41 protein-coding genes, 1 tRNA gene and 1 pseudogene (2 of these 43 running past the window's edge) are annotated in these 57,671 nt (G+C 49.1%); 2 read left to right on the top strand and 41 right to left on the bottom strand.

Annotated features, from left to right (window positions below; translation table 11 throughout):
- The 6 genes from ACQ9LF_RS05715 to ACQ9LF_RS05690 form a co-directional block, all read right to left on the bottom strand.
- Window positions 1-892 carry the 5' portion of a glycoside hydrolase family 43 protein gene (locus ACQ9LF_RS05715; RefSeq protein WP_462488415.1) on the bottom strand. The gene continues 464 nt to the left of window position 1, outside the view, so 892 of the gene's 1,356 nt are visible here — the first part of the coding sequence; it begins with the start codon at window positions 890-892; the stop codon falls past the left edge of the window.
- A 130-nt stretch (window positions 893-1,022) separates the two neighbouring features.
- Window positions 1,023-3,065: an NPCBM/NEW2 domain-containing protein gene (locus ACQ9LF_RS05710; protein ID WP_462488414.1), complete on the bottom strand. Its 2,043-nt coding sequence runs from the start codon at window positions 3,063-3,065 to the stop codon at window positions 1,023-1,025.
- 59 nt (window positions 3,066-3,124) lie between these two features.
- Window positions 3,125-5,158 (bottom strand): glycoside hydrolase family 97 protein, encoded by a 2,034-nt coding sequence (locus tag ACQ9LF_RS05705; protein WP_462488413.1) that lies wholly within the window; start codon window positions 5,156-5,158, stop codon window positions 3,125-3,127.
- Between the two features lie 74 nt (window positions 5,159-5,232).
- Entirely contained in the window at window positions 5,233-7,968 is a 2,736-nt protein-coding gene (locus ACQ9LF_RS05700; RefSeq protein ID WP_462488412.1) for a glycoside hydrolase family 3 C-terminal domain-containing protein, read from the bottom strand.
- A gap of 178 nt (window positions 7,969-8,146) precedes the next feature.
- Window positions 8,147-9,970: an NPCBM/NEW2 domain-containing protein gene (locus tag ACQ9LF_RS05695; protein WP_462488411.1), complete on the bottom strand. Its 1,824-nt coding sequence runs from the start codon at window positions 9,968-9,970 to the stop codon at window positions 8,147-8,149.
- Between the two features lie 443 nt (window positions 9,971-10,413).
- Window positions 10,414-13,371 carry a glycoside hydrolase family 31 protein gene (locus tag ACQ9LF_RS05690; protein ID WP_462488410.1) on the bottom strand — a complete coding sequence of 986 codons (2,958 nt, stop codon included), beginning with the start codon at window positions 13,369-13,371 and terminating at the stop codon, window positions 10,414-10,416.
- Between the two features lie 582 nt (window positions 13,372-13,953).
- Here ACQ9LF_RS05690 and ACQ9LF_RS05685 point away from each other — a divergent pair.
- Window positions 13,954-14,038 (top strand) — tRNA-Ser (locus tag ACQ9LF_RS05685).
- Window positions 14,039-14,320: 282 nt separating this feature from the next.
- Here the strand turns inward: ACQ9LF_RS05685 and ACQ9LF_RS05680 are convergent.
- From ACQ9LF_RS05680 to ACQ9LF_RS05600, 17 genes and pseudogenes are all read right to left on the bottom strand, one after another.
- Window positions 14,321-15,463: pseudogene (locus ACQ9LF_RS05680) on the bottom strand (tyrosine-type recombinase/integrase); the annotation flags it as partial.
- Between the two features lie 59 nt (window positions 15,464-15,522).
- Window positions 15,523-15,690 carry a hypothetical protein gene (locus ACQ9LF_RS05675; RefSeq protein ID WP_462488409.1) on the bottom strand — a complete coding sequence of 56 codons (168 nt, stop codon included), beginning with the start codon at window positions 15,688-15,690 and terminating at the stop codon, window positions 15,523-15,525.
- A gap of 5 nt (window positions 15,691-15,695) precedes the next feature.
- On the bottom strand, window positions 15,696-15,911 hold the full coding sequence (locus tag ACQ9LF_RS05670; protein WP_462488408.1) for a hypothetical protein: 216 nt from the start codon (window positions 15,909-15,911) through the stop codon (window positions 15,696-15,698).
- Window positions 15,912-16,335: 424 nt separating this feature from the next.
- A complete protein-coding gene (locus ACQ9LF_RS05665; RefSeq protein ID WP_462488407.1) occupies window positions 16,336-17,934 on the bottom strand; it encodes a hypothetical protein in 1,599 nt (532 codons plus the stop codon).
- Window positions 17,931-18,776 (bottom strand): hypothetical protein, encoded by an 846-nt coding sequence (locus ACQ9LF_RS05660; RefSeq protein ID WP_462488406.1) that lies wholly within the window; start codon window positions 18,774-18,776, stop codon window positions 17,931-17,933. Before ACQ9LF_RS05660 ends, ACQ9LF_RS05665 begins: the two co-directional genes overlap by 4 nt.
- Before the next feature lies 1 nt (window position 18,777).
- The gene (locus ACQ9LF_RS05655; RefSeq protein WP_462488405.1) at window positions 18,778-19,053 is read right to left on the bottom strand and encodes a hypothetical protein; all 276 of its coding nucleotides are present in this window, start codon (window positions 19,051-19,053) and stop codon (window positions 18,778-18,780) included.
- Complete coding sequence (locus tag ACQ9LF_RS05650) at window positions 19,053-19,271, bottom strand: helix-turn-helix transcriptional regulator (protein ID WP_462488404.1); 219 nt, start codon at window positions 19,269-19,271, stop codon at window positions 19,053-19,055. Before ACQ9LF_RS05650 ends, ACQ9LF_RS05655 begins: the two co-directional genes overlap by 1 nt.
- A gap of 144 nt (window positions 19,272-19,415) precedes the next feature.
- Window positions 19,416-19,655, bottom strand: coding sequence for a helix-turn-helix transcriptional regulator (locus tag ACQ9LF_RS05645; protein ID WP_462488403.1), 240 nt, complete (start codon window positions 19,653-19,655; stop codon window positions 19,416-19,418).
- A gap of 840 nt (window positions 19,656-20,495) precedes the next feature.
- Window positions 20,496-21,107, bottom strand: coding sequence for a PEP-CTERM sorting domain-containing protein (locus ACQ9LF_RS05640; RefSeq protein WP_462488402.1), 612 nt, complete (start codon window positions 21,105-21,107; stop codon window positions 20,496-20,498).
- Window positions 21,108-21,171: 64 nt separating this feature from the next.
- Window positions 21,172-24,114 carry a right-handed parallel beta-helix repeat-containing protein gene (locus ACQ9LF_RS05635; RefSeq protein ID WP_462488401.1) on the bottom strand — a complete coding sequence of 981 codons (2,943 nt, stop codon included), beginning with the start codon at window positions 24,112-24,114 and terminating at the stop codon, window positions 21,172-21,174.
- 488 nt (window positions 24,115-24,602) lie between these two features.
- A complete protein-coding gene (locus ACQ9LF_RS05630) occupies window positions 24,603-24,785 on the bottom strand; it encodes a hypothetical protein (RefSeq protein WP_462488400.1) in 183 nt (60 codons plus the stop codon).
- A gap of 3 nt (window positions 24,786-24,788) precedes the next feature.
- A complete protein-coding gene (locus tag ACQ9LF_RS05625) occupies window positions 24,789-25,202 on the bottom strand; it encodes an SMI1/KNR4 family protein (RefSeq protein WP_462488399.1) in 414 nt (137 codons plus the stop codon).
- Window positions 25,195-25,452 (bottom strand): DUF7660 family protein, encoded by a 258-nt coding sequence (locus ACQ9LF_RS05620; RefSeq protein ID WP_462488398.1) that lies wholly within the window; start codon window positions 25,450-25,452, stop codon window positions 25,195-25,197. The genes ACQ9LF_RS05625 and ACQ9LF_RS05620 overlap by 8 nt, the downstream gene beginning before the upstream one ends.
- Window positions 25,449-33,143 (bottom strand): RHS repeat-associated core domain-containing protein, encoded by a 7,695-nt coding sequence (locus ACQ9LF_RS05615; protein ID WP_462488397.1) that lies wholly within the window; start codon window positions 33,141-33,143, stop codon window positions 25,449-25,451. Before ACQ9LF_RS05615 ends, ACQ9LF_RS05620 begins: the two co-directional genes overlap by 4 nt.
- Window positions 33,144-34,137: 994 nt before the next feature.
- Entirely contained in the window at window positions 34,138-34,542 is a 405-nt protein-coding gene (locus ACQ9LF_RS05610; RefSeq protein ID WP_462488396.1) for a hypothetical protein, read from the bottom strand.
- Between the two features lie 638 nt (window positions 34,543-35,180).
- Window positions 35,181-35,306: a hypothetical protein gene (locus ACQ9LF_RS05605; RefSeq protein ID WP_462488395.1), complete on the bottom strand. Its 126-nt coding sequence runs from the start codon at window positions 35,304-35,306 to the stop codon at window positions 35,181-35,183.
- A 206-nt stretch (window positions 35,307-35,512) separates the two neighbouring features.
- Window positions 35,513-36,970, bottom strand: coding sequence for a choice-of-anchor D domain-containing protein (locus ACQ9LF_RS05600; protein ID WP_462488394.1), 1,458 nt, complete (start codon window positions 36,968-36,970; stop codon window positions 35,513-35,515).
- 288 nt (window positions 36,971-37,258) lie between these two features.
- Here ACQ9LF_RS05600 and ACQ9LF_RS05595 point away from each other — a divergent pair, with 288 nt between their 5' ends.
- Window positions 37,259-37,765, top strand: coding sequence for a type IV pilin protein (locus ACQ9LF_RS05595; protein ID WP_462488393.1), 507 nt, complete (start codon window positions 37,259-37,261; stop codon window positions 37,763-37,765).
- 179 nt (window positions 37,766-37,944) lie between these two features.
- On the opposite strand, the gene ACQ9LF_RS05590 is transcribed toward ACQ9LF_RS05595, so the two are convergent.
- The 18 genes from ACQ9LF_RS05590 to ACQ9LF_RS05505 all read right to left on the bottom strand — a co-directional run.
- Window positions 37,945-38,547, bottom strand: a complete 603-nt coding sequence (locus tag ACQ9LF_RS05590) for an N-acetyltransferase family protein (protein WP_462488392.1) — start codon at window positions 38,545-38,547, stop codon at window positions 37,945-37,947.
- Window positions 38,548-38,629: 82 nt separating this feature from the next.
- Window positions 38,630-39,865 carry an acetyl-CoA acetyltransferase gene (locus tag ACQ9LF_RS05585; RefSeq protein WP_462488391.1) on the bottom strand — a complete coding sequence of 412 codons (1,236 nt, stop codon included), beginning with the start codon at window positions 39,863-39,865 and terminating at the stop codon, window positions 38,630-38,632.
- A 14-nt stretch (window positions 39,866-39,879) separates the two neighbouring features.
- Window positions 39,880-41,169 carry a 3-hydroxyacyl-CoA dehydrogenase family protein gene (locus tag ACQ9LF_RS05580; RefSeq protein WP_462488390.1) on the bottom strand — a complete coding sequence of 430 codons (1,290 nt, stop codon included), beginning with the start codon at window positions 41,167-41,169 and terminating at the stop codon, window positions 39,880-39,882.
- A 177-nt stretch (window positions 41,170-41,346) separates the two neighbouring features.
- Window positions 41,347-41,898, bottom strand: coding sequence for a GNAT family N-acetyltransferase (locus ACQ9LF_RS05575; protein WP_462488389.1), 552 nt, complete (start codon window positions 41,896-41,898; stop codon window positions 41,347-41,349).
- Window positions 41,899-41,931: 33 nt separating this feature from the next.
- On the bottom strand, window positions 41,932-43,188 hold the full coding sequence (locus tag ACQ9LF_RS05570) for a type III PLP-dependent enzyme domain-containing protein (RefSeq protein ID WP_462488388.1): 1,257 nt from the start codon (window positions 43,186-43,188) through the stop codon (window positions 41,932-41,934).
- A gap of 94 nt (window positions 43,189-43,282) precedes the next feature.
- On the bottom strand, window positions 43,283-43,645 hold the full coding sequence (locus ACQ9LF_RS05565) for a four helix bundle protein (RefSeq protein ID WP_462488387.1): 363 nt from the start codon (window positions 43,643-43,645) through the stop codon (window positions 43,283-43,285).
- 23 nt (window positions 43,646-43,668) lie between these two features.
- Complete coding sequence (locus ACQ9LF_RS05560) at window positions 43,669-44,310, bottom strand: sugar transferase (protein WP_462488386.1); 642 nt, start codon at window positions 44,308-44,310, stop codon at window positions 43,669-43,671.
- A gap of 299 nt (window positions 44,311-44,609) precedes the next feature.
- Window positions 44,610-45,659 (bottom strand): WD40 repeat domain-containing protein, encoded by a 1,050-nt coding sequence (locus ACQ9LF_RS05555; RefSeq protein WP_462488385.1) that lies wholly within the window; start codon window positions 45,657-45,659, stop codon window positions 44,610-44,612.
- A 24-nt stretch (window positions 45,660-45,683) separates the two neighbouring features.
- The gene (locus tag ACQ9LF_RS05550; RefSeq protein WP_462488384.1) at window positions 45,684-46,862 is read right to left on the bottom strand and encodes a glycosyltransferase family 4 protein; all 1,179 of its coding nucleotides are present in this window, start codon (window positions 46,860-46,862) and stop codon (window positions 45,684-45,686) included.
- Between the two features lie 177 nt (window positions 46,863-47,039).
- Entirely contained in the window at window positions 47,040-47,954 is a 915-nt protein-coding gene (locus ACQ9LF_RS05545) for a glycosyltransferase family 2 protein (protein ID WP_462488383.1), read from the bottom strand.
- 93 nt (window positions 47,955-48,047) lie between these two features.
- On the bottom strand, window positions 48,048-49,217 hold the full coding sequence (locus ACQ9LF_RS05540) for a glycosyltransferase family 4 protein (RefSeq protein WP_462488382.1): 1,170 nt from the start codon (window positions 49,215-49,217) through the stop codon (window positions 48,048-48,050).
- A 16-nt stretch (window positions 49,218-49,233) separates the two neighbouring features.
- Entirely contained in the window at window positions 49,234-49,959 is a 726-nt protein-coding gene (locus ACQ9LF_RS05535) for an acyltransferase (protein WP_462488381.1), read from the bottom strand.
- A gap of 52 nt (window positions 49,960-50,011) precedes the next feature.
- Complete coding sequence (locus ACQ9LF_RS05530) at window positions 50,012-51,370, bottom strand: O-antigen ligase family protein (protein WP_462488380.1); 1,359 nt, start codon at window positions 51,368-51,370, stop codon at window positions 50,012-50,014.
- Between the two features lie 151 nt (window positions 51,371-51,521).
- On the bottom strand, window positions 51,522-52,190 hold the full coding sequence (locus tag ACQ9LF_RS05525) for a serine O-acetyltransferase (RefSeq protein WP_462488379.1): 669 nt from the start codon (window positions 52,188-52,190) through the stop codon (window positions 51,522-51,524).
- Window positions 52,180-53,436: a lipopolysaccharide biosynthesis protein gene (locus ACQ9LF_RS05520; protein WP_462488378.1), complete on the bottom strand. Its 1,257-nt coding sequence runs from the start codon at window positions 53,434-53,436 to the stop codon at window positions 52,180-52,182. Before ACQ9LF_RS05520 ends, ACQ9LF_RS05525 begins: the two co-directional genes overlap by 11 nt.
- A gap of 22 nt (window positions 53,437-53,458) precedes the next feature.
- The gene (locus ACQ9LF_RS05515) at window positions 53,459-55,150 is read right to left on the bottom strand and encodes a hypothetical protein (RefSeq protein WP_462488377.1); all 1,692 of its coding nucleotides are present in this window, start codon (window positions 55,148-55,150) and stop codon (window positions 53,459-53,461) included.
- 118 nt (window positions 55,151-55,268) lie between these two features.
- The gene (locus ACQ9LF_RS05510; RefSeq protein WP_462488376.1) at window positions 55,269-56,198 is read right to left on the bottom strand and encodes an NAD-dependent epimerase/dehydratase family protein; all 930 of its coding nucleotides are present in this window, start codon (window positions 56,196-56,198) and stop codon (window positions 55,269-55,271) included.
- Between the two features lie 139 nt (window positions 56,199-56,337).
- On the bottom strand, window positions 56,338-57,671 hold the 3' portion of the coding sequence (locus ACQ9LF_RS05505) for a hypothetical protein (RefSeq protein ID WP_462488375.1). Its footprint extends 37 nt past the window's final position; 1,334 of the gene's 1,371 nt are visible here — the last part of the coding sequence; the start codon falls outside the window, past its right edge — the gene reads right to left on this strand; it ends in the stop codon at window positions 56,338-56,340.

Raw genomic sequence — 57,671 nt, 5'->3', positions numbered from 1 at the left:
GTGCAATATTGCGGCGAAAACCGGTTGGGATGCCGGCCTCATTGGCAACAATCCGGTTATGATACACTTCATACCATTTGCCCTTGAATTCAAAATGGGCGGCGTGATGATTATTATCGTTGAGCGGCGGCTGGTCAGACGTTTTGCCGGCATATGTAAAACCGCTGACGGGGCTTTCGGTACTCATCATATAATCAAAGCTCATTCCGGCCCTTGGATTAGCGGAGTACGTGAAATAATAGATGCCATTGCGTTTGAATACCCATGCCGCTTCAAAAAAGTTTCGAGCATTCATCTTCATCACGTCGCCATCCAGGCTGATCATGTCGCGTTTGAGTTTTACAACCCGGACATTATCATCCCCATTGCCGCCAAAGTACAGGTAGGCCTGGCCATCATCATCAATAAAAGCTCCCGGATCAAACAGCCACATGTTGTTTGCTGGCTGAACGCCCGGGGTACTATGTTCGATCAGGGGTTTGCCCAGAACTTCCTTGAACGGCCCGGTTGGGCTGTCGGCCACGGCCACTCCAATATTGGCCCCCCCGTTGCCGAAATACAGGAAGATTTTCCCGTCCCGTGCGATGGCGGTGGGAGCCCAGGATTTTTTGGCCCATGTCGTATCCCTGGCTGCATCGAAAACAATGCCATGATCGGTCCAGTTTTTCAGGTCCGTTGTGGAAATACACACTACATTCGGGATGTTGTATCCGCCCTGGACGGGGCTTTCATCATCATTTGAACAGTAAACATAGACACGCCCATCATACACCAGCGCTGCCGGGTCAGCCAGATAACGATGTGACATAATCGGATAATCGGCTGTAACCACGACACTCATGGCCTGAAGCAGGCAACACAGAACCCCTGTTAACATCGTTGTTTTGTTCATCGCACGTTCCTTTCCTGTTTATACCCCACGGGTCTGATTATTACTCAATCCCCAGCAGCATAGGGTTGAAGCTGCTGGACTTCAATACAACACGCCGGCAGATTGCCATATTATTCCTGTCTGGATTCAATCAGGGTTTGGCCGGAGCAATTTTCACCAGGACGACACCATGACGCCCCACCTGTGCCTCAAACTGGCCGGTGAATTTGCCCAGGTCTTTTTGACGCCACAGATCGCGAACCGACTGTTGGCCGGTAATGCCAAGATCCGACCAGGTTACGGTCACGGTTTGTTCCCGCTGACCACGGTTAAATAGTCCTACGGCCATAGACCCGTCTTCCATCGGCTTAGCCCAGACTTCCAGAGTCCCGTTTTGAGTAATCCGGCTGGCCTGACGTCCAAGGGGATCCTGATTGACTTCAATGACTTCGTCGTTGGTCAGCAAATTCAGGGTAAAATCGTCCAGCTTGGTCATATCGCAGCCAATCAACAGAGGCGATGCCAGCAGACACCAGAGACTGATATGGGTGTATTGCTCATTGGGCGTAAGCCTTGTGGGTTTGGGATTTCCCCAGCCTACGTGGCCAACAACCAGCATATCGGGGTCATTGAAATGTCCCGGACCGGCATATTTTTCCAGACCGGCCTGTCGAAATCCAATGCCTGACATACTGCCCCAGCTGTCATTAATATCCTGGGTGGTGCGCCAGGAATTCCCGCCAACCTCAGTTCCCCACTCCCAGACATTGCCCATTCCGTATTGGCAAAGACTGTAGATGATGTCCCGCGGCTGCATCGCCAGCGCCTCGTGCATCCGCTTGAAGGGAAGCCGGCCTTTGATCGGATCATCCCCGCCGGAATACTGGATATTGGGTACCGAGTAGGGATCCCAGTTTTTGTCGTCACGACGGTCTTCGAAAGCAGGATTATAGGAACACCAGTCGTATTTGAGATAATCAAATCCCCATTCGGCATATTGCTGGGCATCCTGCAATTCATGCCCAAAACTGCCAACACAACCGCCGCATGTCCAGGGGCCGGGCACCGAATAGATGCCGATTTTAAGCCCTTTGCTGTGGACATAATCCACAAGCCCCTTCATATCCGCAAAACGCGGATTGGGCAGAATGCGTCCGTCGGCACTGCGTTTGGGTCCCTGGAGCGTCGGGTCCTTTGAATCGCGATGCACCTGCCAGAAATCATCGATGTTGATATACGTCCAGCCGTGATGAATCAGGCCGCTTTTGACCATAGCATCCGCAGCCGCCTTGATATTTTCAGCGGTCACCGCACCGGCAAAGCAGTTCCAACTGTTCCAGCCCATCGCCGGAGTCAAACCAATCTGAGAGCCGCATACGATTTTAAATTCCCGACTGGCCTGGCCAAGAGCGTTTTTGGCATGGAGCATCAACTTGTATTCCCCTGCCTTTTCCAGCTTTCCGGTAATCTGTCCGGTTTGGGAATCAAGCACCAGCCCGGAGGGGAGTCCATCGGCCGAAAACGTCATCGGCCGCTCACCGCTGGCTGCTATGGTAAACAGAAAAGGAGACCCGGGGCGAACACCGAAGACCCGGGCTCCATTAATGCGGGGCGTTGGAGCGGGTTTTGGAGTTAAAATCACCGCATCTTCGATGGGCGGAACATCCAGTTTCGGCTTGCCGTTATTGATCATGGTGATTTTCAGATCCACCCAGTCGGCATGGTCGTAGTCAAAGCCATCCCCGCCATCCAGTGCCAGCAGCACCAGTGATTTGACTCCTTTGATATCCAGCGTAAAGGCCTTAGCCTCATCGCCGGGGCGCATCAGCCCGCTGGTCCATATTGTCTTTCCGTCAGCGGTAATCTCAAACACCACCGAACCCCGGCCGTTGGTTTCATCGTCCAGACCGGCACGTCCCGACAGCTCCACCCCATTGCCGTCCAGGAGCAGAGGAATGCTGGAATTGGCATGGGTGCCGATGCCGTTTTGATATCGCTGACCGGCGATCATCAGACGCCTGTTATCCACGGACCGATTGGAACGCGCCTGTCCCCAGCCCTGTTCAATACGCGACACATCGAGACTGGACAGCCAGATGGTGTCCTCGGATACGGTGTTTTCTGACGCAGCCAATGCGGATCCCAGCCAAACACAGAGTGTACAAACCCATACTGTCTTTATTCCATGCATCATACAATTCACATCCTTATTGAAATCATTAAACGGTGCACTAAAAAACCATTTTTCTTTGATTACTTTTCCTGGGTAATGATTCCGGCAAAGCCGCCGGCAGGCAGCATTGAAATCGGAACGATGGTTTTGGCATCCACTGCCACAGCGGATTCAACGACAGCCTGATAATCAGAAGACTCTGTATGATCTGCGAAGCTGCGCAGTGTCCATTTGCCCTTGCCCAGAAAAGTCAGACGGGCATGCAACTGCATCGCCTCATCCCCGTTCATCGCCGCCAGATACCAACGGTCTCCTGAACGCCGGGCGACAATGATCGAGCGCCCAACCTCGCCTTCTAAAACCACCGTCTCATCCCAGACGGTGGGCAGATTCCGTAGAAACTCAATGCCGGGCTGGCCGCGATAATTGCGGGGACTATCACACAGGACCTGCAGAGGACTGAAATAGACGATTGTCATGGCCAGCTGTCGGGCACGAGAGCCCATCACCTGGGTGGGCGAGGTAATTTTAAATTCCTCGGGGGAGCGGTTGAGGAATCCGCCGGGCGTAAAATCCATCGGCCCCAGCAGGCCTCGCGTGAACGGCAGTGTCATGGTATGCAGCGGAGTACATTGATTACCGCCGAGTTTGTTGTATTCGTTACCGAGCACCCCTTCCTGGGTGATAAAATTCGGATATGTACGAGCCATCCCTGCGGGCTTATAGGTCCCGTGAAAATTCACCAGCAACCTGTGTTTTGCCGCCGTTGACAAGACTTTTTCACACCATTGGACCGTCTCCTGGGACTGGCTGTTGAGAAAATCAATTTTCACTCCGGCGAATCCCTGTTTTGCCAGAAACGCCAGAGCGGCCTCAACCCCGAAGGTTTCGATATCCAGGGAGTGTGCCCAGATCAGCAATCGGACGTTTTTGGATTTCGCATAGCCAATCAGCTCAGCCACATCGACTTCCGGAACCGGCTGTCTGAAATCACCGGGGACCGGATTGGGGCTGGAATGGAGCGACTTATCAAAACTCGTCATCCCCTTATACCAGAACCAGTCCATTAACTGATAGGGCCAGCCCATTTCAGCCGCCAGATCAATCCACTCCTTATGGGAGGGGGTGGAACCGCGAGCATAGACGCCCTTGTGGCCGGGGTTGGAATCATAGGGATTGATTCCCGTCCACCACGCATCCCAGGCACAGGCACCAGGTTGAATCCACGAGGTGTCATCCAGTCGACAGGGGGTTGCAAGATTGACAATCAAATCAGACTCCACCACATCTTTGGCCTTGCGTCCTATGATCAACGCACGCCAGGGGCTGACACGCGGCGTGGAGGAGACCACCAGTCCATTTCCATCCGAACGTCTGTCAAGGACGGCTTTGACAGCGGTTGTGCCGGTGCCCGACAGGGACATACCGGCCCAATCCAGCAGATCGGATTCTGCAACCGCAATATATGCCGATGGCGTTTCAACCAGCAGCGGCAATACACTTTGAAAAGGTCGGCCCGCCCTGCCCGAGCGAATGGCACTTAATTTCTTCTCCGGATACTGATTCTCTGCGCATGCGGATTCGTTGCCGGCCCAGCAGCGATAATCCTCCGCAAAGCGAAACTCCGTCAGTTCCTCCGTCAGCACAAAATCACCAAGACCCGACTCTTTGGGAAGGTCGTATCGAAACGCAACGCCATCGTCATAAGCCCGTACAATCAGGCCGAACGTCCGATGCGGCTGGCCTTGTTCCTCCAGCGTCAGCTGAAGCTGTCGCCAGCGATCCGGAACCAGCCGCCGCTGGCCAAATGGATTTTCCCATTGACCGTCGTGATCGCTGGTTTGGGTCTTTGTTATGATCGCCGACGGTCCCAGCCGGATCCCGTCTCTGAATTCCAGTCCCAGAATCGAATCTGTCAACACGGGACTCCCCTCGTATTTGACCCGATACCGCAGTCCCGCCGTGTCGGAGACAACAACCTCAATCCGGCCATCCGGCGACGCAAGACGCTGCTCCGCGGCGAGTACGGATTCGGAACCATAAAACCAAATCAGACAAAGCCAGACCAGGCTTACGGACAGACAGGGTTGAGTCTTTTTGTGAATCTGCATCATGACCTCTTTTTCCCATGAAATTAGAACAGCCTCCGATCGGATTGCCGGAGGCTGCAGTTAGTTTTTGGATTAGGTTACCGAGCTGTAATCGTCAGCGGCAGCTTGATCCGAATATCATCAGACGCCGCACCAATCAGGATTTCATATTCACCCGGCTCCACGACATACTGTTTTTTCGTTGTGTCCCAGTATCGCAGACGGCTGGCTGGAATATCAACCGTCACAGACTTTGCCTGGCCCTGCTTGACATGCACGCGGGCAAATCCGCACAGGGCAAGCTTCGGCTGCGGAACCTGGGAACGGACATGGCGATAATACACCTGAACCACATCATCACCATCACGATGACCTGTGTTTTCGAGGGTAAAGGATACCTTGGCAATGCCGTCAGCAGAGATCTGTTTTGAAGCAAGCTTGCCGTCTTTGTATTCAAAAGTCGTATAGCTTAAGCCGTGACCAAAGGCATAGAGAGGCTTGCCATTGAAATAACGATATGTTCGGTTTGCCATCGAATAATCTCTGAAGTCAGGCAAATCGGTCGTTGCCCGGTAGAAGGTCAGCGGCAAATGCCCTGACGGATTGACCTGGCCGAAAAGGACTTCGGCGACTGCGCGTCCGCCTTCCTGGCCCGGATACCATGCCTGCAGAATGGCGGGCAGATGTTCGTCTTCCCAGGTCAGAGCAATAGCGGACCCGCTGCAATTGACCATAACCATCGGTTTGCCGACCGCATACAATGCCTGGATAAGCTGGGTTTGGACTTCGGGCAGCTCAATCGAATCGCGATCAAAACCCTCTCCTTCCTGCGCTGGCGTAATACCGCCGACATAAATAATCAAATCCGCATCAGCAGCCAGCTTGAGGGCTTCCTCTTTAAGCTCTGCCACAGGACGTTTTGTCTCATTATCCTGACGACTCCAGGCCGCCGTCCCGGGTTTAGTGGTCACGGGACTGCCCAGGGCAAATGTAATTTCAATCCCTTCCCCGGCCAGCTGCTTTATGCCGTCCAGAATGGAAACCGGATGCGAAGCCGAACCGTGGTAATTGCCCTCCAGCATGGATTTCGAATTCCCATTGGGACCGATGACCGCGATGCGTTTATATTTGGAACGGTCCAGCGGAAGGATACCATCGTTCTTGAGCAGCACCAGCGACTGACGGGCCACCTCCAGAGCAACCTGGCCATGTTCGGGCTTGTCATTGTCTGCGATGGTGTACTTTGAATACGGCACTTTGTCGGCCGGGTCGAACAGACCCAGACGGAACCGGGTCCACAAGGTGTAATACAATGCCTCATTGATTTCCTTGTCCCCAATCAGGCCCTTTTGGACAGCCTGTACCAGGGCGCTGTAATCGCCGCCGCAGCAGAGATTGCAGCCGGCCTTGACCGCCAGTGCCGCTGCCTGTTCCGGGGTCTCGACATATTTATGAGCTCGACGGTTCCAGATATCGTTGATGGCGCTGCAATCCGAAACGACATACCCCTCAAACCCCCACTGCTTCCGCAGCAGGTCGTTGAGCAGGAATTGACTGGCACTGCAGGGAATACCGTAGAGTGCGTTATAGGCACTCATCACGCCGCCAACCCCGCCATCTTTTACCGCCCGTTCAAACTGGGGCAGATAGGTTTCATACAAATCCCGTTCTGATGGCTCTGCATTAAAGCTGTGACGCTCCCGCTCCGGACCGCTGTGAACCGCGTAATGCTTGGCACAGGCCATGGCCAGCATATAGTCGGGATGGTCCCCCTGAATGCCCTTAATAAACTCCACGGCAATCTCGCCGGTCAGGAAAGGGTCTTCGCCATAGGTTTCCTGGCCGCGGCCCCAGCGAGGATCGCGGAAGATATTGATATTCGGTGTCCAGAAAGTCAGGCCGGTCCACCATTTTGAATTTCCATTATTTTTGGAGGCATAATCGTTAAATTTCGCACGACCTTCGATGCCGATCACGGTTCCTTCTCGACGAAGCAACTCCGGATTCCACGTCGAGGCCATTCCCACCGGCTCGGGGAAAACCGTTGCAATACCGTTGTTGGCAACACCATGCAGAGCTTCATTCCAATAGTTATATGCGGGCAGTCCAAGCCGCTCGATGGCCGGGGCCTCGTTCTGCAATTGTGCCACTTTCTCCGCCAGCGACATCCGGCGAATCAGGTCTTCGATACGTTTGCGGAGCGGCTGAGTCGGATCACGCCAGATCGGAGCCTCTTTGATATCCGGTACCGCTGTGGCATTGCCGGCAAAGGGTTCGGCAATCTGGGATGCACGGAAGGACAGCATGCTCGTCCCCGAAGCATCTTTGACCTCGAAGGTATTGAATTTGGCATTGTCCTGATGAGCCTTAAACGTCACTTTCAAAGGCCCTCGGAGCGCATCATCTTCATGATCCACGACGCCGGTAATATAACACACTTTGTTGGCCTTGCCGGCGGTTTTGACAATATCGAAATCCTGGGCCAATACCACATCGCCGGAAACCACGGTGTATATGCGTTGCCCCGCCTCATTGAAAAAGGTTTCCGCCTGACCGATAATAATTTTGTATTGGCCTGCCGGCAGATTGGAAACGCTGATACTGAACTCTTTGCCATAGATTTCTTCACGAAATGCGGCCTCCTCACCATTGGCTCCTTCAATCGCAACAGAATCTGCAACCTTGTAGTGGGCAAACTCGCCGGTCACTGCAACCTTATAGGTACAGGAACCACAGACTTCCTCGGCTGCACAAGCAGAGCCCCCAAGCCAGTGATTCACGAGAAATGCCACCATCAGACAGGCCGGCAGCAGCCGGAGGCTTTGATGTTTCAATAAAATTATATCTGCTGTTGGGCATTTCTTCACGTCATTTGTCAGATTTGTTCTTCTCATGGTTCATCCTCAAATTATAGTTGCTGGGTTCGTATTCCTATTTAATCGAACAAGCCTATTCCTGCCGATCATGCAACAACCAACGCATCTGTTTCAGATGCTTTTTCCATGGTCGGGTTTACGGCATCGGTGAGATGCGGAACAATCCGGCACCATGCAGCGGTACATCCGTCTGGAACACCTCACTGAATTCACCCAAATCCCGTCGGGCCCACAGGTCTCGCACCCGGGCTTTGCCAGCAATCCCCAGATCCGCAAAAGACACCGATACCGTGCTGCGATCAGACTTTAGGCGTTTCTGAGGATCCAGCAGAACGCAAAATTCCAGCGCGCCCCGCCCCTGACTCCCTTCGGTAATCACGCCTTTGGAAGCAAACGTGTCATACCCTTCGGGTAATTCGAATTCAATCACAGAGACCGCGTGCGTTCCAATGCCCTCGACGGGTTTTCCATCCAGTGTCAGGGGACGGCCATCAACAGTACGATGTTTGTGAACAGTGCCCCAGCCCGCTGTTGCGAGGATCCAGTCCAGGTCGGTCAGTTTCAAGGTTCCTTTGGGACCGGTGAGTACCGGCTCAATCCAGGCTGCATGGTCATAATCACTGCCGTTGCCGCCATCCCTGACTGCCAGCACCAGCCGGCGAGCATTATGGGTCGGGATGCTGATCTCAATAACCTGGGCCTTGGGTTGGCCACTAAGCCGACGACTGGTAAAATCGGGCTTGGACAGATCAAACGGATTATCATTGCTCTGGGCATTGAAGAGTCCGACATAACGATCCCGGCCGTCGGGGCTATCGGCCGCCCAGACAATCAGATCATTTTCGTTTTTAATCTGCCGGTTGTTTGTGCTGGCCTGATTGACAGCCAGTACCTCTGGATTGGTCAGCAGGTCAAGCGTTGCATTATCCAGACGGGTCATATCGGCACCGAGAATCAGCGGCGAACGAGCAATACACCACAGGGTCATACAGGTCGTTTGTTCAGCCGGGGTAAACCGCGTGGGACGATTGAATTCCACAATTCCAAAAGGAAGCATATCGGCATCGGGCCATGCCCCTTCGGCTCGGTATTGCGTCCACTTCTCAAGCCGTCCAAACATCTCATATAATGGCTGCCAGCGGTCCCAGAAATCATCGGAAATCCGCCACATATTGGCATGATTCATCACATGTTGCCCCCGCTGAATGGGTGTATCACCGGGCGACAGACTCAGTACAATCGGGCGGCCGGTCTTGTCGATGGCTTTTCGGATGGCCTCAATCTCAGCCTTCTGTACTTCGTCATAAGGACGGGCAATATCGTCTACTTTCACAAAATCCACACCCCAGGAGGCATATAGCTCAAACAGGGAATCATAATAGGCCTGGGCACCGGATTTGCTCATATCCACACCGTACATATCCGGATTCCACGGGCAGGTCGAACGGGTATTGGCAATATCCGCCGCACGGGCATCCGTTCCAAGGATGGCCGTATTGTCACGCACCGCCTGCTTGGGAATGCCTCGCATAATGTGGATGCCGAATTTAAGCCCCTTGGCGTGAACATAGTCCGCCAGGGGTTTGAATCCCCTGCCATTTGATGAAGAGGGAAACTTCTTCAGAGCCGGTATCAGCCGGCTGTATTCATCCATCTCAAGCCGAGCACCACGTCGATAGCTATGCCCCTGAGAATCCGGCTCATACCACTGGATATCCACCGTAAAATAAGTCCAGCCATAGGGCTTGAGGTATTTTTCCATGGCATCCGCCTGAGCTTTGGCTTGTTCTTCGGTCAATGTCGTGCCAAAACAGTCCCAGCTATTCCATCCCATCGGTGGAGTTTTCGCCCAGGACCAGTAGGCCGGATTCGCCGCATACGGTGTTTGAACGACCGGCTCGGCAGCATGACACAATCCGGCCAGAACTACAATTGCAGCCATTCCATATATTTTTTTCATTCTATATGTTCCTGCTTCATATTGTCCGTTTTAGCACGGCGAAGACCTGCAGCTTCAATCGCGTGCATGTTTTAGTAGCGGAATCTCTCTACCCGTTGGGGATCATTGCCTGTTTTACCCGCACATTATGGTAATGTTGCGAAAAAGCATCTCTGTCAGGGTAACCGGAAAAGGAAAAAGAACAAGTTTGTTTTCCGCCAATACCTCTTTTTAAACAGTCCTGTTCCGCTGTGTTTTCCAGTATTTTCTCTGTTATCACCGACTGTAAGCCTGCTCCCGTTGCCGGTTTCAATTCCATCCACTATAAATCTTACCGACAGGTCCAATAGGTTATAGACCCACCATACCGACTCCATTATGTTGCCACAAGAATGTCTGCAGCCTATATCCCGACATACCCTCGCCGTATCTGGGCGGCAGATTCTTTTCAACCCGGACTCTGTTTAAAATTTCACCGTCACCGATTTGCCGGCGTAGTTGACCGTCTTGATGTCATCAGCCCCTGTTGCTATTCCGGCATTCTTGCCCGGGGCGGCAATCACAACATGAAGGATGCGTTCAACAGTCATACCGGGGAATGTCCCCTTGCGAGGACCGACCGTCAGCGTCCGGGCCGCATCATCCCAAAGGATATCATAGACGGCATATTGTCCTTTTTCGTAGTTGTAGGTCTCGTTATCATCTTCGTAGATCGTGAATTTCGCATCGGCCCCCGGATAAATGCGAATTTCATACGGGGCGTCGGGTTTCTCAGTCGCATACTGCATCACAGGTCCCATGGGCAGAATCGACCCGGCGCGGATATACAACGGCAGGATATTCAGCGGACAGGCTTTTTCGACGGTTTTTCCGCCGGTGTGTTTCTCGTTTGTCCAGAAATCGTACCAATCGCAACCGGCAGGCAGATAGGTTTTCACGATGTTATCCAAGGCAGCTGCCCCCTCATTCTGATTGCGAATATCACTGGGAGTGCGCCAGCCAAGACGAATCACGCGCTCGCCGCCGCCCTGGTAAAATTCCAGTTTTAACGGCACCTGCTGTCCCTTGCTGAAGGTCACTTTGGCACTGCGGTAACGGGCAGCGTTGTCCCGCCAATCCTCGACGACTTTTTTGCCGTCCAGATAAAGACGGAACCCATCATCCCCTTCGACCCCAATTTCATATTCACCATCCTGGGGCGCCAGCAGGAATCCTTCCCATCGCGCAGAGAAGTTATTGAAACCGTCCAGACCGCCAGGGGGATCTGCCAGCGGCGGGCCGGGCCAGTCATGATCCACAATCTTATCCACTCCTTTTCCCATGGGGGTATTGAAATTGACCCCTGCAAAATACTGCACCGCCAGACCAACCTGACCATCCGGGGTCCGCAAGAACTCCGCAGGCACAGTCGGGGCGGGAGTATTTCCCTTGCGATACATCGCACGCGTCACGGGATGTACCAGGAAGGCCGGACCAAACATAAAGGCATCACTGAGGTTGCGGACCTGGGCATCTTCCGGGAAATCCATCGGCAGCGCACGCATCAGCGTATAGCCTTCACTGGTAACCCGCCAGCTTTGACTATAAAGATAGGGCATCAGGCGGTATCGCAGATGGGTGATATCCAGCAGGGCCTGATACACCTCCGGGTCCATTTCTTTGAAGATATACGGTTCCCGCTCAATGTTGGTGCCGTGAATACGAAAGATCGGATTGAAGGCGCCAAATTGATACCATCGCAAAAAGAGTTCACGGTAGGCCGGATTTTGTTCGCCTCCGGGGTAATTGTTGACAAAGAAGCCGCCAATATCCTGTGTCCACCAGGGATTGCCAGCCATCGTCACATGGAGCCCGCTGACCATCTGAGCCTTCAGTGTATTCCAGCTGGCCGAGGAATCCCCCGACCACGACGCGGCAGCATAACGCTGGGCCCCCGCCCAGGCAGAACGAGTCAGCGTAAAGACGCGGCGATTATTGATAGCACGCTGACCTTCGTAGGTCCCCTTGGTGGTCATGAGCGTATAGGGATTCAGATAACGAGAGAAATCGCCCATGGCGTTGTTCCCCAGCCGTTTGATATCACGAGCCACTTCGTTGGGATTCCAGCAGGCCGTGCCGACTTCGACTTCGGTACCGTCCATCCAGAGTGCATCCACCCCCTTGCTCAGGAGGCCGGCGTTTATATGCTTAAAGTAGATTTCCCGCCCCTTCTCGCTGAAGGCATCATAAATCCGAGCCTTTCGGGATATCCAGTGCAGCGGTTCAAAGCGCAGATTATACTGGTCCAGTTCATGAGCCAGCGGAGTATCATTGCCCACGGATGGCCAGATTGAGATCATCAGTTTCATGTTCAGATCGTGTATGGTCTTGATCATGCCCTCCGGATCGGGATAGCGCTGGGGATTCCAGATCATGCCGCTCCAGGTACCGTCTTTATCGCTTCCCCAGTACTGCCAGTCCTGTACGATGTAGTCCAGCGGGAATTGTTCTTTGCGGAAAGTTTTGGCGACTTCGACAATGCGGTCCTGGGTCGGATAGCGTTCCTTGCTCATAAACAGTCCCAGGGCCTGTTTGGGATACATGGGCGCACTGCCTGTCAGAGTGCGGTAGCCGGCAATAACATCGTCCATCGTGTCGCCGGCAAAGAAATAGTAATCCACTCCGCCGGGGGCGCTTTCGGCCCACAAGGTAGCACCGGCAGCATCATCCTTGAAGCGCATAATGGAATAGATATCCCACATGATTCCGTACCGTTCGGAAGAGACAATCATGGGAATGACAATGCCCATATTCGTTTGGATCAGCAGCAATTCCTGCCCGCGGCGGTTAATTTGAGTCGGGGCGGAATCAATATAACCAAACCCATACCAGCCCTCATCGGGTTTGAGGGTAAATGTATGTGACACCTCATAGGTCGGAGCGCCGGAAATGTCCACTTGTTTAATCGTGGCATGGTTTTCAGCACGCTCTCGGGTCAGCAGCCTGCCGCCGGCATCCATAAATACCAGTGCTCCGGTCTTTTTGTCCGCCCGAATCTGAAGCTTCTCGGAGAGGATTGCAACATACTCTGCCGTCTCCTGCACCTTAAACGGAACCGCTGCCGGCTTGCTCACCACAACGATACTGGGATGCGCCCAGTAATGTCGGCCAAGATTTTCATTGACGCGAACAGTAGTCGGCCCGTAGAAAATCACGTTTTTGACAATCCCGTTGACATGCAGTTGAACGCCGTTTTCCAGCGCCGCACAGAAAAAACCATTTTCTTTCGAAGGTTCTATCGCCTGTAAATGTCCGGATTGATCCAGACCGGAAACCCCCGCCTGCAATATCACACTGGTGAAAAAAATCAGCAACCCAGCAAGAAAATGAATTGTCATCCGTGACCGTTTTTGCTGCCCCAATGATGAACTTTGGATTTTCATTCATAGTCTCCATAAATACCATTCGTACGGATTGTTGCGTCGTTAACGTTGGCCAATATTCATTGGCTGATTATTGCAAAAGAGCAAAGCATAAAGCGTAACCGGAAATGGAAGAAGAACAAGTTTGTTTTCCGCCACTAACTCTTTTTGAACAGCCCGCCCTGTCCTGTTCTGAACCACCATACCCCATGATATCGCCAGGAGTACTCCTCCAATTGCAAGTCACTAATCCATGCTCCCCTTAGGGCGGCATTTCAAGAATATACGGGTCTTTTGTATCGATTATATCTAATACAAATCATTCCCCCGGAAAGTCATGGCCCCTTGAACACACGAAACCTGTCTATTACGTCCCCCCCCTGTCTTGCAAAGCTAGGATGGCTTGCGGAGAAACCAGCCGGGAAGGGGTATAGCCTGCTTGTAATTTTCTTGCAAAATCGGCCTATCAAGTGTAAAGTTAGCCTAAATTTGTCGGGACATCGTTTCCGGCCAGGTTTGTTTTGCTCTTTGTAGAACTGATTTTGGTTTGCAGCTTCCATTTTGCCGGTTTTTTGCACAAAACTGGTACAAAATAAAGCCTTTGGAGGAGTGACCGAGCGGCTGAAGGTGACGGTCTTGAAAACCGTTGTACCGAAAGGTACCGGGGGTTCGAATCCCTCCTCCTCCGATGTTGATTTTTAGCTAAAAACCCCGTTTTAGAACCCATAGACGGGGTTTTTTCTTTATCTTCAGTATGTACGCCAACTCTATCATCCCTGCCAGTAGATGCCACTAACTGCCCAGAAAAGTCTGAGGTCTTTGTAAGCTGGCTTGTAAGCGTAACAGCATCTGTTTCAACTGTTCTTCCATCCGTTCCGGTTGCCTCCAATTCTTCTGTTTTGGGTTTGCTGGCGAATGCAGGCAGACGGTCGATTGCTAATCTATCTGCCCCCTTCATCATGTGAGTATAAATCCCCAGCGTCAGATTAGGGGTTGAATGCCGCATCAGGCTTTGTGCAGTCTTTACATCTACTCCTGATTGTGCCAGAAGAGTGGCAAACGAATGCCTCAGGCTATGAAAGTCCAGCTTGCCAGTTCCATCATCATTTGGATTGATTCCAGCAGCCTTGAAATCGGCTTTTATCATAGCAGCAATAGCCTCCACTCGTGGCATATTAAAGATTGGTGACTGAGAGGATTTGCCTGCAACGAACTCTCTGAGCCGTTCTACCAAGTCTTTCCGCAAAGGCAAAATGGCTTTTTTTCTGTTCTTTGTGATTTCAGAAGGTATAGTAATAATACAGTTTTCGAGATCGAGATAGCCGACTATCAAAGCCGCTAATTCGCTTGAACGAAGTCCGGTTTCAATGGCCATTCGGTAAAGCATACTTCGCTCCGGTCCTGTCATACCCCGCAGTATTCGGCTATTATGGGTGGTTTCCAGTAATAATACGACCTGTTCCAATGTCAATGGCCGCCGAGGTTGTGTTTTTGTAACTCGACCAGCTTCCAAGTATGCCAACGGATTATCGACTGCACGCTTATCTTTGACCAGCCATCGGCAAAATTGTTTGATTGCCTGCAAATAGTGATTCCTACTCTGTGATGAAATCTCTCCTAAATCTTTAATTTTAGTAATCTTCTGGCCAAATTCATCAAGTACCAACTTTCCTTTTTCATCTTTTAGAACTATTTCCACTGTCTTGTGGAACCCGGCAATCGCTTCCTGAACCCTGCTTGCCGATATATCCTGCAAGAATGAGAATCCGCAGGTATCAATAATTCGCTGAACACGTGAAGCCTTTAATTCCGCATTTTTGATTGTTCTTCCACTGTTAATAAGCGACTGTTTGAAGGTCTGTAAGTGTTCCAATACGGCGGTTGCCCGATGTTCCTTGTATTTATCTACAATCCCACATTCAGCCAGTTCCGCTTCCCTTTCCAGCTTTGCTGCATACTGAGTGGTTGCTGTTCTATCCTTAAAACCTTTCACCCGCTTCCGAGTTCCATCCGCCGTGCGGTAATCAATGTACCAGCAAGACGACTTTTTCCGTATTCTTCTTCCTGTTTTAGGGTCTTGTGTAGTGTATTGCTGCCTGAAGATGCTTGCCATTGTTGTTATTCCTTTTCTGTGGACTTAAACTTCATTTCCGACCGCCAAAGCATGGGATTCTACTTGCCGACCACCAATAGCGATTCTCTTTCCAAACGTTCAGCCTGATGGATAGTGGCTCTTTTATCCAAACAGCCCTTTACCCGCTTGCGGCGTCCATCCGCCGTGCGATATTCAGCATACCAGCAGTCCGTTTGATTGTTCTTGAGTTTAAAGATACGTGCCATTGTTGTTATTCCTTTCCGACGGGTTTGAGTTCCAACCCCAGCACCTCGGCTACCCGCGCCGCCGAAGTGAGGTTTAACGTTCGTTGACCGTTGACGAAGTAACACAGGGCAGAATCCGCCACCCCGGAAAGCTGACTGATCCGGTAACGGCTCATGGGAGATTCCAGAATGGCCAGCCGCAACTGCCCTTCAATATCCTTATTTACTCTATCTTGTTTCATATATACAATAATACCCCTTTCCTAATTAACTGTCAACTGTTAATTATCATAAATCTTAGATTAATCTGTTTTTTCACTCTCTCTGATGCACAAATGGCACTGACAACACTTATAGTGAGCATCATAATTCATGGTTTTGAAGTTTCCGACAAGAAGTTGACCGTGCCCGCAGTAAGGACAGGTACTCTGGATTACCGTCTGAACCTTCCTTCCAATGGGAGGCTTTACAAAACCGGTCGGTTTAACTGGTATTCTGGATGGTTCAGGTTTTGCAGGGGTCACTCTTTCAACCCCTGCAACCTTCCGCAAAAATGAACGTGTATCAAACACCATGTCTGTAGATACCTCTAAATACCGTCCCTACCGTCCCTTTCGTCCTGACAGCATTGCAAAACAATGCTACAGGCTGTTATTTCGTGCAAATTCAGGATTCCAGTTCCACGCCATAGAGCTGGCAGACCGTCTCTAATTCCTGCTGGGAGGGACGGTACACCCGTTTTCCATTGCTTTTCTGGCTCTTGAGGTTGTAGCGGTTCAGGATGGAACTGATCCCCCGTGCGCTGTATTTATTGAAGAGAGAAGGCTCTTTTTCTCTGGCTTTTTCCAGTAGTTGATTGGGGGCAATCCCAAAACTACCACTATCCATCTCCTCTTGAAGAAGCCGTAGCAGGATTTCATCGGTTTCGGGAATGATTTCCTCATTGCTTTCCATCGTTTTGACGGCAAACTCTTCCACAATCTGTACCAGCCCGCTGGCCCCATCCTGCTCCAGCATATCCGCCAGGGCTAAAATAGGCTGCCATATCTCATAATCCCGGCCATTGAAGTTCTGACATTCCGGCCTGTATTGGGATTGCTTGATAATCCGCTGGGCATAGCAAAGGCTCATGGCATGAAGATCATCCCGTAATCGGGCAAAGACTTCCGCCTTCTCATGGATTCGCCGCCGGTTAATCGGAGAATCCTTCGGACTGCGGAACATCATAATCCGGATACAGCGGGAGGATAACGCAGGCGGAAGGCCTGCAATTCCGGCAATGGACTTGGGCGAAAAGACATCATAGGAATTGGCCTGAAAGCTATCTCTGGTCTTTTCCAGCCGGTGAGCACGGGAATTCTTCTTATAGCCGCTCAGCAGGATACTGCGTATCTCATTGGCCTCCGGCGTCCGTTCCCGCAACCGTTCAGCTTCATCCAAAAGAAGTGTGCCCCCTTCCTCATGCAGTGTTCGGAAAAGACAGGGGGCCGTCATATTTGCCGAGGGCAATGGATGAAATACCAACTGCGATAACACATCAAAAACCCTGCTTTTGCCGCTTCCCAGCGGCCCGCCAATGGATAAGTAAGGGACAGCATCCCACGCCGTATAAACATACGTCAGCATCGTCCAGAGAGACAGGGTCGCTATCACCCCTGCGGCATCCTCATCATTGAACTTCAGGAACCAGCCGAAGAGTTCGCTTAAATCCATAAAGAGTGTATTTAAATCCGGATTATGCCCATTCAACCATTGCTGACGGCCCTGCTTGGACCACATGGAAATCGTATTGGCCTTCGGGGGTTTTAACCCCTGCTCAAACCACAGCCTGTTCTCCAGGACACCCACAGAAGTAGTCAGCGGCACGATTTCCCGCCTGCCATCCTGCCATTGTAAATGCAGCATCCATTCCCCCGTCAGTTGACCATGATGGCTGATACTGGTTACCGGAACCGATATGCCGGAGACCACGGGAGTATGAAACAGGTGCGGCCTGACAATGTTTTCGATGTCCAGTTCATCTTTGGATGACTCCGCAGGGCAATCCGTTGGAATCAGCTCAAGGATTTTCTGACGCAGCAGGTCACGATCTATTGCCGGATAAAGCTGGCAGGTCTGGTCAATAAAGCTTTCCCGCTCCTTGTTCTTAACAATATTCAAGATGTCGCTATGCAGCGGGGCCTGACTATTCCTGACGATAAGCTGACCTTTGCTGGCCCCAGCCTTCTCGACCTTAAAATCAACGTAAATATCCGTACTGGTCATACCTTAGCCCCCGTCTTAACATGGTAGTTCACTTTGATTTCAGCCGCATGTTCAATGGATTGACGGATAAGCCCGGTATTGCTTTCCTGTATTACCCACTGGCGGATATCTTTGACCGGCGGGGTGAATATCCGCAGGCAACGACAAAAGAGAAGCAAATACACGGCCAGCTTTTTCGCCCCATGCTGACCGGCAAGATCGTTATCCGCAATGATAATGACCTCCCTGTGCCGAACAATTCCAGCCAACGTCTGAGGACTGCTGCTGCAATTGGCCCTGCCGACGGCTTCATATCCTAAATCCAGCGCCGCCGCCGTGTCAGTCGGCCCTTCACAGACCAGCAAGACACCCTCCGGTTTCAATCCGGCAGGGATAAAAAGACCATTTTGACTGTCTTCTACCGACCCCTTGCTCCCATCGGGAAACCGACGACGAATACCCACCACATGCCCATTGCTACCTGACATTGGGAAGGTATAAGCAATCCCATCCCACCCGATACCCAGACGTTCAAGGCTCTGCTGAGATACCTTAAGTTCTCTGGCGACAGACTCCAGCCGTGTAGGATCAAGACCATACTGGCATTGGGTGGCCAGTTCCGAAAAATGGTCACTGTTTGTTGCAATGGGAATCTGTCGGGAAAAGACCCGTCGCTTTTGACGAAAGGATGTCTTGAGAACATGCAGCCATCCGGCTTGTCCACACTGTTTAATACTGCCGTCGGCGATACGGGCACAGATGGCCGCTAAACCATCGTCTGCCCGCAGACACCAGTCCGGTTTACCGCATATCGGGCAAGGCCGAGATTTGCTGACTCTAAGCATTTTCTCCGTCGATACCATATCAGAGTACCCCCTTTCCCGATTTTCGCGTTCCTGCGGCTAAATCCTGCCCTTTATGGGCAGTTTGCAGGATACGATACGGCCTTACGGCATACAGCGGACACGCAACCGCTGTACAATGACGGATTTCCTGCTTTTTCCAGCCCACACATTCCAGGCAGTGGGCATTGACAGAGGCCCGAAGACTCTGACCGCTGGTAGCCCGGTCATAAATGCCGCGATACGCAGGCGGTATCTGGTTGCGGCGGGAGACAATAGCGTTATCAGTCTGGTTCATCAGCGGCCTCCCTTCATTACTTCCCACGCCTTGCGATTGGGTGCTCCAGCCTTAATCCACGCATGGCACTCCGGCCAATACCACCGGACAGAGCCGCCCAGATGAATCGGGCGGGGAAGCCTGCCCTGACTGTTGAGCCTGAATACCTGTCGTTTACTGATGCGAAGTTTCTGTGCTAATTCGGTAACATCGATGAGATCAATTTGTGATTGTTCCATGTTGTCGTGTCCTTGACTCCCATCCCAAAATCGTCGTTATAGCCATACCGCTGGGTTGCAGGTTGACTTATTCTCCGATTGCGGGTATCCTTGGGTTGTTTGTGTTTTTTGATTTTGGGTCGCCTTTGCCGAGGCGGCCTTTTTTTATCCCTTCCGTTCGGCCTTCATCTGTTTCCACGTTTTCCTGTCCGGCGCTCCGGCATCTATCCAGCCGAGAACATCTTCTTTGAGCCAGCGGAAACATCTCCCCAGACGCAGGGGGCCGGGCATCAGACCTCGTGCACTGAGGCGGTGAACCTGCCAGACACTGACTCTCAAAAACTCAGCCACCTGTTTGACCGTCCAGAGCTTCTCATCCATCATCACTGTGTTTGCTTCATTCACTGTTGACTCTCCTAAAAAGTTAATACTTCTTTTTTCTGTTCCTGTCTTCGTGAGTACCACTCTCGTGCATCACTCGGCAGTAACATACACAAATCACAACAAATGCAAAGTCCTTTTTTTTAGTAGGATATTAGACAGGATATTATGTATCTTGTTACTCCTGCTAAATTGGCACTACCTGTGTACAAATTTGCCACGATACAATCGTTACAATCGCTACATTCGCTACAGTTTACACATGAAAAATAATTTTAAAAATCGCAAGAATTGTTGTTGAAAAAAGGTTATTCTCTGCTGAAGCTCACCAACCTACAGAAACATAAGTCCTTTATTTGCGTCAGTTTAAATTTGACGCAAATGACAAATTGGCACACTTGGCTCCGAAACGATGGCTCAATCCCTCGCGCGTGCGCGCGCGTGAGGGCGGCTTGGCTGAGTTAAGTCACCCCCCTTTTTTAAAGTACCCCCACCAGCGGACAATGGCGATCAGGATACCCCCTCATCCCATCTGTTTGACTTACCCCACCCGCTTTCCAGCAGATCGTATAGCTCTCATGGCAGGCCATAACTTACCTCAATATCATCCACATTTCAGGGGGTTCACCCGATACGCCTTGAATGAGATGCTGGATTCATCACCTGTCACAAAGTGTGAAAAAGTCATATCTACCCAAAACACAACCCCTTAAACCCCTTAAACTGTGGTTTTGGGGGGACTTTAAGGGGTTTAAGGGGTGGATTTGCGGGTTAAATGCGCATAAAAAAACCGCCTGCGGGTTGAAGGAGGAGGAAGTCGGTGTACTTCCCAGGGCATCCCACAGGCGGTAGAAGGAACTGTTTTTATTGCTTACGTGTTCTTAGCCACAGTCCGCCCATACCCAGTAACAGCATGGTTGCCGGTTCGGGAATGACTCTGACATTTTTCCAGACCGGATCAAAACCTTTGCTGGTTTGATCCAAAAACTGGATGGAAAAATCATCGCCATTTTTCCAAAGGCCGGTAATGCCTTTAATCTCACCGGAGGTATTGTAAATCCAGGACCATCCGGTCTGGCAGTAAAGGGTAACATAGGGATCGTTATTAACAACCTTCTGAAAAGTACGAAGGTCGTTGATTTGACCACCTTTTAGAACGGCAGTCGCATAGTCATAAACATTAATTAAATCAGTGGCGCCATTGGTAAACAACAATGAACTATAATCATCTATTAAAATGTCATAGACACCCCCAACATCTAATCCCAGGGGTAGCGAGGTTGACAACACTTCGAGGCAACTATTGTCTTTTGCAACAATATTATCAGCACCGCCTCCCGCAACGACAAGTTTGTCATAATTTTCCAACCAAACACCATATTCATATTCACCAGCAGTAATATAGCCATCGCTATATCCGGCCCAGGAAATAGACATGCAGGAAACGATCCCCAGCAGCAAAAGCAGTCTTTTCATCGTAAGGAAACCTCCAATCCAATTTGAAGTTATTCTACCAAATTCATCCTCTTTTGTCAAGGATTTACCGGGTTTCCGTACTCTGGAGACTCTGGAGTTCGGCAAGCAATATAGCTTTGATATCCTCAATTCCAGTCGCATTATCGGACTCTTCTGCGGCTGCACTGTTCAGAAATTCGATGATTTGAATCAGGGTTTCTGCGGAGACGTCCGGCTCAACATCTGTTACATCCACCGCCATTTCCGACTGAACCGTAGCAGATTCGACAGACGCATCAAGAGAATAGGCCGAAAGGCTTTGGGCACTGGAGAGTGATTGTGCCGATAAGCTCTCCGTCTGAGCAGCAGCGGCATTGATTTCTTCCAGCTTCCAGCAGGCTACCCACAGCCAGTCTTCACAGAAAAGCATGAAATCCGACAAGCCGACATGTAAGTCATTATCCAGATCGCATTGCGGGTCATACCGCAACTTATCGTCGTCATCAATGTGTCCAGGTGCGTTCGGATCAGCAACATAACCCGGTGTATTCGGATCACAAAGCGGATGACTCGGATCATACGTTAACCATACTGCCGAAAACTTCGTAAATTCTGTCAAATTCACGATTCCATCGGCATTCCAATCAAGGTCATTGTGCACATCCGCTTGCGACTGGTACTCATCTTCACAGTTATAGACCTCATCGGCCCCAACATCGACCCTATTCCCATACAGTCGTGCTTCATTGTCATAATCAACCTGTGAGGCATATCCCATTGCCGGGTCTGGGTTGCCCTGATCAATACAGTCAGAACCTGCCGACAGATGATAGTTATTGGGGTCGGGAATTCCATTGGGATCAACGGTGTAAGCAAAGCCAGGCTCATTGTTGAAGTTATTGGTATTAACGGTATTACAATCTTGAATACAGCAAAAATTGGCCACCAAATCCGGATTGACCCCTGCAAACTGCGGCCCGCCGTTATTGTTGTAATAGACGATACAATTCTGTATATCCGGATAATCCTTGATGTTTGGATTATTATTTACATCGGCATTATCTGTAAACGATATTCCAGCCCCCTTGTTGTTTGAAATTGTGTCATTGTGCAAAACGGGAGAATAGGTTGGATTGATGATACGAATACCCTGAAGTCCTTTTTCAGCTAAATCGCTTTCTGAGATAATGCTATTGCGGATATATGGCGTTGACAACAGAGTATATATGCCATATTCTCCATTCCTCAAAATCCAGGAATTTTCTACAGTTAAAGTAGAACCCACACCTTCGTGACGTATGCCATAAAGAGAATTTCCAGTGATTGTTAACCGCTTGATTAATACGTTTCCACTTTTAGCATAAATGCCCCATTGCCATCCATTTTCAACAACACAGTTTTCAATCGTAAAATCTGCCCCATTTCCATATACGCCATACTCCGCCGCATCCGTGACTGTGAATCCATCCAATAGGGTATTGTCTCCCATTGTCACTATTGTCGAATTACGCTCTGTCGCGGTAATCCTGCCGGACAAAATCGTTGGATACTGCTTTGGATTACGTAATGAAAAGTCAGACCCGCCCGCCTTGAAACCACCATATACAGTGACACTTTCAGGTAAAACAAAACTATCGAACTCCCGTGTTCCTGGACTATAGATTCCCTGTGCAACATAAATCGAATTAACATCGGTGCAGATGGATTCTGTCGCTCGTGTTAAGGCCTGCTGTAAATCGGGATAGGCATTTGCCCAGCTTGTCCCGGTGTTCGTGCCAGTTGCAGTTTTATCGACATATATAATCGGCTCTGTATTGCCACAGCAAACCTGGGTATTTTCCGATGCCCGTGTAATCAGGATTTCACCAGTAAAGAGTTCTGCCACATTATGCAGAGGAAGTCCCGGCTCTGCCATATTGTTGACTTCCACGGTAAGACTTCGGCTTCCAGACCCATAGGCAGGGATAGTACCAATCGCCCAGACATAAGCATGATCCTGCTCTCTATAATTGGGATCAGAGGAATAAAATGTCATCGTGTTCGGGTCGAATAGATAGGAAACTGAACAGCTCACCCCAACAGGCAGATAATCAAGTAGCCGTACATCAGAATAAGTTAGCGATGACGGGTTATTCCAGCTTATGGTATAGGTAATTGAGTCTCCGATCTCTCGGCAATCGCCATCAGCGACATCATCCGTCTTAGTCAAGTGTACACTTTCCGGACTGAACCGTGCTGCGAGAGTAACTACTTCAGAGTTTGGATCGCTGTCTGTCCCACCCCATACAAACGGCACAAAGGTAAACCCCCAAGTTTTAAATGTATTATGATATGATTCATACCAATTGCTCAATTCACTCGGTATAATTCCATCAAATACACCGCTCGTAAGCCCCTCTGTAGTAAAAGATTGGATCAATTCTTTTTTCAATCCATGATTGGTTGTAATCCCCCAGCTTTCAGGTAGCCATTCAAAACCATCGCCATAATCACCTAAAGCAACAATCCCCGTTCCGCTGCCATTTAATACATAACCAATGGATTGTGATAAAAATACTTTGGCTTTTGGCGTCCTGCTCAGGGTATTAGCCGTGTGATAGTCCACATCCTGTCCAGTGAGAATAATTCGTCCTAAAGTTGCAGAATCAATGACCGAAGGATCAAGGCCACTCATATTACTGCCTTTATTCCATCCGATAATTAAAATATCATGGGTATTCAAGTCGGATAGCGTCACATGATTGCCTGCAATACCTGTTCGCAAGTCATAACTATAAATCCGCAATTCATTCATGGCACGACGAATATCCGAATTGATACTGCCTCCAGTGGGATCATAAACCAGAAAGCTATATTGGTTTGGGTCAAAACTATAGGACTGAATTCCAGTACCAGAAGAAGCTGAAGCAGCAGAGACATCCAGCCCCGGCGGTACAACATTGACTTCTCCCTGCACATTCGAGGAGAAACATATAACGGGCAACAAGCTCAAAAGAATCTGAAAACAATACTTCCTATAACTTCTCATTCAACCATCCTTTCAAATAAATACCCCGATAATTTACTTGATGCCCTTTACGCCTCGCGTAAGGAACGACCCCGTGTTGCGCACTAACAAAGAGCATCTGTAACACCTTTTTCATCACCTGCTCATATCCTACCCCCTCCAGTTACTTTATCCTGTTGCGTGATATTCTCATAAAAGCAGGGCTGCACAAAGAAAGAAACCCATCACCAAGCCTTTCACAGCCCGCAAATATTTTACTCAAATATGGTCTGGCCGGAATTAACCTGACCAGCTTAAAAAAACCTGCCGGGAGGGGTCGGAGTAAGGAGAAAAACCCGACAGGTCTGTATGGAACACTTGAAACAATAAGCCTTTTTCTTATAGTTTATTTGGATCATGCACAGTTACATCTTCATTTTTATCAGAGTCATTAGAATAAATACTATGAGCAACTCCTAACCCCTTAATATCTGTTCCAGAAGCTATTCGTTTTTTAATTTCGGCAACACCTACTTTTTTATGCTTTTGATAACAGCGTTCCAATAATTCACAGCTTTTATATGTTCCTCTCTGGTTAAAAAAGCTTTATTTGTTAAGTCAGTTGGATTACCACCCAATATTACAGGTTTGATTTCAAATATTTCTTTGCCTGCATATTTTATTGAATTGTTTTTTCTTGTCTGGATATTCATAATCTACTCTACGTCATAAAGAAATTCCAAGAATTCCCAAAACGTTTTCCCAATTGTTTCTATTAATTCCATATCCATACCTACAAATGGAACAGATACTATTGTGTATGGTTTCTGCCTTGTATCAAATGCAAAGGCCTCTCCGCCCCCATTTGAACCAAACAAAAATAATTTATCTGCATAATTCCGTACTTGATATGCGTCATTTAACTTCATCAGTTCATTTAGCTTCCAAAATATCACATAAGAATTTTGCCCGATAAATCCTTCGCCGCCATCCGATACTTTTAGAAAATCTACGTACTCTTGTGGAAGAGTAATATTGTTACTGGCCTGAAATACTACAATATCGTTAGCTATTACAGGGGGATTGCAGTTAAAATCTTTCAGGATTTTATTAAGTTCAAAATTATTCATAATATTTTGCTGCCAGCAGTATGTCACCTATTGTATTCCAATCTGGCTGCTTAGGTAACTCTTTACCCAAATTCAAAGAAAGGCCATCTGAATCAGCAAGCCAGGCTGACATTGATTCTAAATATCTCTCTAATGTAGCATTCTCCCAGTCGTTTTCATTGTTTTTCAAGTCGTCAAGTAATAATTTAATAAAGCTTGCCAAATCGTTCTTGTTTTTAATGTTTTGAACAGCTTCGTTTAAATTAATCATTTTGCACCTCTCACTTTAACTGAAGTTCCATTATTTACCGTTGTCATTTTTTTAGGGACCTCTCTGGCAATTTCTTCAGGTGTTGCCATTCTATAAGGAATATCCTTACCTGCTCGTCTAAATGCCTCAAGCCGCCGATTGTCTAATGTGTACAATTGACCATCTTTTTCATATAAACGAATAGCAGGCACGTCCTGTGGATTTACTGTCCCACTTTTTAGGCCATTAGCCATATCATCAATCGTGCCCCCTTTTTTAAAGGTATTACTAATACTATCTTGGCTAAAACGAACATTCTGGGGATCGATAGTTTTTACCGCATCATCAACCACGGTTCCCAGTTTGGCACATTTATTCAAAGCACAGTTGAATATTTTTACCGTGCCATAAGAGATAAGGTATATCCCGCCTTCAAAGGCAGCCGACTTTGCCGCGCCGGATAAGTCTTTTTCATAGCAGGTCTTATACGCTGCGTCAAAGAATGGAACTGTATTACATGCAAACTCCGCAGTGGTAACCAATCCATCGAGTCGCTCCAATTGATTGGAAGTATCAACCTTGCCTTCGAGCATCCGTTTGACGGCATCGTATTTACCCTGGCTCATTTTGTCGTAGGAAATCAAATGATTGAACCAGAGAATCTTTGGTTCCCAGGATTCGCCGATAGGACCGCCATAAGGATTATAGGTAATGACCGGCACGAATTCTTCGATAGGAAGTCCCAGATAGATTCCGCATCCGGTGTCCACCGCAACGAGATCGTTGCTGCTGACCCTGTAAGCCAGGCCCCACGGATCAATAAACATGACAGGATTATTGCCTGCATATTCATACAGGTTCATCGAATCAATGTAGCCAAGAGGATCAAACTGGATAAATCGTCCGCTGGCCGGATCATACGCCCTGAATCTCAGATGATAGAGCGACGTCTCCGTATCATACCGATACCCGGCAAACAAGAATGGATTCCCTGCCGCAGAGCCGACCGAATCATCCGTCGGTTTGCCATAGACATCGTAGTTATAGAACTCCCGGTCTTCCTCACGGTTAAATTTGCCGCCAATTAAACCTCGGACGCTACCTAACGCATCATGCAGGTAATAGTAATGGGATTCCTTGTTGGAAGGTATATCCCAAATCGAGGCAAAGTAGGCAAAATCCTCAAAGTCAATGAGGTCGTCGTTATTGTGGTCAAATTCCGCCACATAGCGTGTCTCATTCGGATCGGTGTTATCTGCCAGCCACGCATCACAAAAACCCAGGAACGCTTCTAAATCATCCTGACTGCCTTCATATTCCGGCAAGAACATGGCCAGAATTTCATCTATCCCGTTGCCATAAACGAATTCCCGGACTAATCGCGGGGTCGTTCCCTCGTATTCAGCAACGACCTGATGATTCGTATCATAATAGAAGTAGGTTGTTTTGCTTCCGGCGGTCTTTTTTATTCTCCTGCCGAGGGCATCGTACCCGTATTCAGCAAGGGTGGTCGTTCCATCCTGAACGTCGATCAGCCGGTTATGGGCATCATAATGATAGGTGTACCCATAACCATCTATCGAAAGGTTCCCATTCTCGTCATGGGAGTAGGTATAAGACGACGTGGCCCCCGCAAGTCCTTCATTCATCCCGGAATACTGATTAAGACTGTTGTGAGAATACGTCTTGGTATTGGTCAGTATCCCATAATCTTCCCGTACCTGATACCGGTTCCCAAGATGGTCATAGTCGAATTCATCGGTTCGGGAATACTGAGAGGTCGGGGTTGCCATCAGCATCATCGTACCGGATTCTTCGGTATCCAGAGTTGAGGACAGCGAAAATGTACTGACTGCCGCAAGGGAACTGGACGATGCAGCAGTTTCAGCGACCAGCGGTAACGATTCACGGCTGATCAGGTTGCCGTCTGCATCGTAGGTCGAGCATATCTGGGAGGTTAATGTCCCCTCTGCATCATAAGCACTAAACACCACCACTTTGCCGCCGGAATCTGGATAGAGGGTAAACAGGGTGATCCTGTCGGAAGCATCATAGACAATCTGAGCAATGATAACGCCGTCGTCATTGCGGAGGGTTTCAGCTTTAATTGACTGATTGGCCGTCCCGAACTCCGACAGGGTTAATAATTTAGCCTCAGAGGACACAGAGGTCTTTGAGGGCAAAGAGCGGATTGCCGCCTGAGCGGGAATAGCAGAATAATAATCGGTGTCATCTGTGAAATCTGTGGTTCCATTATCCAGCCACTGCGAAGCAACCAGAACCAGATCATCAATCGAAAATCGTCCATCCTCAATACTTCGGGCAAAGCCGGAGGTGGCTGCATAATCCACCTGCTCCAGCCTGCGGAGAGAATCATAATAATACCGATCCCAGACCGGTGTGGTCAGGTGGTTGTATTTCTCCTGCCGACGGTTGCCGACGGAGTCATAGGTATAGATAAAATCAAGAATCGAGGCATTCAGAGAATCCACGGCCTTGATTTCTTCGGTCCGTCCCAATTCATCCAGCCATCGCTGTTCGGTAATGATCGGTTCAGGATAATCAATCACCTTGGGCGAATTACCGTAATAGGTATAGTTGACAATGGTGTCATTGCCCCGGTCAATAGCCTTCATCCTGCCCAGACCATCATGGGTATAGGATAGCGTGGTATCACCATGTGTCTGATTGACCGGATTGCCGCTGCCGTCATATTCCCAAGTGGTGGTAACTGAATTCAAGCTATAGTATGTTGCGGTTTCGGATTCCCGGAGACCAAACCCATTGTAGGTGAATTCAGAATAAGCAGTGGTGTCGCCATCTTCCTGCTTTTCGGCGGATAGCAGGTTGCCAGCGCCGTCATAGCGGAATAGTTCTTTAAAGGTTGGGTCTCCGCCGATATTGGCATTTTCATCATCGCTGACTAAGGTCAGATTGCCGAGTTGGTCATACCAGGAATAATGAAAGGTTCCATCCCGCTTGGTTTCCTTATGAACCTGATTGAGCAGGGTATATTCATAGCCGACGAGTTGATTATCCGGATAGGTAATCTGAATAACATTGCCGACCTTATCATACAGGTATTCGGTTGTCTGGATGGCAATATGGGAGGTGGTGTCATTGGGGTCGTAGGCGTTGACCTGATACAACTGATTGAGGCGATTATAGACATATTCGGTAGTCTTATTCAAGGTGGTGCTGCCGTAATCCTCAATGACCTGTCTTGCGTTGCCGAATCCATCATAGAGACTTTGGGTAATGACCCCGTCCGGGGCAATTTCCCGGTAGATTCTGTCCAGACCATCATAGAGATAGGTCGTGGTGATGTCGGTGCTTTCCTTGACCCCATCTCCATCTACATCCAGAATCTTCTTGAAAATCCGCCCAAAATCATCATACTCAAAGAATGTTGTGACGACAAAGAAGGTGTTTTGCGGGTCTTCCTCATCCCGCTGGATCAATTCGGTTCTTTCCACCTGGGCGGGATTGGTGGATGAATAGACAATAATCTCTTCATTGCCGGATGGATCAACAGTACGAATCTTCCTGCCGATGGAATCGTAGTAATAGGTCGTAACCGCTTCCGAAGGGGTATCCCCATAGTACATTGTCTGCTGATAGAGCAAGCCCGTCTGAGAATCATAGGTATAATCAGTAATCAGATCATATCCTTCCAGCGGGTCTTCAGTGCTGTCTGGATGCCGCATGACGACCGTTCTTTGGACATTGCCCAGATTGTCATATCCTGTGCGTATCTGTTTAATGGCGAAATCATCCGCGGTATTATCTGGCGTTTCATTGCAGTCATAGACGGTCTGTTTTACGACCTGATTGAGGCTGTTATAAAGGTTGACAACATAATGTCCTTCCGGATTTGTGGTCTTTTCTGTCCTGCCTGCCGCATCAAACGTATTGCGGGTGATATAGGCGTTGGGATCACTGGGGTCATTGGGGTCAATGATCGTTTCCGGTAAACCTGCCGGAGTATAGTAGGTGGTATGGACAACCCCGTCCGGTTCGATCATTTTGGATTTTCGGCCCAACACATCATATTGATATTCGATAACAATATCATTGGGATCAGGGTCAAAGTTGGTTCGGTCAATGTCCTTTTTAACCGAATACCGGACATTGCCCACGACATCATAGATCGTATGGCTGATCAGGTCGTTGGTATTGTCAATGACATTGGGTTCTGCACAGACCCGTTGCCAGAGCAGCCTGCCCTGATAGTCATACCCTTTGCGGGTATCGCTCAGAATAGTTTCGTCCTCATCCACGGCGATCTGGCGTTCCACATCGCCTGCTGCATTATAAAAACTCTCGGTATAGGGACCATCCAGGCTATCCCGATAGACCCGCTTAACCCGGTCCAGATTATCATAGGCATAAAGGGTTTTTGTGCCATCGGACAAGGTTTGCTCGGTCAGGCTGCCGTTAGCATCGTAGTCATAAGAAGTCGTCAGGACGTTAATATCCTGCCCCTGATCAGTATAGCCGGTAATCTCGTGGGTGGTCAAACCCCGTCCATCCCGAAGGGTCTTAGTCCATTTCCCGGAAGGAGTCAGAACCTTGTCAAGTTCTCCCTGAAGGTTATAAAAATACTCCGTCGTTAGATTCAGGCCATTGTAATCTTCAATGGTCTTTTTCTTTCGGCCTGTGGTATCGTATTCATGTTTGGTGATAATCCACCCATTGGGAGTATTATAGGTAAATGTCCCAACATGCTTTGCCTTGTAGAGATACTCGATTTTGCCGTCGGAGGTATAGGTATATTTAGTCTGGGACAGCAGGGTAAGCTGGCTGTCGGACAGATTGGGATCACAATTTTCGGCAATCACAAAATCCGACAGCAATTCCCCGCCGGTTCCATAGGATTTGCCGGTTTTGATCCCATCCGGATTGGTCTGACGGATAACCTGTCCGAAATCATTATATTTGGACGTGGTGGTTGCGGAGTTCTGGGAATTCCCCTGACAGGTCGATGTCAAAAAGCCGGTGGTTGGATGATACGTATAGGTGTTGGCAACCGATTGACCGTCCGAGGCCTTTTTGGTCTCGGTAATGATGCGCCTGCTGCCATCATAGTAGTAATGGTTTACCTGGCGGTCTGTGCCTGAATTGGGGTCGGTTCGGGTCTCCAATAAATAAGGAAAGCTGGTCTGATAGGTATAATTGGTAATTCCACCCTGCGGATTGATGTGTTTTTTGATCTTATACTCATATTCCTCATATCGATTCAGGATGAAAAAGGCTTGATACTCATACTGTTCCAGAAAACTGTTGACATTGTTTTCTGTATCATGCCGATATGAAGAGGTTAACTGAGAATGGGGGGCATAGACCTTGACATCCTGCCGCTTACCGTTGGGATAGGTGATGGTCTCGATAATCCGGTTTGGGTCGGAATCGTAAGAATAGGATGTGGTATAGGTCTCTCCGGAAGGGGTATTGGGGTCGGTGTTGAGTTGGTCATACTCCGTTTTGGAGAGGATATTGGTATAAGAATCATCCTCATAGACGTATTTAACTAAGCGATATTGATTAGGTTTAAGATAAGTCTTTTCCGCAATCCAGTAGGTCGTGGATTGTGCCGTTTCGGTCTTGCAGATGTCCCTGCGGAGGCTGACCTGCATGGAACTGGTATTGGGGTCATAGACCTTCTGTTCGACCAGGATGGGTTTGGTCTGGTTTTCAATGTAGATTTCAGCGGACAATTGGATGTTGTCGATCTCGACATGATTGCCCGTAATTTCAATCTTAAACAGGTCGGTATCATCCGGCCCCAGATAAGAAGCCCCATCCCACGTCCCTTCAAGGGTATGCCATGCTGTATCGGTCTCTGTAAAGGCAGGAAGAGAGATCAGCGGAGCAGAATTTGCAGAATTGTTGGAATAGAGTGTAATCTGCGCAGTCCCGGTCTGGGAGTCACCCGGTGTAGCACGAACCGTTACTTTAAAGGAGTAGGTCATCCGGATATCAATCGCATCTGACAGAATGGTTGTCAGGGTATCTCCGTTGGGCCTTAGAATCTGACTGCCGTGAGGAGCCTGGCTGATGTCGCAGATTTCCGGCACATCATTGGAGTTGGTATTGGTGATGGTCCAGGACGGAATCTCCGTCTGGTCGGCACAACCGGAGACATCCGGCAACTCAAAACTCCAGTTATAGACAGGTATCCATCCCGCATCAACCCATTCCCCATAGACAATCGGATCATAGGTGTTTTCAAGAATGACCTGGTTGCTGGCATTGTACCGCTTGGTAATCAGATCATCATAATCCGGGTGATATTCCACATGCTCAAACTCCGACAGCCCGCATCCGGAAGAGCAGGTTCCACTCTGGTACTGGATGGCTCGTTGCTGGTCGTCGAATTTAACCGACCATTGGCGGGTCTTGGATGCGTCTGAATTGTCGTGATACGCTACGGTTGCATCTTTGTTCTCATTACTCCAGTCATACTGATAATACCGGCTTGTCGTCGCCATATTATTGGGATCACTGGGGCTGCTGCCGGTATGGATATAACGGAGTTTGGCGGGACTGTTGTATTCATAGACACAGTGCCACTTATCCTGATTGGTGCTGCCGGTAAAGCTGCCTGTGGGAGAATAAACGACCTTGGTGATATAGTATTTCTGGCTGCCGCTGTTATCGGCGGGCGAATTGCAGATAAAGAAAAGGGTTCCATTGGACCCCATATTGTAACTGATATACGTCTCACCCTGGGTAGTGCCAATGGTATAACCCCAGCCTTCGGCGGCTATATAGGGGGGACATCCCGATACGGCCTCCTGAAAGGCAGGATATTTGATTCGGTAGGTCGTTGCGGTTTCAGGGATTTGGCAATGCCATTGCTCATCACAGAGAACTCCATTGGGAGTACCCGAAACATCCTCTCCTCCAAGCCATTCCTGATCCTGCTGGCAACTGTAATTCCGGGCCAGCGGCAGCATCCACGAGCTATCTCCGCCCACGCAATAGGTTTCCTGGACTTTTTCGATATAGCCGTTAGCCGTGCCGCTGCGGACATCGGGGATAAAATTCTGTGGGTCAAACGAAGTCCGGGGGTTATTCCTGACGGAGATCGTGCCGGAGGTATTGGAGATAAAACTGTAAGTTTCACTATTGTAGTCCCGCTTCTGGTAGATTCGGACATCGATAGTAAACGAACTGCCGCTGTACTGAGGAAGGCACTGATTGGTTGCGGCCCTGACGATGATTCTGGAAGCGGCTGGATTGGACAATCTGAGGGTGTATTTACACCCAATCTGAAGAGCAGAGACAGAGGACCATGAATCATTGTTATAATTATAGTCATCTCCCTGGAATGCAATTCCATCCGGGAAGATATGCTCAAAGGCCTTCTGACTGCCGCGAACACTGATGACCGCATAGGTTCCGGCGTTGGTTGTATCGCCATTGCAGGGGTTGGTATTATCGTTACTATCGCATTCGGTACGATGTTTATCTGCTACCGACAGAATGTAGCCCGTTGCGCCTTCACCCGCCTGACCGCAGGGGCCTGCGGTTATGACAATGGAAGAATCCGGGGAATTCGTACCCGCCCAATAGAAATAAGCCCTGCTTTTACCCCACGGACGGCAGGCACTCGATGTAATCGAACAGTCCGGGCAGTCGGCAGCGACGCCTTGAAGAGTTAAAGCAATCAGGGACACAAAAAGACAAAGTCTTGTCCACCCATTCATAAAAGACCTCCAATGGTTTACCTTCTCATCTTGACTATAAGAAAATATTATATTGGTTTTACGGACACTACGTCAAGGGTAATTCCGTCTTTACTGCAATCTAAAGCTGGACTGGCCTAAACGCCAATAGGCGGCAGAAGATACAAGTATTGATGTGCGGGGGAACTCAAGAAGTGTTAATGGAGCGCCGACCGCAACGCTCGTACAAGGTTCGCCAGAACCGCTGAGGAACGCTACAAGACAGCGCCCCGGTTGGGGGCACTGACTTCTACGTTTCCTCGATACATAAACTGGCGATTTAGTACGAAACGCTTAAGTCCAGTGGACTTTCGATATTTAATTTTATGTACCAAAATACCGCTCTCAATCAGGTTGTCAACCAAAAAAAATACAGAGTCGTAATTCGGGACGTTTGGGAAATGCGGCGAAAGAAATGGAGTGCCGCAATCCACGCGCCACTCAAGCCCCGCCAAGGGCAGACAAAGCACGCTTCGCGGCACTCGTCTTGCCAACGGCAAGCGAGTACCACTGCGTCCTTTGTCTAAATATTTGGCGGTATTTGAGTGGAACGTCAGCCAGTTATCGCTATTAAATTGTCTAAATCAGATTATCAGCATACTAAGTCTGGCTTCGCTTTTCAATAAAAAATCATCACTACTCTAACCACATACACTCTTTAACAAGACACAGCATGTCTCTTTTCTAAATTCATATACGCGACTGACGGGCTAAGTAGGGATGTTATCGAAGAACGGGGTGGGGGTGTGGTTCAGCTTTTCCGGCCAGCAGGAGTCTCTTATTTTTTAGAAGGGCAGGACTGCTGGGAAAGTTTGTTTTGAAAGAAAAACATCTCATCGTCAGGCTGGTTCTCTATTGCTATTGGGATAGATTGCCCTATGTACACCTGAATCAACAGGCCCTATCGTCCCTGTTATCCCTGCACGAATGTATCCCGATGCAACCAGTTGAAACAACGTGTGTATCAATGACATCATCAGGGACGGTCGGCCATACTAATATCGTCTCTCATTCGTCCCTTCCAGTTATCGGATTGGTCTTTGCGCTCAATCGGTTTGAGCGCAAAGGAACACAAAATGAGAACAAAATCATAGGCAGAATAATCATAAGTCCTGCTGTTGTTTTTACTTAGTCCAAAGTCCTGTGTTTTGCGCTCAATGAAAACGCAGAACACGAAAAATAAAAAAATGATATAGCTGTAATGCAGAACAAAAGACACATTGAATACGATACTTTTCACAAACCAGATCAGGGATAAGTCGGTAATCAGGATTCTTTCTGCTGGCTTTGGAATTGAGGGTAAACATCGTTTTCCGGCTGGTGGCAAGACGATGCCCGCCTGTCGAACGCCGCTTAGAATTGATTCTGGTGCGTGTTTCAAAATGAGATTTCATGGAATAGGGACAGTTAAGGGAAAAACAGGGTCTTTGGCAGGGACGCAAATGATTCTATACGTCCCTGTTTTGGTCATCAATTCTACATAAGTTTCGTCCCTTTGCATCGCCTGACATCGGGCAGGGACGCAAAGGGACGGTAGGGACGGATTTCCAAGGGGTAGATTACGGTACTACTCTTTTGCTGTTCTAATCAAGAGCATGATATTGTTTTTAATATCTATTGGCAGAGTTGCCCAGCAATCAATGACCTCCTGTAAACTGGAACAGAAACTACCCTGATTGGGGGTGTTTTCTGTTCCTTTTTGTAAGCTGGTTTGTAAGCTTGCTTCTGACTGCTCTATAACCTCTTTATTATCCAATGGTTTACAACTATCATCTGACGGTCTTGAAAACCGTTGTACCGAAAGGTACCGGGGGTTCGAATCCCTCCTCCTCCGATTCGTAAAGCCTTTGTCCTATGCAGGATAAGGGCTTTTTATATGTCCCTATTCAAAACCCCAAAAAACAGCTTAATCGCTATAGTATATCCTCAACTTTGTCACTCGACTGATTTGTCCAGGTCCAGCCATGGTTTGAGGCGGCTGTTCAATTCCTCGGCCGGCATTTGATTGACGTGGCCGTCTCAGAGGAAAATGTTGGCCTTGTCCTGAGGGGGAAACGCCGCAGCACTGCAGGCGTTAAACCCTACCCAGTTTTCGCCATACTCCAGATATTTACCGCTTAGCCAGTAGCATATCCACCTGTCCATCGCATTGGCCATGCACAGAACAGGATTCTGCGGTGAACGTTTGGGGGATTGAAACGGTCAACAATAGCGTCAGACACAGTCCAAACAGAGCGTCAAGGCTGCCGGAAGGCCTTCCAAATCGGGCAAACAGGCAACCTCTTTTCCCTGATGCGCATAAAAAAAGCGGAGCTTTGCAGCCCCGCTTTCCGGTGTTTGAGACGTCGGACTTATTTGTTCTTAAGCGTATCGATCAGGACATCGATTTTGGCATTCAGCTCAGGCACTGCAGGGCCTTCAAGAATGTCCCTGGGAGACCCCTTGCCATCGGTCTTTTTATCAATATCATACAGGGCATATAGCGCCCACTTGTTGTAGCCGCCCTTGATCAGACAACGCGTGCAGACCAGCATTTGCCGAACAAGAAGGGCTTGGGCCTGAGCAGCCCTCAGAGTATGGCCAACGCCCTTGATGGTCTTGTCCTTGAGACCCTGATCATAGAATTTCAGGATAGAGTCCATCTGCTCCAGAGGCGTCTGAACAGGATTTACCGCGCTGCCTTTCAGCTCCACATCAACTGCGGGATGCTCCACGTCATCACTGACAATTGTCAAGGTACTCACCGCATTTCCTTCAACAGTGGGGGTGTACACAATTTCCAGATCAACCCAGGCCCCCACTTCGATGACCATGGGCAGCACAGGCGCTGCGACCAAGGCAAAGTCAGCATTCCCGGCGGCAAACTCGATTGACTGCACAATCAGGTCCGCATCCCCGGTATTGGCCACTCGGAGTACGCCAACAGCAGATTGCCCCAGATCCAGTTGGCCAAAATCCATCGCCGCAGGATCGACAGCTATGACAGGCTTAATACCCGAACCGGTCAGCATGACCTGTGCAGTATCCACATTGTCCCCGCGAATCATCAGGACGGCCAGGGCCGCGCCGGTGGCAGCAGGCGTAAATACGACGTCAACAGGGATGCTGGCACCAGGTTCGATCGTCGCAGGCAGCTGGGGCACAGAAGCACAGGCAAATTCAGCACTGCTGCCCTCGGCGAAGCCAATGGACTGGATAATCAGATTTGCAGTCCCCGTATTCGTAACAGAGACCGTCTGAGATACCGAGTCGTTAATCTTGACAGAACCGAAATGGATTGCTTCGGGTGAAACGGCCAATTCGGGTGCACTCAATATCCACCCCAGCTTAAGGGTCAGCTTAAAAGAGCCTTCTGCAAAACAATCGACCTTATAAGCAAAGGGAGTTCCGTCGGCATAAAAACCCGACAAGACCTGGTTTTGAATAAACAATTCAGGCGTTCGCTCGGGCACAGGCACGCCGGCTACGGCAAAACCATATCCGTAAACCGTCACCGTTGCTTCAGGCAAACCGTTATAATTGCTCGTGATGACCAGAGCGTCATCAATCTTGCCGCCATAGATATTCAGGACCGACCCGGAGGTAGAGAACACATCCCCCACATACAACGCCGTCTTGATATGAGCATTCTTGTACAGATTGACCGTGGCATCTTCAATCCACAAATAGCCATTGACCACACGGTCGATATCAACGACCACCCCGCCATAGTAGTACTCTCCATACGCGGTGATGTCCGCCTGGACGGCCGTACTTGTCAACAGGACAGCCGCAGCCGCGACGATCAGATTCACTTGCCTGGTTTTCATAAATCCCCCGAAATTCAAGTTTCTTCCATACGTGACACGGTTCACGTGACACTTCTTCTCTATATAAAAAATATATACTTAAAACACCCCAAAGGCAAATGACCAAAACAAGATTAATAATTACACTATTATCAGACCGTCTTGTAAAGAATTTGTTAAGACGCCTCCAAAGGCCTTTTTTACGTTCAACAACGCATCAAATGGTTTGAAAAATCCCCGGCGAATTTCAAAAGATTCATTATATTTTTATAAAGGGACAAGCTGATTTGGACCGAAACGTCTGATAAGATGAAACGCAATGCCTTCACATTGATTGAGCTGATGATTGTGGTGTCGATTCTGGGCATCCTGGCTGCCATTGCGCTGCCCATGTTTCAGAACCAGTCGCAACTGGCCAAAGAATCGGCAGCCAAGAACATGCTTCGCAGTCTCCGCAGTCAGACTGAACTGTATAAACTGGACCACAACGGCCTGACACCAGGCTATTACTATAATCCCGTGGGTGCCCTGAGCAATGCCTCCGCCGACAAAGTCATGGAACAGCTTATCTGCACCACAGACGTCAAGGGGGTCTCCTCCACCAACACCACCAAAACCGCAACCTTCTGCTGCGGGCCTTATTTTATGAAAATGCCGGTCAATCCCTTTAATGACAAACGCAACATCAAATTAGTCACCAACTTTGCCGCTGAAGCCGATCGCTCCACCGGCTGGCTGTTCAAACGCGAGACCTGCGAATTCAGACTCAACTGGACCGGTACCGACAGCCAGGGAATCAATTACCTCGACTACTAAGACTCTGTCCGTCCTGAGCTGACAGGGGGAATGTTTTCGAAAGGCGGGCGTTCCTGCTTCCGGTGTCTATCGTGTTGCTGCGTAATGCCCTATTTGACAAGAATTCGCAGGATGGAACCGCTGGAGGGGCTTAAACCAATAATCAGATGAATTGCAGTGATTGACACGGACAGAACAGATTATGCTATCTGTGCAACATAGATATTGCTGATACAGCCATGACTGTCTATTTGTGTGATCAACGTAAAGCCGTTTTTTTGATACAGTCGATTCGCTGTTTGATTGGCCTGGGCCACAAGCACTTTAACCTGTGAAATCCCACGACGGCGGCACTCTTCAAAACCAGAATGGATTAATTGCCCGGCCAGTCCTTTGCCGCGACAGCGATGAGAGACCGCTATGGATAAGAGTTCAGCCTGGGGCAGATTCAGTTTTTGAGTTTTTCCAGGATAAACAATGTTTTGAATGATTTTTTTGATCGTTTCAACCGAAAACAGCCGTGGCAGAAGCCGGCCTATCAGTTTTATACCATGCCCCCACAAGACCGTTTTATATAATCGCCTGAGGTTTGTGGTAAAGGCCACAAAGCCCACGACAGTCTGGTTCTCACATACGACAAATCCAAAACCTTCAGGGCTTTGACTAATCGATCGGTAGAGGTCCGTCAAAAACGCAACCCCCAGTGAACTGAGAAATCCAGTTGGAATCCCTTCCTGATGCAGCCGAGCAACAGACTCTGCATGTTCAGGTTTCATCTGGATCACTTGCAGGTTATTCATCATTGATCCTATTCTTTTCGTCCCGAAATGGGGGCAAAGACAATCTCATTGCCCCTGGAAAGGAGCTATCAAAACTCAACAGCATTTACGAATCAAAACCAATGATGAAAACAACATTGGTGGTGGCGGAACCGCCGAGGTTGAGGGTGGCAACGCGTCTGGCGCTGGGAACCTGGTAGTCCCCTGCTGCGCCTGTGGTCTGCTTGTAGGCATCGAGCAACTGACGGACACCGGTGGCCCCGACGGGATGGCCGCAGCCGATAAGACCGCCGGAAGGGTTGATAGGCAGCCTGCCTTCGAGAGCAATAACCCCCTCCTCCACAGCCTGCCAGGATTTGCCGGGTTCGGTCAGGCCGAAATGGTCAATGGCCATATATTCGGAGGTGGTAAAGCAGTCGTGGGTTTCAATGGCGGATAACTGCCAGCAGGAGTCGAGGCCTGCTCGCTGCATGGCGTCAGTGATGGCTTTGCGGGTCCAGGGCAGGATATACGGGTTGTGTCTGGAATCCTCGATCTTGACAGCAAATTCAATGGGGGCTGTAGTATGGCCCCAGCCGAGCACCCGCGGCAGAGTATCGAGGCTGATACCGCAACGATGGGCATAATCAGCAGCGAATTTTTCAGAGGCCATATAGACAATAGCGGCCCCATCCGTAACCTGGGAACAATCGGTCACTTTGATTCGACCGCTGATGGCGGGGTTGTACTGGCCGGTGCCGCAAGCATGATCGTAACTCATATACCAGTCACGGGTCTGGGCATTGGGATTCCGACGAGCGTTGGCATAGTTGATTTCGGCAATGCGGGCCAGATGTTCGGCTTTGAGACCATAGCGTTTATCATATTCATCGCCGAGTTTGCCGAACAGCTTGGGGAAGGGAAACTCGACGCCTTTGGATTCCCGTTCATACCAGGCCGCAGTGCCGAGAAAATCGCCGCCTTTGGCGGAATCAACGGTCTTCATCTGCTCGACCCCAATAACGGCGATACAGTCATACAGACCGGCCTGAATATGGGCCATGGCTGATAATGCAGCCACCCCACTGGAAGCACAGGCTGCTTCGTAGCGACAGGTCGGCAGGCCTTTGAAGACCGGGTCCAGCTCGACAAAAAACGCTCCGAGATGACCCTGCATGCAGTACAGCTCCGCGGCGAAATTACCAACAAAGGCAGCGCTGATGTCTGCAGGCCTGATTTGAGTACACTCAAGGCTGGCTTCGTAGGTTTCGCGGATCATGGCGGAGATATGCTTTTTTTCACGTGCCCAGTTACGAGCGAAATCGGTTTGAAAACCACCCAGCAGGAAAACGTTCGGATTCATGATCTGCTTCTCCCTTAGCCCGCGATAAAATACTTGCCGGCATTGAAGTAATATTTTTTCCAGGTTGTATCCGTCCGCAGGGCCGGTGGGACGGCCAGGTCAGCAGACTGGACCAGCTCAACGGCCTTTTGCGTACCGCCCATCATATTGACCAGCAGGCTGGGGCAGGCCCAGTGGAAACCCGAAGACATCACCTTGTCGATGCCTTCAATCCCGTATTTTTCATCTGTGACCTGACCAATCAGACTGTAGGCGTAGGCGATATAGGTAGCCAGGATTTCCTGGACGACGCGGGCTTCGGTGCCAGAGGCCTGGAGGATTCCTTCAAAGGCCTGACGATAAAGGCCAATATGTATCTGGTTTTTGGCTTTTTCGACAAATTGGATGCGGGGGCCGTAGCCGGGGATATAATCCTCAGAGGCGGGGTCATAGTAAAGATACTGACCGCTGTCGAGTTTTTTGAAAAATCCGCCGCTGGTACGAGTTTTATTGCCCAGGCGTCCGGCAGCAATCATGGTATCGATATAGGCGGGAATGACCAGCTTGTTATGCATCGCATCCTGGGTATAGGTTTGCAGGCTGAGCAAAATCGCCTTGTGGATATCCAAACCCACCAGGTCAATGGTGGCCAGCGGAGGCAAAAGGCGACCGGTGTAGGGGCCGATCAGATAATCCATCATTTCCACACCGAACTGTTGAACCAGATCGGTAATTCGGGCAAACAGCAGGAAGGCAAGCCGGTTGCCGGCGAAAGCTGCGGTGGGTTTGACGGGAATGACCACCCGGCGGAGCCTTCGGCCCAGAAATTCTATCATAAAATCCACCAGAGCCGGGTCGGTCCGGGACTGGCCGGTCACTTCACAGGCCAGCATCTTTCCGGGGGGGTTGTAAAAGTGGGTTGAAAGGAAGTGGGCCCGGAAACTGTCGGAACGCCCCTGCGGAAGCTCTTCCAGCGGCAGGCTGGAGGTCACTGAACTGACAATGGTATCTTTGCGGCGGATGGCATCAACTTTTTCATACATAGCTTTTTTGACAGCCATATTCTCGGCCACGCATTCGAGAATCCAATCGGCCTCAGAACAGGCTTTTTCGAACAGGGTATTGTAGTCGCCGCAGGTGATACGGGCAGCGATCGCCTCGGAACGGGCCTGCTTGATCGCCCTGGCCAGACCTTTTTGCGAGCCTTCCTGGGTGCGGCTAAGGTAATAGACGTTCAGACCGTTCTGCGCCAGGATGCCGCCGGTTAAGCTGCCCACCGTGCCGCTTGCACCAAGAACGGCAACCGTTTGTATTTGTCTATGCATAAAAAGCCTCTATTGAATTATTCATTGCCACAAGGTTCACAGAAAACCAGAGATACAATCAAACACGATTAACAGAATGTGGTTTGCTCCATGGATTCGCTTCCTGATTTTACTATTCTCCAGAAGTGTCATGGTCAAGAGAATAGATGATCGCCGTCGTCGGCATCACCATTCATCTTATTGGACTTCGAAGCGATGATGGGTCGGAGTAAATTCGTTCCGCAGCAGGCCAATCCGATATAAATCAATGCGCTGGCCGGAGATGTTTTTTTCCTGACGCAGAGTGCCTTCGATCTTGAAACCCAGTTTTTCGACCACACGAAAGATGGCAGGATTATTGGTTCGAATATCGGCGCGGATTTTGACCAGCCCAAGGGTCTCGAAGGCCCATTGGATCAGAACCGAATGAATCTCTGTGCCAAGCTTTTTGCCCCAGTATTCTTTGTTGCCGATGACACAATAACATTCGGCGACAGCATGGTCTTTCTCGATCCCGACCAGGCCGGTGACACCGATGGTAATCCCTTCTGGAGTATCAATCGCAAATTCCACCCGCGTACTGTCCGATTGCAGCCGTTCAAACCAGCGACGGGTTTTATCGATTTCAAATTGCTCAGTGACCACCAGGGTCTGGCGGACCTGGGGGTCGTTGAACCAGGCGACGCGATTTTCGAGATCACGCAATTCAAGAGGACGCAACACAATATTGTCAGAGAGTATGCGGGGCATAATGAATTCGAAATTTAGAATGTGGTGCTACTGTCATTTTTGAAAATAGTAATTTTTAAACATGTCGTCGAGGGTTTGGCGAGCACGAATAATTTTGAAGTGTTCACCATGCGGAGCGACAATGGCCGGAGCGGGATTGATGAACGGCGGGCTCATAACCACGGTATAGGCACCGGCCTGACCGATTTGGATATAATCTCCGGCCTGCGGCAATGGGCCGGACACCTCGGTCAGGAGATAATCCTTTTCCATACAGGTCGACCCCACCACACTAAACACGGCAGAGCGGCGGGCTGACTCACTGGCCGGGATCAGAGTCCAGGGCTGATTACGGCTGTGCTGGGTGGGTTTGGTATGAAAGACACTGGCATCAACGGTAACCAGCGTTCGATTGCGGATCGTTTTTATGCCGATGACTTTGGTCACCAGACTGATCACGTTGGCACTCATCGCCATACCCGGCTCCACCACAAGCGTGGGTTTGGTCGCAGCGGCCCAGTCGCTGGTCTGCAGGGCCTCGCCAACGACAGCAGCATATTGATCAAAGGTCGGCGTCTCTGAAAAACCCATTTCAGGCGGCACATCGCCAAACATCCCGCCGCCAATATTGATATACTGTACCGTCTGCGGGAAATGCCACTCGGCTATCTCACACAGGGTACGAGTGATCGTCTGATAGCAGGCAAGACTGCGGGAAGTTGTCGAGGTGTGCCCATGGAGGCTGACGACCTGACAGTTGGGTATGGCCTGAAGGCACTGCTTAAGATACATCATTTCAGGGCCTGCGGGAGAAAACCCGAAGCGGCTGACAGGCAATTGGTTTTGAATCTGTGAGCAGCCGCTGGCATCATTCAAGCCCATATTGATACGCAGACCTATTGGAATAAGACTGTCAGGATATGTTTTGGCATAATGCCGCAAATGCTCGATTTCAGCAGTTGAATCGAGATTGACAATCGAGTTATTCAGCAGCGCCAGCTCGATATCATCGGCGGATTTGACGGGGCCGTTGAAGATGATTTTGGCCGGGTCCTGGCCGACTTTGAGAGCCAATTCATATTCCAGCCGGCTGACCACCTCGGCCCAGCCGCCTTTGTCGCGGACCAGCCTGCACAGCCAGGGGATATAATTGGTCTTATAGGAATAGGCCAGAATCATCTGCGGCCAGCAGGCAGAGAACGCCGCAACAATTCGGTCGTAATTGGTACTGAAGACCGCATCATCGCACAGATAAAAAGGACTTTGTGCGACAGATTCAATTTGCTGGATTTGAGATAAGGTAATCAGCATTCAGCTCCCAGATTCCAGCAATTAGCAACTGAAATAGTTCCAAGCAACCAGCATCCAGCTCTGAGCATTCTGAAATTAATTATATTTCGATAAATCATTTCACTGCTTTTCTCAATGTTTTTGTAAAAGCAAAAAGCATTTTTCTGATTTCTACTACGTTTGAAAAGAGTTGTTCCGATACGTTTTTCGAAATATATTTTAAATCCGCGCTCAGAACCATCAAATATTCCAGTTCATTAGCTGACCCCAGAGCAATATCTATAAACCTTGCCAACTCTGCATCTGTTGTACGCCCATAACCTTCTGCAATATTTGCCGGTATTGACACAGAAGCACGCCGTAATTGAGAAATAAGACCAAATAATTCATGCTTTGGAAACTTTTCAGTTATTGCATAAATATGTAAAACCAATTCATGTGCCTTTTGCCACGCTACTATTTTTCTATAATCCCTCATTTAATCTCCTTCTGAAATGATACTCATTTACAATCATGAAATATGCCTTTATTCTGCTCAAGGCTGGAGGCTGGAAGCTTATTATTTGAAGTTCCCATAAATTCATCCACGGTGGCATGACCTTCTTTGGCAACATTAGAGCGGGAAATAACCTGCCAGAAAGTCCGGACAAGAATAAGAATATCCAGTTTCACAGACCAGTGATCGACATACCAGACATCCAGGTCGAATTTTTCCTCCCAGGTGATATTGTTGCGGCCGTTAACCTGGGCCCAGCCGGTAATGCCGGGCTTGACCTCGTGACGACGGGCCTGATGGGGGGTGTAACGGTCCAGATACTTGGTCATCAGCGGACGAGGCCCCACCAGCGACATATCACCTTTGAGCACATTGAATAATTCGGGCAATTCATCCAGGCTGGTACTGCGCAGCCATAGCCCAAAGGGTGTCAGACGCTTGTCATCGGGCAGAATATTGCCCTGTTCGTCATGAGTCCTGGTTGTCATGGTGCGAAATTTATACATGGTAAACAGTCGGGCATGGTGGCCGGGACGCTGCTGGCGAAAAATAACGGGACTGCCCAGACGCAGGCGAACCAACACGGCCACAATCAGCATCAGCGGACCAAGCAGAATAATGGCTGCCAGAGACACAAGAAAATCCATAAGGCGTTTCAGGAACTGAGCACTTCGAATTGAACATGTAGAATTATCGTTTGCCACAGAAATAGGGTATCAAAGGGTTCAGTATAAACTGTTTAGTCTTCAATCGAAAACGTTAAGTGGTTGCCAGACGGAATGAACATAAGTTTCAATTTGATCCTGAAAAACACCCTGTACTGGAACCATATAATCCGACATCAGGGATGTCATCGCCACCTGAAACTTCATGGTTGAAATGTTCATCGCTCCTAGCATAACATTTTCGCCTCTGCGAGAATGACAAGGGATAATCCCGCAGGGTATTATTTTTTGACCTGCCAGATTTGGATTTTCCCGCTGGCACGGATATCGGAAGTCGCCAGCAGAGAACCATCCTGTGACAGGGCTATAGCGCCGGTCAGTTTATGACCGGGACGGTACTTGAAAACGACATTGCCGGTCTGAATTTCCCAGACATAGACCCAATTGATAACGACCGCGGCGACATACCGGCCGTCGGCGCTAATGGTGATATTCTGCGAGGAGGTTTCATTGGTGACGGGGTTTCGCTGGCCTTCTTTGAGCACCTTATAGACCGACTGGATCTGGCCGTCGGCGGGATTGATCCGATACACACAGCCGTTGCGGTTGGTCAGATAGGCCATAGTCCCATCCGGCGTAAAGGCAACAGAGGTAAATTCCTGGGTATCCGGATATTGTTTTTCGAAAATTACTTTGCCTTGCGTCAGATCTATCAAAGCAAGAAACCCCTGCTTTGAGCTATGGCCGACAGCAAGAAGTCTCTGGTCATTGGACAAGGCATAATCCACAAATCGCTTTTCCATCGTCGGGACATCTAATGAAACCGGCAAACCGGGAGTTTTCTGAGCCGGGTCCAGTGTCATAAATTCATAGAGCGTGCGGCCGTCTTTGTCGGGATTGACACGAGCAAGCGCAAGCTGCTGGCCATTGGGGGATTGGCTGGGCCAGAGGGACTGGTCTTCCCAGCCAACGGGAAATTCAGAGGTTTTTGTGTTCTGTTTCACATCGATGGTAAAAAAATGTTTGCGGCCGGTTTTGGTCACACCCGCGGCTGTAGATTCATCGAGCAATACAAGGCGATCGGTGCCGGCAGAGCACTGCCAGAGAGGCTCAGCGGGATTGGCCCATGCCCAGGCGGCCATAGTACCATCAGCAAAGATCACAACCAGATTGGGGCCATGGGACAAAAGATTGCTGGAGCCGGCATTGTCTTTAACAACCAGACTGGCTTTGGCCGGAGAAAGACGATTGCTGATAATGGGTATCACAGACACCACCACCAGAAGCACTGCGAATAGCCAGAAAGGAAATGTGGATTTATGTCGGGACATTGTTGATCCTGTAAACTCAGTTTTTCATGTAGCCAGGGTTTGATCCATGGCCTGTTGGTAGAAGCTCAAGTGCAACTCTGTCAGTCTCTGGGACGAAAAATATCTGACCACTCTGTCTCTGGCCTGTCGGCCCATGGACTGAGCAAGCGACTTGTCATATAACAGCGTTTGAATCGCCTTGGTTAAATCGGATGGAGACTCAGGAGGAATCAGTATCCCCGTCTGATGATCTATCACAGCATCGATACATCCGGTCACCCGAGTGGCAATCACGGGGATTTCCATCGCACCCGCCTCAATAAGGGTGTAAGGAAATCCTTCTCTTCGTGTCGGCAAAACCAAAATATTCATAAGTAAATAATAGATTTCGATTTGGTCTGTAAAGCCTACTCGGACAATCCCAGGGTGACTTTGTATCACGGACAAGATGTTTTCAGAGAGACTGCCCCGATGCGGTTCAAGTTCACCCACGATTAACAGGCGGACATCGGGATCGTGCTGATATAGCTCCAAAAATGATTCGACCAGAACATGAACGCCCTTATCCGGCACCAACCGCCCCACAAAGCCTACCACTTTATGCTGGGACTGAATGCCCAGTTTTTCTTTTATCATGCGAGCCTGTTCCTGCTTGGCAGGATCAGGAGTAAATCGCCCGATATCGATGCCGCAGGCGGTTCCATCCCCCAAAATATGCATTTTATCCGGCCGGCCGATATGGTTGCATTTTAGCTTTTCATACACACTCCGACTGACCACCAGAACCTGATGTGCTAATCCGAAAGACAGTTTTTCGGACGCTATCAGCAGTTGTTTTTTCCAGCCTGACTCTGTTTCAAACGCCAAGCCATGGCATGTATAAAGTCGTACTTTTATCCCAGCCAACGCAGCGGCAATCATAGCCAATAAACCAGCCTTGGGGGTATGAGCATGTACAATATCATAACGGCGAGCCCGAAACAGCCTTCGCAAAGCCCATACTGTCTTGATATCCTGCCAGGGTGTAATTTGCCGCGGAATAGAAATTGCATGGGTTTTCACACTGTATCGGGCTTGAAATTCATCCAGTTTTTGACCTGCTGAGCTGCATATTTCAACTTCCCAGCCCTTTTTCATCAGGTCCTCAATCAAACACCGATAAAAGCTCCATAAGGTAACCGGAATGGAGGAGACAAAACAGATTTTAGTTTTTTTTACTTGCATTTCCATAGGTTGGGTCACGGCAGGACACTTCTGTAGACCTGTAATACCATCCTCCACCAGCTCCGGAGCACCGGAAACCGCAGTGGCTGTAACCAGTGCCGGTTTTCCGGCAGCCAGTAAGTCAGCACCTGAACAAACCAAAGAGGCAAAATATACCGCAATTGAATGTTGATTTGCTCAACCATTTTCGACTCGGGCATCAGCATTCATTTTGATGGGAATGTCCAATGATTTGATTATCTGAATTTCTTGGCGATATGCTGCACGCTTTGCCTCACTAAGCGGCTTGAAACGGTTTGCCATTAATTTGGCTCTCAATCCCGTCAGAAAACATAATAGCGTAATGCCGAATTTGATATATTGAGCCGCGGCATATCGAAAACCTTTCAGCATCTGGTTATGATTATAATAATACTCAAACAAAAAATTGGCAGCCACCCGTCGAGAAGCATACTGTTTTTTGAGATTGAATGACCCATCCAGACGATAGTAATACAGCGGTTCCGGCACATTTCCGAATCGACTATAATGATGCGACCTGAAAAACATATTAAAGTCAATAGCAATGGGAATATCTTCCCGGTACGGCGTTTTCAGAAAATACTCTTTTTTAGCCATCATGGCCCCATGAATCAAATGAATGGTTCGCCAGGGGGTAGCACAGATGACTTCATGCTCGGTCGGACACACCATATCGCCAACCGGATTATCATTTTTATCCAGATAAATCACCCCCGTACTGACCGCATCGAGAGCCGGGTTGCTTTCCAGCAGGCGGACCTCTTTTTCCAGCCGTGTCGGGCTGCAGATATCATCGGAGTCCATCCGGGCAATGTATTTGCCGCGAGCCTCCCGCGTTCCGCGATTCAGACTAAACGCCCTGCCGCGGTTGCGGTCGTTACTGAAAATCCGAATGCGGGGATCATCCACCGACTGAGCAAGGGTTAACGTATCATCCGTGGAACCGTCATTAATCAAGACTAATTCCCAGTCGGTCCATGTCTGTGCCAGGATCGAACGAATCATATCCAGAATAAGCGGACCGGTATTATAAAACGCACTGACGACACTGACCAAAGGCACATGATCCATAAAAAAACACCTCTATTGATTTTGCATTACCTATAGCTATCCCCAAAACGAATCTCTCAACAGACACCCGGAAACACCCTTATTCCTCTGGTTTTACGACATCAATTTTCTCAACGATTCCAGACAACGCTCTGTATGCGCTTGCGGCGTAAACCGTTCTGTTACGGTTTTAAAGCCCTGATCAACGATTTGGCGGGCCAGACTCGGATCATTCTGAATCCGCATGATCTGTTCTGCCAGACACTCATCATCCTGCACGGGGAACAGCAGTCCGTTGATGCCATTTTGAATCGAATCCAAGATTCCTCCTACAGGTGTGGCCAGAGCCGGACGCTTCAGGAGCATAGATTCCAAAATCACATGGCCAAACCCCTCCTCGTGCGTCGGCAAAACGACCATATCGGCATTCACGATAATAGCCGGCACATCATGCCGCCAGCCCAGGAAAAACACATTCTCATTCAGCTTCAGTTGATCGACCAGAGCCTTCAAATACAATTCATAAGAATGATCCAAACCTACCACGTCCCCTGCCAGCCAAAGAACAGGATCCATTCCGGCCTGTTTTAATCGGGCAACAGCCTTAATGGCCGTATCGTGTCCTTTTTTAGGTATTAGCGTGGCAGGCACCAGAATCGCCGGATGCTTTCCCTGGCATGGCAAAGGGGCATCTAAAGGCAGACGACTGCGACGAAGAGTCTCCTCAAAATCAATGGTATCAAATACAATATGAATTTTATCTGGATTAAAACCCGAGGCTTTAAGCTGATTGCTGGTTTCCGTGGAGATGGCCATCACAAGACTGAGTCGTTTTTTCATCTTGTGTCCGATAAAATCGTTAAAATAAGACGCCGGATGGCAGCCGATAATTTCCATAATCAGCGGGATATGCCTCAGACTTCTGCCCACACTCAAAAACTTGAATCCTGTTTTTGAATTGGTCCAGAGGACATCCGGCCGTATCTGCCTGAGGGTCTTCACCAGACGATCATGAAGCCGAAGATAGTGGGGCACAGTTCGAAATAACTGCCAATATCGTTTTAGACGGTTTTGTGAATTGCCCAGAAATACAAAACGTGATTCCGGCATTAACACCTGAACTTTAACTCCACCATCTTGAAGTTTCCGTATGTACGGCTCACACTGACCATACGGATCAATCACCTCAATGTCATGATGTTTGGATAATCTCAGCATCGTATCGGCGGCCAATTGGGGTCCGCCGCCATAATGAATGACAAAATCAAAGAATACTATTTTCATGCTTGTCCTCTGTGAATTAGCGGCTATTGCCCTCAGCAGATGCTTCCGCATAGCGCGAATGGATGACCCTGCCGGGAGTGCCGGCGATATACGCATTGGCGGGGTACTGACCTTTATGGACCACGGCTCCTATGCCGACAAAGCTATCGGTACCGATGGTAACACAAGGCAAAATCACGGCATGACTGGCAACGCCCGTATTGTTTTCCAACACAACCGGACCAGCCAAATAGCACTCGTGTTCAGGCCCGCAGCCATGCGTAAAATAGATGGACCGATCCGAAGGATTTTTGAAACTGCGATAATGATTGGAAAAAGAAAGAATCGTCGTATCTCGTGCACAGCAGGAATAGTCCCCGATATAAACCCCGCCCTGGCCCAGAATATAGCAGTTGGCAGACAAATAGACATAACGTCCCAAAACCACCTCACCCGCCCCGCCACGATAGTCCGGATTGTCCAGGGACAAACATTCCGCTTTCAACCCCGTCGTGGGACCCGCCTGAATGATCGTATGGTGGGCAATCGTGCAATAATCACCAATCGAGATATAACGGGTACCGCTCAGCCGGACACCCGGCTTAATGATGACACCTCGGCCGAGATGCTTTAATCTGCATCGATAATAGCCGCGTCGAATTACAACCCCAAGCTGCCCGGGCCAATCTCGTATGATCGCCTCAATCATTTCCTGAAATTCATACAACACAGATTTGATGATGGTCTTCATTAATGGAAACATCTCTTAGCGGACCTCATTCATCTCCAGATCAACCTTCGCAGGGTCTTTTTTATCAGCACTCAGCGGGCTCAATAGAATCCTCGTAAAGAGAATACTCTTCCTGGCGGGCTATGTGGTACGACCGCTCTACAATAATAACGAGATAAAACAGCAGATAACGGGGATAATTTGAACTGATTGCATCTGAAGTCGCCCCGTACACCATAAATGCATACAGCACCCACAGGCACGTGGTTGCAGCTTGACTTAACAATAGATTATTCGAATGCCTGACATACCGAGCACGTTTGATAAAACCCGCCAGAGAGGCCACAGCCCAAATTATTCCTCCGAACCCATACACCGTTAGCAGTGCAACATACATACTATGGCTTTCCGTTTCATTACGAATAGTACCTCCTACACTGCTTTGCCCTAACACCAGTGTTTTCAAATCCGCAGTTGCAAAATAGCGTTTCCATAGCTCAATACGTCCTTCCACATTGACGCTGACTTCCTTGCTCGCCGGATTATAGATATCCGAAAGGCGTTTCATAAACGCCGACCGCGTCTCGGCAAATAAAACAAACACCAGAAGGCATGCCGTCAGTACCAACCAGGGAAATTTTTTGTTTTGACCTATAAAGGCCATGGGAATCATCGTCAATCCCAACATCAGAAATCCGGAACGGGACTTGGTCAGCAAAAGAGCCACAAGCAGAACAAAGCATAGTCCATAATGGAATAACTTGGAGAATATCGTTTTTTGTAACCGGATAGCACCTACCAACAAGACCAGCGATGCCGTCAAAATACACGCCGCACCATTGGCATTCATAAACGCCCCATAAGCACGCCGACTTTCGATATCAGCCTCCTGGATGTCGCTCCCAGCCTGTCCTACCAGCGTAGATACATCCGGCAATTGCCAGGGCCATGCCAGCGATGGAGCATAATATTGAAAGATGATAATCGCCGCACCTATCACTGCTGACAAAGAAAACATCGAAAACTGAATTCGTAAATCCTGCTCAGTCTCTACACAATGCAGAATGGCATAAAACAGACACCAGAAAATTCCTGTCTTCAGAATTTCTTTGAGAAACGTTGGCCAGTATATAGAGGAATAGTTCATCGCCCCGGACACTGCGGCAACGGTAACTACCATCATAAATCCCGAAATAACCCAAAATGCATATCCAATTCGAATCGGCACCCCCCCCATAATGTTGCGGCGAAGAAAAACAACCAGAAACAGGGCGATGCAGAACAAATCATCATAGCCAATATTCAGCGGCAGAAAACCATTAAAAAACCACCATCCATGCGGGTAGGTAAACAAGATCGGCCAGATTAGAAATGTTCCTAATTTGGGATTTGCAAAGATAATCGCCAATACAATAAAAATCAATATCGCAAATAGTATTGCCATTGTCTCTCCGTCTGGAAAAATCCATTCATATTTAATCACCACTGGAAGGAATGCAACCCTCCAAACAGTGAGTCAGCCTTCTTCAAAACGACATCAGCTCCTGCTGGGATAGAGAGCAGAGTAAAACAAAACTTTTCGCCAATCTTTTCACTTATCTTTCAGTCTTGGCCGTCTGTTCCATCTTTTCTATTTTTTCTTCTAACCGTCGAATTCTGTCATACAATTCCCGCCGCGACATAAACACACGATCTTTTGTATGGATGATACTCCCATCGTCGGCTCTTTGAGCAATTACTTCTGCTCTAAATGTCCCTGCCACAGAATTTTCGGGAATATCCGTTGTTACCACCGCATTGGCCCCAATAATTGTATTCGAACCAATCGAAATGGGACCAAGAATTGTCGCTCCGGGACCAACTGAAACGTCATCTCCTATTATTGGCTGCGTACGCCCATTTCGAGCTTTACCATAATTACCGCCAATTGTCACATTCTGTCGAATAGTAAAATTTTTGCCAATGGGGCCGACAGCTCCATCAACAATAATACCACAAACATGAGCAATCACAAATCCAGGTCCTATATCAATCGCGGTTGAAATCCAGCAATGGCATAAATGACGCATAAATCGTTCAACAACAGCAGCACAAAATCCCATTTTTCGGCAGCGAAACCAACGGCCAATCCGATAAAGAACAACGGCTCGATATCCTGCGTTCCGCATCGCCTCAAAAATAATACGCCCAGGCCCAACCTGTTCAGGTTTCAGAAGTCGATAATAATTAATTCTGACCAAATCCTGCTTTAAATTATTCAACATAACAAACCTTGTGCTTGATCGCCATTGCAATACAGACTAAACACAAAGAAAGACCAAATAAATAACTCAGAATAAATGCATACGCCCCTCCCATGATTCCGCAGCGTGGAATCAGCAGCATTGAGCATCCCCCGCTGATGATCGCAGTGCCGATATATATCGGCACTTGGACTGCAAACCGTCGTGTCGCATTCAAGCCCCAGTTGGATACACTGAAAACCGATAAAAGACAACTGGACACAGCCAGCATCACCAGGACATTTTTATGCTGGGCATAGTTGGCTGTAAACAGAAGAGTCAGCAGGGGTTTGCCGAAAAAAAAGACAACCGCCACAAACACAATCCCCAGTCCGAGATTAAGCCCCATCAGGCGAATCAGCAGCCAGACAAAGGCCTTTGTGTTTTCTGCAAAATACCGGGACAGGCGGGGCAGGGCCGCATTGCCGAGGGCCGCATTGACCATGGTATAAGCAACCAGCAGCATGGACATCGCTGTAAAATAGCCTACCGCTTCGCGGCCAATTTGGCGATCCATCACGATTCGCGGGATATTCTGAAATACAGTTCCTATTCCTGCAACTACGGCCAGCGGGGCCGCTTGTACGGACAACTTCCATAGGACATCCCAGTGCCAAATGGGCCTATATAACGCCTCCTCTTGTTGGTGGTGGGCGATTAAGATATTTGCCGAAATGGGGATATCGTAGAAACACAGAACCAGCAGCCGCGAAACGATGGTTCCCACGATGGCCAGCAGCAAATTCCGGCTCATCCAAAATAGAACCCCAAACAGCAGCAGGGTCAGGAGCCCCTCGATGATCTGAGACAGGGTGGCCAGACTCAGGCGTTCATACTTTTGCATATTGGATAGAAAATAAGATCGAATTTCAGCAACCGACTGACTAACGCCCATCATGGCAATTACAGCAGCGGTTTGCGGAGGGTAAAACAGAAAACCAATGACGGCAATCACCATCGCCGACAGCACAGACGCCGCTAACCGCACGGCAATATAATGGCCCGTATGATATTCTTGGCGAACGTCGGTAATATTGACGGTACAGAGCCGGAGACTGAAAAAGGTGGCAATCGGTAAAGTGACTGCCTGGGCAATGCCCCAGAGGCCGACTGTTTCAACCGACGAGGTTTTGGTTAATATCGTTAGTAATAAATAACCGCACAGAGCATACACGGCATTGCCAATAAATGCCCATGCAAAGTTAATCTTGAGGGACGGGGTTTTCATGCTGACGCGCCGGAGCGCGGAATCACCTTGCATTTAGCTGAATATTGGCATTTTTGATTTCCCGCAGGTAGTCTGCCTGGGTTCCGCCAGGCAGTGTCTCAGATGGGGGAATCCGACTATCCAGCAGCTGTGGCATCCGGAACAACCAGTATCCCTGGGCATTTTGACCGGATTTAACCAGATGATTTTTGATTTCACTGCTGGTGTAGGCACGAAGTAAATACCCGGCAACATAGATACCGTTAATGTCATATTCCTTAAAATAAGCCGTCAGATCAGCGGGAATACGGGCGGCTCCCCAGGGTACAGAATAGTAGCCATAGGTGTCTGTGGTAAATGAAATCGCAGGGTAAGAATTCCGTCCAAATCCTCGCATCACAGCCGCAAGCACCCAATTTTCTGCTGACAGCCTCGGGTACACTCCAAACAGCAGTTTGGGATTTATCGCATGGGCCTGATTTCTCAAATCTTCGGCTCTTGCCTCGATATCCCGTGCCAGATAGGTATGATAATCGGACAGCAGATTATGCTGTTCCAGCCAGAATTTACGCCGATCTCTTCGCACCATCGGCAGATTTTTCCACTCCGGCCGGGTCTGAATAAAGCGGGAAAAACAGACATCACAAAAACAGGTATCAAGCGAATAATTTCTTTTGTCATTCGGTTCGGTTTCCGTCCGGTACATCTCCATATCCAGAAAGAAACCGTCAAACGCGGTCTGTAGATCACTGCGTTCGACAGATACCCTGGCCAGCTTTTCGACCATATTGTCGGTCAGATACTGCCAGAGTTGATCATCAAGCGGACAGGGGAAAAGACCTTCCGTTCCATCGCTAAAGACGACCGGACGACAGGGGTTTTTAACCGGAGGCTGCCACCCATAAAATGCAAATATATGAAGTCCTGCCTTATTACACTGGCGAAACCATTCCCGATAATAAGTCAGATGATTTGGTGTTTCCGCAAACATACAACCATAGACAATAGCTGTATTCAATCCGATATTTTTGGTCTCTTGAACAATACGAGGAATCACATCCAGATTTCCCGAGGTCGAAGACATAAATCCAGCCCGGATACCTTCATTTTTAATCCAGTCAGGCAATGAATAATCCTGTACAGCCCCACCTCCACCGGGCGTGCCGGGATTGTCCGCGGGGGTCTGGGGCTGCGTGCCGGTGGTGTTATCTTTGGGCTGGGTTGTATCGCCTTCAGAAGCACCTCCGGAGGGGGAACCTCCGGAAGACGTTCCGCTGGATGAGGACGAGCTTGCCGAACTGGAGGAACTGGATGTATTTCCACTGGAAGACAGAGTTGACGACAATGTCGAAACATCATATGAAAACGGAGTAAAAGAATCGCCTATTGTGCTCTGCGAAGCAGTATAATCGGACGAACTGCCGGAATCCGATGAGCTGATTTCAATAACAGGAAACTCATTGGCCGTATCGAGCGACATATACTCACTGGCATACGAAACGGCTTCGTTTAGTTGTTCAAAATCGTCATCATAATGAGTATCCGTCTTCGCCAGAACGGCCGGCTGAGCCGGACTGATAGGCGGGGTTGTAGCAGAAGGCATTGCAGCAGGCTGAACTGTTGTACCCGCCTCAACATTTTTGGGTGAATCCGGCCAAAAAACCACCGCTCCAAGAAACACGGTAGTAACAACGAATACGGATAAAGCCGCAACATTGAAGGTTTTATGATTCATCGTTTTAAACCTTTGTATTTATTCCTTAATCGTTTAATCCTGGTATTGACACACTCTTTTTAAACAATAAGAAATAAATATACGGAGATGAATGGTCCTGTTAGTAATCATCCGGACATTATCTTGAATTATCAGACTTTGCCTTGAAAAACTCAATTGTCCGCCTTAGTCCATCTTCAAATGCATTGATTGGGGTAAAACCAACGGATTTTATCTTTTCCACATCCGCTTTTGAATGTTTAACATCCCCTGCACGCTCAGGTCCAAAGCGAATCTCAGAACCGCTGCCGGTCAGGGCAACAATCTTTTCGGCTAATTCTTTAATCGTGATGGAACCGCCGCAGGCAACATTATATACGCCGGTCAAGTCCGGACGGGTCGCCAGGAAGACATTGGCCGCGACGACATCCTTGACAAAGACGAAATCGCGGGTCTGGAGACCGTCGCCAAAGATAGTAATCGGGTCATTTCGGACCGCTTTATCGATGAATATCGGTACCGCCGCAGCATACTGGCTTTTGGGATCCTGACGCGGACCAAAGACATTAAAATACCGCATACAGGCGGTCTTAAGCCAGCCTTCATTATGAAACATCCGGCAGTAATATTCGCCGTCAAGCTTGGTAACGGCATATGGGCTTTTCGGCTCGGGCAGCATATCCTCGGTCTTGGGCAGCATGGGATTATCACCATAAATGGCAGCGGATGAACTCAGGCACAGTTTTTTTACGCCGGCACGGGCAGCTTCTTCCAGCACAATCAAGGTGCCCTGTGTGTTGATCTCGACACATTCGCTCGGTTTGGCCATTGATTCCGGGACGCTGATCATGGCTGCCAGATGAAAGATATAATCCACACCCCGAACGGCCTGACGCACTGCAGCAGGGTCGGTTATTGAGCCTTCAATCAGACGGCACTGCAGACCCTCCAGATTGTTTTTGAAGCCGGAACGAAAGTTGTCAAGAACAACAATGTCCGCTTTGCCCTGAAAAAATTCAACAATATGGCTGCCGATAAAACCAGCGCCGCCGGTAACAAGGATTTTCATAGTCATTCGTTGTCAGGTATTAGCTGTTGGTTTTACCACCATGCAGGGTACGAAGAATAGAAAAAGATATTGATTGACTTCTTTTTTATCTTCAAGTCTTTCCTGGTGATTTTAAATTGGATATCGCTTGCGATTCGTTTTACTGTCGGCACCAATGAGAGTCATAGGGATTGCCGCAGGTCAGCCATTGGTCGGCCAGGACGGCAAAATCGGCCAGATTGACAAAACAATCACCCGTCAGATCTGCCGTCAGCGTCCGAGCACATTGAAATACCGTAAAAACATCATCGCCAATATCCATCATATCCAGATTAGCCGCGGAACGCACTCGGACAAGACATTCCTGAGAATGAATCTCCGGTGGCAGGACAATCTCACAGGTACCCGTATTGACCACACCATTGGCGAGAATCTGCCAGCTTTGACCATTGTCGGCGGAAAAGTCAATCCGAACCTCTTCAACCGGATCTCCTGCAGTCTTCCACTGCACCGTCGCTGAAGAACCGGCCAAAAGCATCTGGCCGCCATTGGGATAAAGTACGGTTATTGTGGAATGAATCGGCAACTGGGCACCGACAATATCTTCGCCATGCTGCCAGACAGCATATTGCGACGAGATTGCTGGAAAGGTCTGATCCCCGCCGACAGTACAGATTTGCATAAGCATCTGTGTCTTGAGATTGAAACCAAAGATGTCATAGCCGCTGGTGGGACCGTTTCGATAATCACGCCAGGCTACATAATCCCCGCAAATCACCGGATAATTCTGATACTCCAAATCCGTACAGATTACAAATTCACCGGAACCGGCCAGGTCAAAACCATAGATATCCCGGCCAGACACAGCCTGGTTTCGTTCATCCTGCCAGACAACAATCGTACCGCTGATATCCGGGTAGGACTGATTGGCTGCATCAGAACAAATCACACACTCCTGCTGAGTCTGCAGATTGTATCCATAGATATCCGTGTTGCCGTTGCGCTGGTCCGTCCAGACCACGATATGTCCCCAGACGGCAGGCTGATACTGAAGAGCAGGATTGGTACAGATTGGAAATTCGGTCATGGTATCGAGATTATATCCGTAGATATCGATATTGCCGTGGCGTGAGTCTTCCCAGACGATTATGCTGCCGCTGATGTCGGGGTTTTCCTGGTTGGCCAAATCGGTACAGATGGGCATTTCGGTGTTTGCCGCCATATCAAACAGATAGATATCCTGATTGCCATTTCGTTTGTCCCTCCAGACAATCCGCTGTCCGCTGACGGCAGGCTGGGTCTGGTGACCAGCGGCCCTGCAAATCGCCAGCTCGGCAACATCGGGCAGCAGTCTGGCGTAGATATCGGTATTCTGTGTCCCATTTCGCTGGTCCGCCCAGACTGCCAGATTGCCGTCGATGGCAGGAGCGTCTTGTTTTGAGGGGTGGATACACACGTCGATACGGGGCCAATCGGCATGGACACATGATACAC

The organism is Anaeroglomus insulsum (assembly GCF_050689095.1).
Taxonomy (GTDB): Bacteria; Planctomycetota; Phycisphaerae; order Sedimentisphaerales; family Anaerohalosphaeraceae; genus Anaeroglomus; species Anaeroglomus insulsum.
Note: the sequence above shows the minus strand (reverse complement) of the source record. Positions and strands in the feature narration are given on the sequence as shown.

Coding starts and splice junctions, on each gene's coding strand:
- ACQ9LF_RS05635 (WP_462488401.1), bottom strand. CDS start 24,114: ATGAGAAGTTATAGGAAGTATTGTTTTCAGATTCTTTTGAGCTTGTTG.
- ACQ9LF_RS05650 (WP_462488404.1), bottom strand. CDS start 19,271: ATGGAACAATCACAAATTGATCTCATCGATGTTACCGAATTAGCACAG.
- ACQ9LF_RS05570 (WP_462488388.1), bottom strand. CDS start 43,188: ATGCTGATTACCTTATCTCAAATCCAGCAAATTGAATCTGTCGCACAA.
- ACQ9LF_RS05640 (WP_462488402.1), bottom strand. CDS start 21,107: ATGAAAAGACTGCTTTTGCTGCTGGGGATCGTTTCCTGCATGTCTATT.
- ACQ9LF_RS05510 (WP_462488376.1), bottom strand. CDS start 56,198: ATGAAAATCCTTGTTACCGGCGGCGCTGGTTTTATCGGCAGCCATATT.
- ACQ9LF_RS05665 (WP_462488407.1), bottom strand. CDS start 17,934: ATGACCAGTACGGATATTTACGTTGATTTTAAGGTCGAGAAGGCTGGG.
- ACQ9LF_RS05550 (WP_462488384.1), bottom strand. CDS start 46,862: ATGCAAGTAAAAAAAACTAAAATCTGTTTTGTCTCCTCCATTCCGGTT.
- ACQ9LF_RS05620 (WP_462488398.1), bottom strand. CDS start 25,452: ATGATTAATTTAAACGAAGCTGTTCAAAACATTAAAAACAAGAACGAT.
- ACQ9LF_RS05545 (WP_462488383.1), bottom strand. CDS start 47,954: ATGGATCATGTGCCTTTGGTCAGTGTCGTCAGTGCGTTTTATAATACC.
- ACQ9LF_RS05580 (WP_462488390.1), bottom strand. CDS start 41,169: ATGCATAGACAAATACAAACGGTTGCCGTTCTTGGTGCAAGCGGCACG.
- ACQ9LF_RS05515 (WP_462488377.1), bottom strand. CDS start 55,150: ATGAATCATAAAACCTTCAATGTTGCGGCTTTATCCGTATTCGTTGTT.
- ACQ9LF_RS05675 (WP_462488409.1), bottom strand. CDS start 15,690: ATGGCACGTATCTTTAAACTCAAGAACAATCAAACGGACTGCTGGTAT.
- ACQ9LF_RS05600 (WP_462488394.1), bottom strand. CDS start 36,970: ATGAAAACCAGGCAAGTGAATCTGATCGTCGCGGCTGCGGCTGTCCTG.
- ACQ9LF_RS05655 (WP_462488405.1), bottom strand. CDS start 19,053: ATGAACCAGACTGATAACGCTATTGTCTCCCGCCGCAACCAGATACCG.
- ACQ9LF_RS05670 (WP_462488408.1), bottom strand. CDS start 15,911: ATGAAACAAGATAGAGTAAATAAGGATATTGAAGGGCAGTTGCGGCTG.
- ACQ9LF_RS05535 (WP_462488381.1), bottom strand. CDS start 49,959: ATGTTTCCATTAATGAAGACCATCATCAAATCTGTGTTGTATGAATTT.
- ACQ9LF_RS05520 (WP_462488378.1), bottom strand. CDS start 53,436: ATGAAAACCCCGTCCCTCAAGATTAACTTTGCATGGGCATTTATTGGC.
- ACQ9LF_RS05555 (WP_462488385.1), bottom strand. CDS start 45,659: ATGTCCCGACATAAATCCACATTTCCTTTCTGGCTATTCGCAGTGCTT.
- ACQ9LF_RS05705 (WP_462488413.1), bottom strand. CDS start 5,158: ATGATGCAGATTCACAAAAAGACTCAACCCTGTCTGTCCGTAAGCCTG.
- ACQ9LF_RS05565 (WP_462488387.1), bottom strand. CDS start 43,645: ATGAGGGATTATAGAAAAATAGTAGCGTGGCAAAAGGCACATGAATTG.
- ACQ9LF_RS05540 (WP_462488382.1), bottom strand. CDS start 49,217: ATGAAAATAGTATTCTTTGATTTTGTCATTCATTATGGCGGCGGACCC.
- ACQ9LF_RS05630 (WP_462488400.1), bottom strand. CDS start 24,785: ATGAATATCCAGACAAGAAAAAACAATTCAATAAAATATGCAGGCAAA.
- ACQ9LF_RS05530 (WP_462488380.1), bottom strand. CDS start 51,370: ATGGCAATACTATTTGCGATATTGATTTTTATTGTATTGGCGATTATC.
- ACQ9LF_RS05690 (WP_462488410.1), bottom strand. CDS start 13,371: ATGAAAATCCAAAGTTCATCATTGGGGCAGCAAAAACGGTCACGGATG.
- ACQ9LF_RS05605 (WP_462488395.1), bottom strand. CDS start 35,306: ATGGACAGGTGGATATGCTACTGGCTAAGCGGTAAATATCTGGAGTAT.
- ACQ9LF_RS05625 (WP_462488399.1), bottom strand. CDS start 25,202: ATGAATAATTTTGAACTTAATAAAATCCTGAAAGATTTTAACTGCAAT.
- ACQ9LF_RS05525 (WP_462488379.1), bottom strand. CDS start 52,190: ATGTTGAATAATTTAAAGCAGGATTTGGTCAGAATTAATTATTATCGA.
- ACQ9LF_RS05615 (WP_462488397.1), bottom strand. CDS start 33,143: ATGAATGGGTGGACAAGACTTTGTCTTTTTGTGTCCCTGATTGCTTTA.
- ACQ9LF_RS05695 (WP_462488411.1), bottom strand. CDS start 9,970: ATGAAAAAAATATATGGAATGGCTGCAATTGTAGTTCTGGCCGGATTG.
- ACQ9LF_RS05590 (WP_462488392.1), bottom strand. CDS start 38,547: ATGATGAATAACCTGCAAGTGATCCAGATGAAACCTGAACATGCAGAG.
- ACQ9LF_RS05660 (WP_462488406.1), bottom strand. CDS start 18,776: ATGGTATCGACGGAGAAAATGCTTAGAGTCAGCAAATCTCGGCCTTGC.
- ACQ9LF_RS05585 (WP_462488391.1), bottom strand. CDS start 39,865: ATGAATCCGAACGTTTTCCTGCTGGGTGGTTTTCAAACCGATTTCGCT.
- ACQ9LF_RS05710 (WP_462488414.1), bottom strand. CDS start 3,065: ATGATGCATGGAATAAAGACAGTATGGGTTTGTACACTCTGTGTTTGG.
- ACQ9LF_RS05575 (WP_462488389.1), bottom strand. CDS start 41,898: ATGCCCCGCATACTCTCTGACAATATTGTGTTGCGTCCTCTTGAATTG.
- ACQ9LF_RS05595 (WP_462488393.1), top strand. CDS start 37,259: ATGAAACGCAATGCCTTCACATTGATTGAGCTGATGATTGTGGTGTCG.
- ACQ9LF_RS05560 (WP_462488386.1), bottom strand. CDS start 44,310: ATGGATTTTCTTGTGTCTCTGGCAGCCATTATTCTGCTTGGTCCGCTG.